The organism is Streptomyces novaecaesareae, from assembly GCF_000716875.1.
Lineage (GTDB): Bacteria > Actinomycetota > Actinomycetes > Streptomycetales > Streptomycetaceae > Kitasatospora > Kitasatospora novaecaesareae.
Genome location: NZ_JNWQ01000022.1, coordinates 1 through 56,285 on the forward strand (window position 1 = coordinate 1; position 56,285 = coordinate 56,285).

General features: G+C 72.4%; 53 protein-coding genes and 1 pseudogene (1 of these 54 running past the window's edge). 35 read left to right on the forward strand and 19 right to left on the reverse strand.

Features of this window, described 5'->3' with window-relative positions; genetic code table 11:
- Positions 1-193 precede the first annotated feature (193 nt).
- The 3 genes from OP86_RS10885 to OP86_RS32865 form a co-directional block, all read right to left on the reverse strand.
- The gene (locus OP86_RS10885) at positions 194-898 is read right to left on the reverse strand and encodes a hypothetical protein (protein ID WP_234434965.1); all 705 of its coding nucleotides are present in this window, start codon (positions 896-898) and stop codon (positions 194-196) included.
- A gap of 341 nt (positions 899-1,239) precedes the next feature.
- On the reverse strand, positions 1,240-1,434 hold the full coding sequence (locus OP86_RS10890; RefSeq protein ID WP_030060053.1) for a DUF397 domain-containing protein: 195 nt from the start codon (positions 1,432-1,434) through the stop codon (positions 1,240-1,242).
- A gap of 37 nt (positions 1,435-1,471) precedes the next feature.
- On the reverse strand, positions 1,472-2,212 hold the full coding sequence (locus OP86_RS32865) for a DUF5753 domain-containing protein (RefSeq protein ID WP_157849713.1): 741 nt from the start codon (positions 2,210-2,212) through the stop codon (positions 1,472-1,474).
- On the opposite strand from OP86_RS32865, the pseudogene OP86_RS39145 reads away from it, so the two are divergent.
- Together OP86_RS39145 and OP86_RS10900 are read left to right on the forward strand one after the other, a co-directional pair.
- Positions 2,193-2,345, forward strand: a pseudogene (locus OP86_RS39145) (hypothetical protein); the annotation flags it as partial. The gene OP86_RS32865 and the pseudogene OP86_RS39145 sit on opposite strands and share 20 nt — an antisense overlap.
- 148 nt (positions 2,346-2,493) lie before the next feature.
- Positions 2,494-2,748: a hypothetical protein gene (locus OP86_RS10900; protein WP_030060054.1), complete on the forward strand. Its 255-nt coding sequence runs from the start codon at positions 2,494-2,496 to the stop codon at positions 2,746-2,748.
- Positions 2,749-2,761: 13 nt separating this feature from the next.
- On the opposite strand, the gene OP86_RS10905 is transcribed toward OP86_RS10900, so the two are convergent.
- From OP86_RS10905 to OP86_RS10915, 3 genes are all read right to left on the reverse strand, one after another.
- On the reverse strand, positions 2,762-3,553 hold the full coding sequence (locus tag OP86_RS10905; protein ID WP_030060055.1) for an alpha/beta fold hydrolase: 792 nt from the start codon (positions 3,551-3,553) through the stop codon (positions 2,762-2,764).
- Between the two features lie 48 nt (positions 3,554-3,601).
- Entirely contained in the window at positions 3,602-4,264 is a 663-nt protein-coding gene (locus OP86_RS10910) for a DUF4097 family beta strand repeat-containing protein (RefSeq protein ID WP_030060056.1), read from the reverse strand.
- 240 nt (positions 4,265-4,504) lie between these two features.
- Positions 4,505-4,699, reverse strand: a complete 195-nt coding sequence (locus OP86_RS10915; protein ID WP_030060057.1) for a DUF397 domain-containing protein — start codon at positions 4,697-4,699, stop codon at positions 4,505-4,507.
- 198 nt (positions 4,700-4,897) lie between these two features.
- On the opposite strand from OP86_RS10915, the gene OP86_RS10920 reads away from it, so the two are divergent.
- From OP86_RS10920 to OP86_RS10930, 3 genes are read left to right on the forward strand one after another with little or no spacing between them, the layout of a single operon-like run.
- Entirely contained in the window at positions 4,898-6,370 is a 1,473-nt protein-coding gene (locus OP86_RS10920) for a TIR-like protein FxsC (RefSeq protein WP_051829936.1), read from the forward strand.
- On the forward strand, positions 6,367-10,374 hold the full coding sequence (gene fxsT, locus OP86_RS10925) for an FxSxx-COOH system tetratricopeptide repeat protein (RefSeq protein WP_078588904.1): 4,008 nt from the start codon (positions 6,367-6,369) through the stop codon (positions 10,372-10,374). The genes OP86_RS10920 and fxsT overlap by 4 nt, the downstream gene beginning before the upstream one ends.
- A 32-nt stretch (positions 10,375-10,406) precedes the next feature.
- Positions 10,407-11,399, forward strand: coding sequence for a 2-hydroxyacid dehydrogenase (locus tag OP86_RS10930; protein ID WP_051829937.1), 993 nt, complete (start codon positions 10,407-10,409; stop codon positions 11,397-11,399).
- A gap of 44 nt (positions 11,400-11,443) precedes the next feature.
- On the opposite strand, the gene OP86_RS10935 is transcribed toward OP86_RS10930, so the two are convergent.
- The 3 genes from OP86_RS10935 to OP86_RS10945 all read right to left on the reverse strand — a co-directional run bounded on the left by OP86_RS10935 (position 11,444) and on the right by OP86_RS10945 (position 14,233).
- Positions 11,444-12,298 (reverse strand): alpha/beta fold hydrolase, encoded by an 855-nt coding sequence (locus OP86_RS10935; protein WP_030060062.1) that lies wholly within the window; start codon positions 12,296-12,298, stop codon positions 11,444-11,446.
- A 23-nt stretch (positions 12,299-12,321) separates the two neighbouring features.
- Positions 12,322-13,287, reverse strand: coding sequence for a DUF4231 domain-containing protein (locus OP86_RS10940; RefSeq protein ID WP_078588902.1), 966 nt, complete (start codon positions 13,285-13,287; stop codon positions 12,322-12,324).
- Between the two features lie 181 nt (positions 13,288-13,468).
- The gene (locus OP86_RS10945; protein WP_030258174.1) at positions 13,469-14,233 is read right to left on the reverse strand and encodes an SIS domain-containing protein; all 765 of its coding nucleotides are present in this window, start codon (positions 14,231-14,233) and stop codon (positions 13,469-13,471) included.
- A gap of 221 nt (positions 14,234-14,454) precedes the next feature.
- Here OP86_RS10945 and OP86_RS10950 point away from each other — a divergent pair, with 221 nt between their 5' ends.
- Positions 14,455-15,147, forward strand: a complete 693-nt coding sequence (locus tag OP86_RS10950; protein WP_030060065.1) for an iron-dependent transcriptional repressor DtxR — start codon at positions 14,455-14,457, stop codon at positions 15,145-15,147.
- A gap of 415 nt (positions 15,148-15,562) precedes the next feature.
- On the opposite strand, the gene OP86_RS10955 is transcribed toward OP86_RS10950, so the two are convergent.
- Positions 15,563-16,264: a bifunctional DNA primase/polymerase gene (locus tag OP86_RS10955; RefSeq protein ID WP_199815196.1), complete on the reverse strand. Its 702-nt coding sequence runs from the start codon at positions 16,262-16,264 to the stop codon at positions 15,563-15,565.
- Positions 16,265-16,579: 315 nt separating this feature from the next.
- On the opposite strand from OP86_RS10955, the gene OP86_RS10960 reads away from it, so the two are divergent.
- Together OP86_RS10960 and OP86_RS33480 are read left to right on the forward strand one after the other, a co-directional pair.
- The gene (locus OP86_RS10960) at positions 16,580-17,956 is read left to right on the forward strand and encodes an NsdA family TPR-like regulatory protein (protein ID WP_030258171.1); all 1,377 of its coding nucleotides are present in this window, start codon (positions 16,580-16,582) and stop codon (positions 17,954-17,956) included.
- 177 nt (positions 17,957-18,133) lie between these two features.
- Positions 18,134-19,336 carry a chromosomal replication initiator protein DnaA gene (locus OP86_RS33480; RefSeq protein ID WP_051829939.1) on the forward strand — a complete coding sequence of 401 codons (1,203 nt, stop codon included), beginning with the start codon at positions 18,134-18,136 and terminating at the stop codon, positions 19,334-19,336.
- 60 nt (positions 19,337-19,396) lie between these two features.
- Here OP86_RS33480 and OP86_RS10970 read toward each other — a convergent pair whose 3' ends face one another.
- On the reverse strand, positions 19,397-20,692 hold the full coding sequence (locus OP86_RS10970; protein ID WP_051829940.1) for an ABC transporter substrate-binding protein: 1,296 nt from the start codon (positions 20,690-20,692) through the stop codon (positions 19,397-19,399).
- Between the two features lie 256 nt (positions 20,693-20,948).
- Here OP86_RS10970 and OP86_RS10975 point away from each other — a divergent pair, with 256 nt between their 5' ends.
- Both OP86_RS10975 and purU read left to right on the forward strand, forming a co-directional pair.
- Positions 20,949-21,383 (forward strand): SCO4402 family protein, encoded by a 435-nt coding sequence (locus OP86_RS10975; protein WP_418952613.1) that lies wholly within the window; start codon positions 20,949-20,951, stop codon positions 21,381-21,383.
- A gap of 121 nt (positions 21,384-21,504) precedes the next feature.
- On the forward strand, positions 21,505-22,371 hold the full coding sequence (gene purU, locus OP86_RS10980; RefSeq protein WP_030060073.1) for a formyltetrahydrofolate deformylase: 867 nt from the start codon (positions 21,505-21,507) through the stop codon (positions 22,369-22,371).
- Positions 22,372-22,435: 64 nt separating this feature from the next.
- Here purU and OP86_RS10985 read toward each other — a convergent pair whose 3' ends face one another.
- Positions 22,436-23,662, reverse strand: coding sequence for a zf-HC2 domain-containing protein (locus tag OP86_RS10985; protein ID WP_051829941.1), 1,227 nt, complete (start codon positions 23,660-23,662; stop codon positions 22,436-22,438).
- A complete protein-coding gene (locus OP86_RS10990) occupies positions 23,659-24,306 on the reverse strand; it encodes a sigma-70 family RNA polymerase sigma factor (protein WP_063832344.1) in 648 nt (215 codons plus the stop codon). Before OP86_RS10990 ends, OP86_RS10985 begins: the two co-directional genes overlap by 4 nt.
- Positions 24,307-24,867: 561 nt before the next feature.
- Here OP86_RS10990 and OP86_RS32870 point away from each other — a divergent pair.
- Complete coding sequence (locus tag OP86_RS32870) at positions 24,868-25,341, forward strand: ATP-binding protein (protein WP_078588898.1); 474 nt, start codon at positions 24,868-24,870, stop codon at positions 25,339-25,341.
- 417 nt (positions 25,342-25,758) lie between these two features.
- Here OP86_RS32870 and OP86_RS11000 read toward each other — a convergent pair whose 3' ends face one another.
- The gene (locus OP86_RS11000) at positions 25,759-26,730 is read right to left on the reverse strand and encodes a GlxA family transcriptional regulator (RefSeq protein ID WP_030060077.1); all 972 of its coding nucleotides are present in this window, start codon (positions 26,728-26,730) and stop codon (positions 25,759-25,761) included.
- Positions 26,731-26,850: 120 nt separating this feature from the next.
- Between OP86_RS11000 and OP86_RS11005 the strand changes: the two genes are divergently transcribed.
- The 4 genes from OP86_RS11005 (at position 26,851) to OP86_RS11020 (ending at position 30,442) form a co-directional block, all read left to right on the forward strand.
- Complete coding sequence (locus OP86_RS11005; protein WP_078588896.1) at positions 26,851-28,215, forward strand: MFS transporter; 1,365 nt, start codon at positions 26,851-26,853, stop codon at positions 28,213-28,215.
- 9 nt (positions 28,216-28,224) lie between these two features.
- Positions 28,225-28,752 carry a GNAT family N-acetyltransferase gene (locus tag OP86_RS11010; RefSeq protein WP_030060079.1) on the forward strand — a complete coding sequence of 176 codons (528 nt, stop codon included), beginning with the start codon at positions 28,225-28,227 and terminating at the stop codon, positions 28,750-28,752.
- Between the two features lie 176 nt (positions 28,753-28,928).
- Positions 28,929-29,273, forward strand: coding sequence for a DUF4229 domain-containing protein (locus OP86_RS11015; RefSeq protein WP_030060080.1), 345 nt, complete (start codon positions 28,929-28,931; stop codon positions 29,271-29,273).
- A 44-nt stretch (positions 29,274-29,317) separates the two neighbouring features.
- Entirely contained in the window at positions 29,318-30,442 is a 1,125-nt protein-coding gene (locus OP86_RS11020; protein WP_078588894.1) for a LacI family DNA-binding transcriptional regulator, read from the forward strand.
- Between the two features lie 256 nt (positions 30,443-30,698).
- On the opposite strand, the gene OP86_RS11025 is transcribed toward OP86_RS11020, so the two are convergent.
- A complete protein-coding gene (locus OP86_RS11025; RefSeq protein WP_030060083.1) occupies positions 30,699-31,910 on the reverse strand; it encodes an MFS transporter in 1,212 nt (403 codons plus the stop codon).
- A 426-nt stretch (positions 31,911-32,336) separates the two neighbouring features.
- On the opposite strand from OP86_RS11025, the gene OP86_RS11030 reads away from it, so the two are divergent.
- Positions 32,337-33,668 carry a dicarboxylate/amino acid:cation symporter gene (locus OP86_RS11030; protein ID WP_030060084.1) on the forward strand — a complete coding sequence of 444 codons (1,332 nt, stop codon included), beginning with the start codon at positions 32,337-32,339 and terminating at the stop codon, positions 33,666-33,668.
- A 257-nt stretch (positions 33,669-33,925) separates the two neighbouring features.
- On the opposite strand, the gene OP86_RS11035 is transcribed toward OP86_RS11030, so the two are convergent.
- Positions 33,926-34,129, reverse strand: a complete 204-nt coding sequence (locus OP86_RS11035; protein WP_030060085.1) for a cold-shock protein — start codon at positions 34,127-34,129, stop codon at positions 33,926-33,928.
- A 374-nt stretch (positions 34,130-34,503) separates the two neighbouring features.
- Here OP86_RS11035 and OP86_RS11040 point away from each other — a divergent pair, with 374 nt between their 5' ends.
- The 6 genes from OP86_RS11040 to OP86_RS11065 all read left to right on the forward strand — a co-directional run bounded on the left by OP86_RS11040 (position 34,504) and on the right by OP86_RS11065 (position 40,721).
- The gene (locus OP86_RS11040) at positions 34,504-35,457 is read left to right on the forward strand and encodes a menaquinone biosynthetic enzyme MqnA/MqnD family protein (RefSeq protein WP_078588892.1); all 954 of its coding nucleotides are present in this window, start codon (positions 34,504-34,506) and stop codon (positions 35,455-35,457) included.
- Positions 35,458-35,639: 182 nt separating this feature from the next.
- Positions 35,640-36,860 (forward strand): cyclic dehypoxanthinyl futalosine synthase, encoded by a 1,221-nt coding sequence (gene mqnC / locus OP86_RS11045; RefSeq protein WP_051829942.1) that lies wholly within the window; start codon positions 35,640-35,642, stop codon positions 36,858-36,860.
- A gap of 98 nt (positions 36,861-36,958) precedes the next feature.
- Positions 36,959-37,621, forward strand: coding sequence for an amidohydrolase family protein (locus tag OP86_RS11050; protein ID WP_030060088.1), 663 nt, complete (start codon positions 36,959-36,961; stop codon positions 37,619-37,621).
- A 234-nt stretch (positions 37,622-37,855) separates the two neighbouring features.
- Complete coding sequence (locus OP86_RS36525; RefSeq protein ID WP_030060089.1) at positions 37,856-38,443, forward strand: hypothetical protein; 588 nt, start codon at positions 37,856-37,858, stop codon at positions 38,441-38,443.
- A 93-nt stretch (positions 38,444-38,536) separates the two neighbouring features.
- Positions 38,537-39,232 (forward strand): demethylmenaquinone methyltransferase, encoded by a 696-nt coding sequence (locus OP86_RS11060; protein WP_030060090.1) that lies wholly within the window; start codon positions 38,537-38,539, stop codon positions 39,230-39,232.
- A 178-nt stretch (positions 39,233-39,410) separates the two neighbouring features.
- Positions 39,411-40,721 carry a geranylgeranyl reductase family protein gene (locus OP86_RS11065; RefSeq protein ID WP_106973388.1) on the forward strand — a complete coding sequence of 437 codons (1,311 nt, stop codon included), beginning with the start codon at positions 39,411-39,413 and terminating at the stop codon, positions 40,719-40,721.
- Between the two features lie 24 nt (positions 40,722-40,745).
- On the opposite strand, the gene OP86_RS11070 is transcribed toward OP86_RS11065, so the two are convergent.
- Both OP86_RS11070 and OP86_RS11075 read right to left on the reverse strand, forming a co-directional pair.
- On the reverse strand, positions 40,746-41,129 hold the full coding sequence (locus tag OP86_RS11070) for a MazG-like family protein (protein ID WP_051829943.1): 384 nt from the start codon (positions 41,127-41,129) through the stop codon (positions 40,746-40,748).
- A 113-nt stretch (positions 41,130-41,242) separates the two neighbouring features.
- Complete coding sequence (locus OP86_RS11075; protein ID WP_030258147.1) at positions 41,243-41,956, reverse strand: peptidylprolyl isomerase; 714 nt, start codon at positions 41,954-41,956, stop codon at positions 41,243-41,245.
- Positions 41,957-42,235: 279 nt separating this feature from the next.
- On the opposite strand from OP86_RS11075, the gene OP86_RS11080 reads away from it, so the two are divergent.
- The gene (locus OP86_RS11080) at positions 42,236-43,231 is read left to right on the forward strand and encodes a DMT family transporter (protein ID WP_078588890.1); all 996 of its coding nucleotides are present in this window, start codon (positions 42,236-42,238) and stop codon (positions 43,229-43,231) included.
- 13 nt (positions 43,232-43,244) lie between these two features.
- On the opposite strand, the gene OP86_RS11085 is transcribed toward OP86_RS11080, so the two are convergent.
- Complete coding sequence (locus tag OP86_RS11085; protein WP_030258140.1) at positions 43,245-43,838, reverse strand: hypothetical protein; 594 nt, start codon at positions 43,836-43,838, stop codon at positions 43,245-43,247.
- 202 nt (positions 43,839-44,040) lie between these two features.
- On the opposite strand from OP86_RS11085, the gene OP86_RS33485 reads away from it, so the two are divergent.
- From OP86_RS33485 to OP86_RS11145, 12 genes are all read left to right on the forward strand, one after another.
- Positions 44,041-45,111, forward strand: coding sequence for a sensor histidine kinase (locus tag OP86_RS33485; protein ID WP_051829944.1), 1,071 nt, complete (start codon positions 44,041-44,043; stop codon positions 45,109-45,111).
- Positions 45,112-45,147: 36 nt separating this feature from the next.
- Entirely contained in the window at positions 45,148-45,867 is a 720-nt protein-coding gene (locus OP86_RS11095; RefSeq protein ID WP_030060099.1) for a response regulator, read from the forward strand.
- 511 nt (positions 45,868-46,378) lie between these two features.
- Positions 46,379-46,738 (forward strand): NADH-quinone oxidoreductase subunit A, encoded by a 360-nt coding sequence (locus tag OP86_RS11100; protein ID WP_030060100.1) that lies wholly within the window; start codon positions 46,379-46,381, stop codon positions 46,736-46,738.
- Positions 46,739-46,852: 114 nt separating this feature from the next.
- On the forward strand, positions 46,853-47,407 hold the full coding sequence (locus tag OP86_RS11105; protein ID WP_030060101.1) for a NuoB/complex I 20 kDa subunit family protein: 555 nt from the start codon (positions 46,853-46,855) through the stop codon (positions 47,405-47,407).
- Positions 47,404-48,117 (forward strand): NADH-quinone oxidoreductase subunit C, encoded by a 714-nt coding sequence (locus OP86_RS11110; protein ID WP_030060102.1) that lies wholly within the window; start codon positions 47,404-47,406, stop codon positions 48,115-48,117. Before OP86_RS11105 ends, OP86_RS11110 begins: the two co-directional genes overlap by 4 nt.
- Positions 48,117-49,493, forward strand: coding sequence for an NADH-quinone oxidoreductase subunit D (locus tag OP86_RS11115; protein ID WP_051829945.1), 1,377 nt, complete (start codon positions 48,117-48,119; stop codon positions 49,491-49,493). The genes OP86_RS11110 and OP86_RS11115 overlap by 1 nt, the downstream gene beginning before the upstream one ends.
- Positions 49,494-49,510: 17 nt before the next feature.
- Positions 49,511-50,380 (forward strand): NADH-quinone oxidoreductase subunit NuoE, encoded by an 870-nt coding sequence (gene nuoE / locus OP86_RS11120; RefSeq protein WP_030258136.1) that lies wholly within the window; start codon positions 49,511-49,513, stop codon positions 50,378-50,380.
- Positions 50,380-51,741 (forward strand): NADH-quinone oxidoreductase subunit NuoF, encoded by a 1,362-nt coding sequence (gene nuoF, locus OP86_RS11125; RefSeq protein WP_051829946.1) that lies wholly within the window; start codon positions 50,380-50,382, stop codon positions 51,739-51,741. Before nuoE ends, nuoF begins: the two co-directional genes overlap by 1 nt.
- Positions 51,738-54,251: an NADH-quinone oxidoreductase subunit G gene (locus OP86_RS11130; RefSeq protein ID WP_051829947.1), complete on the forward strand. Its 2,514-nt coding sequence runs from the start codon at positions 51,738-51,740 to the stop codon at positions 54,249-54,251. The genes nuoF and OP86_RS11130 overlap by 4 nt, the downstream gene beginning before the upstream one ends.
- Positions 54,248-55,579: an NADH-quinone oxidoreductase subunit NuoH gene (gene nuoH, locus OP86_RS11135; protein ID WP_030258132.1), complete on the forward strand. Its 1,332-nt coding sequence runs from the start codon at positions 54,248-54,250 to the stop codon at positions 55,577-55,579. The genes OP86_RS11130 and nuoH overlap by 4 nt, the downstream gene beginning before the upstream one ends.
- 6 nt (positions 55,580-55,585) lie before the next feature.
- Positions 55,586-56,251, forward strand: coding sequence for an NADH-quinone oxidoreductase subunit NuoI (gene nuoI / locus OP86_RS11140; RefSeq protein ID WP_234434964.1), 666 nt, complete (start codon positions 55,586-55,588; stop codon positions 56,249-56,251).
- A protein-coding gene (locus tag OP86_RS11145) for an NADH-quinone oxidoreductase subunit J (RefSeq protein ID WP_030258126.1) crosses the window boundary here: on the forward strand, positions 56,248-56,285 show its 5' portion. The gene runs 862 nt beyond the window's last position; the window shows 38 of its 900 coding nt (coding positions 1-38); the start codon lies at positions 56,248-56,250; the stop codon falls past the right edge of the window. The genes nuoI and OP86_RS11145 overlap by 4 nt, the downstream gene beginning before the upstream one ends.

The window sequence follows — 56,285 nt, forward strand, 5'->3', positions numbered from 1 at the left end:
CCCCCCCACCCCCCACCCCGCCTGGGTCGCCCGTCGCCGCTTCGGCTTCGCCGAAGCGGCGACGGTGCTCCAAGCCCCCATTGCGCGTGAGAAGTCGGCTTGGCCGACTTCTCACGCGCAATGACCTGTCAGGCGACGGCCCGTGCCCCGGGTTTTGGGGCAAGGGCCGGTGGGTCTTCGCGCAGGAGCTGGGTCAGAGCCTGTCGAGGAGATGGCCGAGGTGGGCACGGAGTGGGGCTTCGAGGTCGAGGTTGTCTCCTCGGGTGGTGGTTTGGAGTAGCTCGGTGATGACGACGAGTTCGGCGAACAGTCCGGAGGGTGTGTCGAGGATGTGTCCCAGGTGGCTTCGGATCTGCGCTGCGGTTGTCGGGACGAGCAGGCTGTACGCGTGGAGCAGGGCGGCGTCGTAGCCGGCGGGTGCGGCGCCCCAGCCTTCCCAGTCGAGAATCGTGAGTGAGGGCCCGGTGAGGTTGGCCCAGTGCAGATCGCCGTGGGCAGTGGCCCAGACGTGAACGGTGCTGTCGACGGGAACGCCCAGGAATTGCGGCATCGCGCGGTCCAAGTACTCCTGTCGCACGGCGACCCGGTCGCTGGGCACAGCCGCGATGGAGTCGAGAGCGTTGCTGAGGCTGTCCCACCAGCCTCCGTCCAGATCGGGCTCCGTACGTAGGGCAGGCTCGTGGGCTGTGATGGTGGTGGCAGTGACCAGCTCGTACAGCTCTGCCAGGTAGCCGTACTCGCCGTCGTTCCAGCTCTGCCGTTCGACGAGCCGGGGGCGAGGAACCGCGGAAGGCATGCGGCGGTCGGCCTCCAGCGGCCCCTCCCAGAGCTTCCCGCCAGCCCTGCCCGACGGGGCCGACACCAACCGGAGCCAGCCCGCGTCGATGTCCAGGGACACAGCGCGGCCGAGTGTCCGTCCACGCCATCCCCACGCTTCACGAGAGCCGATCGGCGTCGCGTTCAGTCGAGTCGCGGCAGCGTCGTGCATTGCGCGCATCCGTGAAGCCGTCGCCGGTTCAGGTTCCGAGTACATCAACAACCCTTCGCAGCACGTCCGGAGAGAGCGGAGGCAGGTCGAGGGCATCGGCGGCTTGCCGCCAGTGTTCCAAGCTGAATCCTCCGAATCAGTGAAGCCGGAATGCGAACCGCGGTCTCTTCGGCAGAGAGCCGGCTCGACCTCACCGGATCGGGTGGCTCTTCCCCATGCCCCGGCGGAGACGCCGGGGCATGGGGTCGTCCTCAGGCGGTGAAGCGGTCGAACTCGCCGGCCTTGGCGCCGCGGATCCAGGCGTCGAGCTTGGGGCGGGTGGTGGTGACGATGGTGGTGGGGTCGTCGGACTCGCGGATGTGGACGCGGTCGCCGTCGGAGGCGATTTCAACGCAGTTGGCCTGATCGGTACTGAAGCTCGATTTCTGCCAGCTGAGCTGGGTCATGGTCACCGTCCCTGGATCTTGTATCGGATGTGCTGGATCAAGCCCAGTGAGTCACGATAGGTGGCGGACGGCGCCGGTGTGGAAGCGGACAGGGGCGGAAGTGCCAGACCCCTGATCCGATCGAACTTCTGGTCAAACGTTGTGACGGACTCGGGGTCACCGATGAACGTGACCCCGTGGGGCTTTCCAGAAGGACCGTGTGAAGTCGAGTGTGCGGCGCTCGGATGAGCATGAACGTGGTGTCGTTGTACGCGTAGGTCGTGCAGTCGAACGGCAGGATCTGGATCGTTACGTTCGGCAGCTGGCTCATCTCGATCAGGTGGTTCAGTTGATCCCGCATGACGGTCGGGCCGCCGTACATGGTGTGCAAGGCTGCTTCATGGATCACGGCCCGGAGGGAAGGTGCGTCCGCGCTGGTCAGGAGCTTCTGGCGCCGGTGGCGGAACTCGACCTTCCTCTCGTTGTATCCATGGATGACCTCGCTGTAGGCCTTGGTCTGCAGCAGGCCGGGGATGAGGAGAGTCTCGTAGCTGTCCAGACTCGCGGCGCTGGCTTCCGCCTCGGCCAGATCGAGAGCATGAGGGATCACGTCATGCCTGAACTCGGTCCACCAGCCCTTTCCTGTGCTCTCGCTCATGGCGATGAGGCCGGCTCGGTACTCCGGGTCCGTGACGTTGCAGATGTCGAGCCAGGCGTTCAGACGCTCAAGATTGAGGCCCCCCTCTCTCACCGTCTCGCGCGAGGTGTTGCGCGACGCCATGGTGCGCGCCGGGTACACCGATCCCTCCATCGGGGACGCTGAACTCGCGCTCGTGGAGCTGATCGTGAACGCGTGGCGGCACGGGGCGACGCCGTCGCCGGTCGTGGTGGTCGTGATCGCGGAGAAGACCCTCCGGGTCACCGTCGCCGACCGGAGCTCCGAGCTGTCGGCGCAGCGGGGGTCGTCCGAACTCGCCGAGTGCGGGCGGGGTTGCAGCTGGTGGAGGCGTTCACCCATCGGTGGGGTGCCGAGCCGCAGAAGCTCGGGAAGCGGGTCTGGTTCGAGCTGGACGGCGTGGCGTGAACGCTCTGTACCCGATCCACCCGGCCGACCCCGCCATTCACCACCTCACCGGTCGGCAGATCACCGACTTGATCGTGGAACTCCGGACCGAGGGCCGTGAGTTCGGCTTGCTCTGGCCGTCCGCCAAGCCCGGCGAGACGATCGTGGACGGGCGGGTCCTGGTCTCCCTCGGCAATGTCCCGGCCAGCACGGTGATCGATCTTCTGGCGCTCGTCCGGGAGTTCAACCGGCGCCGCGTCCGAGAGGTGTAGACGAGCCTGCGGGTCAGGAGAGTTCGCGGACGGCGTTGGCGACGGCGCCGAAGTCCTTGCGGAGGATCTTGGAGTGGTTGCTCGGGACCTTCGCGCTGAGCTTGATGTTGGGGTTGCGGGCGACCACGGCGCCGAGGCCGGCGCGGAGCTGTTCCATCACCTTCGGGTCGCCGCCCAGGTTGCCGCCGGTGGCGAGGACGTACCGGGTCTGGGTGGTGATGCGGTCGAAGACCGGGTCGAGGGCGGCGGGCGCGCAGAGTTCGTTGAGCTCGATGTTGATCTCGGCGTGCTGGACGGCGCTCATCCGGGCGGCCAGGCCGAGCCGGCGGCAGATCGGGAACAGCGGGCTCAGCCGGCGGAAGAGCTTGCGGACCTGGACCTTGGTGGCGTCGTCGAGCCACTCGTGGGTCATCGCGCCGTCCACGGCCACCGCCCCGAGGGTGCGCTCCGGGTTCCGGGCGGCCCAGTGGATGGCGAGCATGGCGCCGTAGGACCAGCCGACCAGGATCGCCCGCTCGACTCCCCTCGCGGCGAGGACGGCGTCGAGGCTGCGGACGGACGCCTCGAAGGTGTAGTCGGAGGAAGTCCCGGACTTGCCGCGGGCGCGCTCGTCGTAGGTGATGTGCCGGTAGCCGTCGCCGAGTTCGGCGATGACGTGCTTCCAGTGGGACTGGTCGGCGTAGGAGCCGTTGAGGTAGACCACGGGGATGCCGGCGCCGCCGGTGTCGGTCACGGCCAGGGCGGTGTCGTCGACCGACACCATGCCGGTCCAGGCGGAACGCGCGGAGTTCGTTTGGGTGTTCATGGTGGTGTGCCTTCCTGAGCAGCTGGGAGCGGTTGGGGGGGAGGGGGTTCAGTGGGTGTGGGCGGTGATGTCGCCGTGGGAGGTGGTGGCGCGGATGTGGAGGGTGGTGGTGCCGTCGTTGCGCAGGGCGTTGCTGATGCGGCCGTGTCCGGTGGCGGCATCGAGGGCGGCGGAGGTGGCGGTGGCGGTGCCGACGGTGATGTTTCCGGACCGGGTGGTGAGGGCGAGGGTGCCGCGGTCGGCCTGGGTGATGCGGATGTCGCCGCGGGCGGTGGTGAGGGTGGCGGGGCCGGTGAGGCGGCCGATCTCGATGTCGCCGTCGATGGCGGTGATGCGAGCGCCGGCGGCTTCGTCGATCTTGATGCGGTGGTGGGCGCCGGTGAAGGCGAGGTCGCCGAGGCGGCCGACGACGCGCAGTTCGCAGGCCTGGGTGTCGGCCTCGACGGCGGAGCCGGCCGGGAGCTGGACGGTGATCTCCAGACAGCCGGCGCCGAAGAGGGTGTTGCCGGTCTTGGCGGTGCGGATGGTGAGCAGGCCGTCGGTGTAGGTGGCGGTGGTCTGCTCGGCGGTGCGCACGTCGCGGTTCTTGCCCGGGTCGGCGGGGCGGATCTCGACGGTGGTGTCGGCGCGGTCGGCGGCGATGAACCGGACGCTGCCGGCCGCAACGTCCAGGACGGCGGTGATCGGGGCGGGGGTGGCGAACTTCTGCATCGTGCTCTCCTGAGTGCTGCGCTTGTGTGTTGCGCGGTCGTCGTTTCTGACGATGGAAAAGCTACGTTGCGTTCATGGATGTGGCAACAAGCTCGTTGCCTCAAATCGCCATCTGTGCAGGTGAAAGTCGGGAAATCGTTGCGGTGGACGCAGCCTTAACGCAACAACCCCCACTCCGGGTGTTGCAATGGAGTGGGGGTGAACGCTACTCGGTGAGCAGGAGGGGGCCGGGGCTGGGCGTCAGGCGACGAAGTGGTCGAACTCGCCGGCCTTGGCCCCGCGGACCCAGGCGTTGAACTTGATGCGGGTGGTGGTGACGATGTGGGTGGGGTCGTCGGACTGGCGGATGTAGACGAGGTCGCCGTCGGAGGCGATCTCGATGTACTCCGCCTTGTCCCCGCTGAGGCTGGACTTCTGCCAGTCGAGGTGTTCCACGGGTGCCCCTTCTGATCGTGTGCGGCGGCCGGATCGAGGGTACTGCTCCGGCGAAGGAGGCGGCGGCATCGTTTCGGTCATGTCAATTCGTGCGAGACGTTGTGCTATTCCATTGGGGTGTCAGTCGTTCCTACACTGAAGCCCCGCCGCACGGGGGCTGCGGGAGGCAGGTTGCCGACGGGCCCGGGGGAGGCGCGTGTGACTGACCGGGGCTGGGACGACGACGACACCCGGCCGTACTTCTTCCTCTCCTACGCGCACACCCCGAAAGCCGGTGCGCGGGGCGCAGGCGATCCGAACCACTGGGTCAGGCAGCTGTACCGGGACCTCTGCGAGGCGGTGCTGCAGATCACCACCGCCCCAGACGGCGTGCCGGTGGGCTTCATGGACGAGTCCATGCACCAGGGCGAGTTGTGGGCCGAGCGGCTGTCCGACGAGTTGGCGAGCTGCCGGGTGTTCGTCCCGCTGTACTCCCCCCGGTACTTCAACAGCGTTCCGTGCGGGCAGGAGTGGCACGCCTTCACCCGCCGCCCGGTCTACCCGGCGAACCTCGACTCCGAGCGCACCAGCGGCATCGTCCCGGTGCTGTGGGCGCCGATGAGTCGCTACCGGCTGCCGAAGGTGGCCACTGAACTCCAGTTCAACCATGCGAGTTTCGGGCCCGACTACGCCACCGAGGGCCTGTACGCGCTGATGAAGCTCAGCTACTTCCGCTCCGCGTACGAGCTGGCCGTGCACCGGCTGGCGGCGCGGATCGTGCAGGTCGCCGAGGAGACGGTGATCCCGGTCGGGCGGCGGCTCGAATTCAACGGCCTCCCGAGCGCGTTCAACGTCACCGCCCCGACCAAGCAGCTGCGGATCTCCGTCCTCGCCTACCACCAGGGGGAGTTGCCCGCCGACCGCAACCCCGACTACTACGGCGACCGGCGCACCGACTGGCATCCGTACCGGCCGGTCGGCTCGCCCATCGCGCAGCACGCGGTCAGGCTGGCACGGCAGTTGGGGTTCCAGCCGACGGTGCACGAGTTCGACGACGAGGCCGAGTCGATCATCGGGGGCGCCGCGGAGGCCCCCGGCCTGCTGCTGCTCGACCGCTGGGCGCTGCGCGACCCGCGCCGGCGGGAGCTGGTCCGGCGGTTCGACCGTTCGGACACCACCTGGGTGAGCGTTCTGGAGCCGTGGAACACCGACGACCCGGAGTGTGAGGAACGCGCCGGTGAGATGGGGGAGTTGAGCGACGACGCGCTGCGCATCACCCGGCGTGCGGGCCGCCCGAGCTTCCTCGGTGTGACCGGCCCGACCGGGCTGCGCACCCTGGAGGACTTCGACGACGCACTTCCCCGGGCCGCGATGAAGGCCAAGTACGCCTTCGAGGGCCGCACCAGGGCCGAGCCGGAGGAACCGCCGCCGCCCCGGCCGAGCCTGCGGGACGCGTTCCGACGCAGCGGAGGCGGAGCCGGAGGCGGGGGCAACGGCAACGACCGCGACGACAGCCACAGCAACGGCCACGACGGCAACGGCCGCAGCAACGGTCACGACGGCAACGGCCGCAGCAACGGCCACGACCGTGACAACCACCACGACCCGTACCGCGAGCACGACCCGTACCGCGACGACGGCGATGACCCCGATGACGGGATGGCGCCCCTGGGAGGACGAGGAAACCGATGACCGAGAACCGCACCAGGAACCTCCGCCTCGGCGGCCTCACCGCCGCCGAGCTGGTCGCCCAGCGGGAGGCCGAGCGGCAGGCCGCGGAACAGGACCGCGACGGCCGGATCATCACCTTCTACTCGTACAAGGGCGGCACCGGCCGCACCATGGCCCTCGCCAACACCGCCTGGATCCTGGCCGCCAACGGCTTCCGGGTGCTCACCGTGGACTGGGACCTGGAGGCGCCGGGCCTCGCCAAGTTCTTCCACCCCTTCCTCGACCCGGCCTCCCTGGCCGGCACCACCGGGATGATGGACCTGATCGCCGAGTACCGGGAGGAGGCGCTGCGCCCGGTCGAGCACGCCGAGGGCTGGCACCTGGACTTCGCCCGGGTGCACCCGCACGCGCTCTCGCTCGCCTGGCCGTACTTCCCGGCCGGCGGCAGCCTGGACTTCCTCTCCGCGGGCCAGTTCAACCGGGACTACTCCGAGGCCGTCACCCACCTCGACTGGGACATCTTCTACGACCGCTTCGACGGCGGGCAGTTCTTCGACGCCCTCAAGGCCGACATGGCCAAGCGCTACGACTACGTGCTGATCGACTCCCGCACCGGCCTGTCCGACATCGCCGAGATCTGCACCGTCCAGATGCCCGACGACCTGGTGGTCTGCTTCACCCTGAGCGACCAGTCCATCGACGGCGCCTCCCGGATCGCCCAGCACATCCACGACCGCTACCGCGACCGCGGCATCCGCATCCTGCCCGTCCCGATGCGCATCGACGAGGGCGAGAAGGAGAAGGCGGACGCCGGCCGCGCCCTGGCCCGGGTCCGCTTCGACGGCCTGCCCTCCGGCCTGGGCAGCGAGGAACTCACCCAGTACTGGGGCTCGGTGGAGATCCCGTACCGGCCGTTCTACGCCTACGAGGAGATCCTCGCCACCTTCGGCGACCAGACCGGCACCCCCACCTCGATGCTGGCCGCCTGCGAGCGGCTGACCTCCATGATCACCGAGGGTCGGGTCTCCGGCCTGCCGCCGGTGGAGGAGGAGGTGCGGCTGCGCTACGTGGACGCGTTCACCCGCCGCCGCCCGTCCGTCCCCGCCGACCTCTACCTCTCCTACGTCCCCGAGGACCGGATGTGGGCGGACTGGATCGAGTCCGTCCTCACCCGGGCCGGCTTCCGGGTGCTGCCCCGCGACCTCAGCGCCGGCACCGACCCGCGCGAGGAGACCGAGCGCGGCATCGACTCCGCCTACCGGACGGTCGCCGTGCTCTCGCCCGCCTACCAGCGCTCCCCGCAGGCCCGGGCGCTGTGGGAGTCGGTGGTCAGCTCCGACCCGTCCGGCACCCGGCGCCAGCTGCTGCCCGTGCGCGTCGGCGACGTGCGGCTCACCGCGCCGTTCAGCAACCGCAACCCGGTCGACCTGGTCGGCCGCGACGAGACGCAGTCGATCCAGAGCCTGCTGCGCGCGCTCGGCCGCGGCGACGTGGCGCTCGACGACGCTCCCAGCGGCGGGCCGCGCTTCCCCGGCAGCAAGCCCTCGGTGTGGGACGTCCCGCCGCGCAACCCCTCCTTCACCGGCCGCTCCGCCGTCCTGGAGCAGCTGCGCAACCAGCTGCGCGGCGGCATGGCGGCCGTCCTGCCGACCCCGCAGACCCTGTACGGGCTCGGCGGCGTCGGCAAGACCCAGGTGGCGCTGGAGTACGCCCACCGCTTCATGTCCGACTACGACCTGGTCTGGTGGATCGACGCCGAGCAGACTGAGCTGGTCGCCCCGGCGCTCGCCGAACTCGCCCGCCGACTGGGCCTGCGGGTCGGCGACTCGGTCACCGAGGCCGCCGAGGCCGCCCGGGAGGCGCTGCGCCGCGGCGTGCCCACCGCCCGCTGGCTGCTGATCTTCGACAACGCCGACGAGCCCGCCGAGATCCGCCGCTTCTTCCCCGGCGGCTCCGGCCACATCCTGGTCACCTCCCGCAACCAGGCCTGGACCGGGCACGCCGAGGCGCTGGAGGTCGACGTCTTCACCCGCGGCGAGAGCGTCGAGCACCTGTGCCGGCGCGCCCGCAGCCTCTCCCGGCCGGACGCCGACCGGGTCGCCGAGGCGGTCGGTGACCTGCCGCTGGCCGTCGAGGTGGCCGCCGCCTGGCTGGACACCACCGGCACCCCGGTGGAGACGTACGTCGCCCAACTGCACGCCGAGGCGGCCCGCGCGCTGGCCGTCGGCCGGCCCGCCGACTACCCGACGCCGGTCGCGGCGACCTGGAACGTCTCCATCGGACGGCTGCGCCAGCAGTCCCCGGCGGCGGTGCGGCTGCTGCAGCTGTGCGCGTTCTTCGCGCCCGAGCCGATCTCGATGAACCTCTTCTACAGCGACCAGATGATCCGGGCGCTGGTGAGGTACGACGCCGACCTCAGCGACAAGTTCATGCTGGGCAAGGTGATCCAGGCGATCGGCCGGTACGCGCTGGCCAAGGTCGACGCCGGCAGCAACAGCTTCCAGGTGCACCGCCTCGTCCAGGCGGTGATCCGGGCCGGGATGACCGCCGACGAGCAGGAGACCGCCGTCCACGAGGTGCATCGCATCCTGACCGGCGCCCGGCCCGTCCTCGGCGACACCGACGACCCGGCCAACTGGCCCGCCTTCGACGAGATCTGGCCGCACCTGTCGCCGTCCAAGGCGCACAACTGCGACGAGGCCGACACCCGCCAGCTGCTCATCGACCGGGTCCGCTACCTGTGGAAGCGCGGCGAGCTCGACCGCGCCCGCGACCTGGGCCACGCGCTCGACGCGGAGTGGACCAGCAAGCTCGGCGAGGACGACCGGCAGACCCTGCTGCTGCGCTTCCAGCTCGCCAACGTGCTGCGCTCCCAGGGCAATTACGCCGAGGCGCTGGCCCTGGACGAGGCCACCCTGGAGCGCCAGCGGGCGTTGCTCGGCGAGCACCACCCGTACACCCTGATGACGGCGGGCTCGCTCGGCGCCGATCGCAGGGCGCTCGGCCGGTTCCAGGCGGCGCTCGACCTGGACCGCGAAATCCTCGACCAGTTCCGCGAGTTGTTCGGCGACGACAACCCGCGCACGCTCTCCATGGCGAACAACCTGGCGATCGACTACCGGCTGGTCGGCGACAGCGAGGCCGCCCGCGAACTCGACCAGGAGACCCTCGACCGGCGCACCGCCGTACTCGGCCCCAGGCACCCCTACACCCTGTCCACCAAGTCCAACCTGGCCCGCGACCTGCGCGAACTCGGCGACTACCGCGGCTCGGTGGACCTGCTGCAGGAGGTCACCTCCGACCTCGGCGACGTGCTCGACCCGGACCTGCCGGAGAACCTGCGCAACGCCAAGTCGCTGGCCGTCTCGCTGCGGCGGATCGGCCAGCTCGCCGAGGCCCGCCGGATCACCAAGGAGACCTACGAGCGCTACCTGGAGCGCTACGGCGCCGACGCCCCCGACGCGCTCGCCTGCGCGCTCAACCTGGCCGCCGACCACAGCGCCTCCGGCGACAAGGAGGCCGCCCGCGACCTCTGCTCCACCGTCTTCGAGGGCCACCGGCGGCTGTTCGGCGACGAGCACCCGTTCACCCTGGCCTGTGCCAACAACCTCGGCATCTACCTGCGCGGCAGCGGCGACGTCCCGGGCGCCATCGAGCGCGGCCGGCTCACCGTCGAGGGGCTGACCCGCTCGGTCGGGCCGGAACACCCGTACACCCTCAACGCGATGATCAACCTGGCCAACGCCTACGGCGACGACGGTCAGCTCGCCCTCGCCGAACAGCTCGGCCGGGCCGCCTACCAGGGCCTGTGCGAGCGCTACTCGCCGCAGCACCCGGACGCGGTCGCCTGCGAGGCCAACCTGGCGGTCACCCTGCGGACGGCCAACCGGCACGCCCAGGCCTCCGAACTGCGCTCCCGGGCGATCGCCGAGCTGATCCGGCAGTTCGGCGAGGAGCACCCCAACACGGTGTCGGCGCGGGGCTGGAAGCGGATCAACCGCGATCTGGAGCCGCAGCCGGTGTAGTCACCAGGGGGCGGGGGGTACGCTGCGGCACCATGAGCGAGCACAGCGAGCGAACCACGGGTCGGAGCACCCCGCCCCCGGTCCTGGTCACCCGGCGCCTCGCGCCCGGCGTCATCGAACGGCTCACCGCCCACCACGCCGTCACCTGCCACGACTCCGACCTGGCGATGGACCGGGCCGAGCTGCTCGCCGCCGCCCGCGGCCGCCGGGCCGTGCTCACCACCCTGGACGACCGGGTGGACGCCGAGTTCCTGGAGGCGGCCGGCCCCGGGCTGCGGATCGTCGCCAACCACGCGGTCGGCTACCACAACGTGGACCTGGCCGCCTGCGCCGAGCGCGGCGTGCTGGTCTCCAACACCCCCGGCGTGCTCACCACCGCCACCGCCGACATGGCCTGGGCGCTGCTGCTGGCCGCCACCCGCCGGCTCGGCGAGGGCGAGCGGCTGCTGCGCTCCGGCACGCCCTGGACCTGGGCGCCGAACTTCCTGCTCGGCCTGGAGCTGTCCGGCACCCCGCTGGGCGTGCTCGGCATGGGCCGGATCGGGCAGGCGGTGGCGCGCCGGGCCCGCGCCTTCGAGATGCCCGTCGGCTACCACAACCGCCGCGCACTGCCGCCCGAGCAGGCCGAGGGCGCCGAGTGGAAGCCGCTGGAGGAACTGCTCGCCACCTCCACCGTGCTGGTCGTCACCTGCCCGCTCAGCGACGCCACCCGGCACCTGCTGGACGCCCGCCGGCTGGCGCTGCTGCCGCGCGGCGCGGTGGTGGTCAGCATGACCGCCGGGGTGGTGGACGAGGAGGCACTGGCCGCCGCGCTGGAGTCCGGCGCGCTGTTCGCCGCCGCCGTGGACAACTTCGAGCACGAGCCGGCCGTCCCGTCCGCGCTGCTCGCCCAGGAACGCGCGGTACTGGCCCCGCACCTGGGCAGCGCCACCGTCGCCACCCGGCAGGCGATGGGCGGCCTGGCGGTGGACAACGTCCTGGCGGTGCTCGGCGGGGGCGAAGCCGTCACCCCGGTACGGGCCTGACCCGGGCGGACCACCCCGCCGCCCAGGTCAGGGCGGCCGGGGGCCTACCCCGCCGCCCAGGCCAGGGCGGTGGTCATCACCCGGAACGCCCCGAAGTGCGCGGCGCCGGGCTCCAGGAACAGCTCGGCGCCCGGGATGTGGTCGGCCAGCCAGCGGGAGTGGTCGACCGGCGAGAACTGGTCGTCCGCGCCGTGCCAGAGCCAGGTCGGCACCCGGATCGTCCCGACCTCGAAGCCCCAGTCGGCGGTGAAGGCCAGCACGTCGTCGATCCAGCCGTCCGCGCCGTGCCGGAACGCCTCCCGGTAGTTGCTCTGCAGCATCCGGCGCAGCCCGCTGTCGGCCACCACCTCCCGGTCGGCGGGGGAGAGTTCGGTGCGCAGCCCGTTCAGCAGCCGGACCGGGTCGTCCTTGATCTGCCGGGAGCGGAACTCCATCGCGTCGGCGATCCGGCCGTGCCCGCGCTCGGCCTCCTTGTAGGCGCGGACGTTGGACGGGGTCATCCCCGCGTACCAGTCCAGGCCGGTCGCGGCGCGCGGCGCGAGGCCCACCAGCACGGCCACCCGGCTGACCCGCTCGGGCAGCAGCGCGGCGCAGGCCAGCGCGTGCGGGCCGCCGCCGGAGCGGCCGAGCACCGCGAAGCTGCCCAGCCCGAACTCGTCCGCGATGGCCCGCACATCGGCCGCCGCCGCGCTCACCCGGCGGCCGAACAGCCGGGTCGAGTCGCCGTAGCCGGGCCGGTCGTACGAGATCAGCCGCACGCCGAGCCGGTAGAGCACGGTGCTGCGCGGATGCGGGCCGACCCGGCTGCCGGGCATCCCGTGCAGCAGGAACACCGGACGGCCGCGCGGGTCGCCGAGGGACTCGACCGCGAGCGCGCGATCGTCCGCCGTCTTGACCATCCGTAACGACACCTGCGGCCTCCTCAGTGCTCCGGGTCGGTTCCGTGCTCCGGGCCCGTGTCGTGCTCCCGGTCGGTGGTGGTGCGCACCTCCCGGCGGGCCTGCCAGGTGGTGTGCTCGCGGGAGATCGCGTCCTCGGCGTCCCGGGCCAGGCGGGCCCAGACCTCCTCGGCCTCCGGCGAGTCCAGGTCCAGCCGGGCGAGTTGGCGCTGGATCTGCGCCAGCTCCTCGGCGGCCAGCCCGTACGCCGCGGCCAGCGGGCGGTACTGGCGCAGCTGTGCCCAGGCGGTGATCGAGGCGGCCACCGCCGAGACGGTGCCCAGCGCGTCGTACGTGAACGCGCCGAACGCCCGCAGCACCGCGAGCGCCAGCCCGAGCGCCGGCAGCAGCACGCCCAGCACCCCGGCCCAGTACCCGGCCCGGGCGCACTGGCGCGCCTTGGCGCGGTACCAGTCGTGCTGCACCTGGATCCGCTCGCCCAGGTAGACCTCGCGGCGCACGGCCAGCGGCTGCTCGCGCAGGTCGTGCATCGCCGCGGTGACCTCCACCCCGCCCCCGGGGACGGCGGCCGGGCTGTCCCGGAAGGCGCCGAGCACCCGGCCGAGTTGGAAGCGGTACAGGCCCTCGGCGTCCGGCAGGGCGCGTGGCGGCGGCTGGTAGGCGTCGGCCCGGACGGCGTACTTCCAGGCCAGGGTCTTGACCGACTCGGCGGCGGCCCGCCCCTCGTACCAGAGCCCCTGCGGGTTCTGCCCGCTGATCACCACCGCCAGCGCGATCGCGCCGAGGTAGGCGACGGCCGCGGGCCAGGCCCAGGGCTCGCCGTCGGCCGAGCCGGTGGCGGCGGCCAGGACCAGCAGGACCAGCTCCCAGGCGCAGAGCAGCACCGAGCGGCGCTGACCGCGCAGCGAGGCCGCGTCGGCGGCCCAGAAGAACTCGGGCAGCAGGTCCCGCTCCCGCACCCACCCGGTCCGCCCCGCACCAGACGCCATGTTCGGCCCCCACCTGTCGCTCCGGTCGCACCGCTCTCCTGCCCCGGGGGCCTTCCCGGTACGCCTGGGGACGCCCGGGGCGGCCCGCAATGGCCGGGAAGGCGCGGTGGATTGTCCGGTACGCCCCGTGTTCGGTCCGGTACCGAGCGTGTCCGGCGGTCGGCGGCAGCCGGCGGGCGGGTCAGTACGTGTAGAAGACCCGTTCGGCGTTGTCGGCCATCTGCTTGGCGTTCCACTCGGTGCCGCCGGGGACGTTGCCGGAGCGGAACAGCGGCGGGGCTGGGGCGTCCCCGGCGGCCGCCCGGTCGGCCAGCCGGCCGACCGCGGAGGCGACCACGGCCTGCATCAGCGCGCTGGTCACCACGGTGGAGACCGGGCCGAAGGTGGTCTCGGCGCCCGGGTGGGTCAGTTCGCCGTCGCCGACCGCGACCTTGCTGTCCAGTACGACGTCGCAGTGGTCCTTCAGATAGGTGCCGGACGGGTGACCCGAGGGCACCTCCTCCGGGTAGGCCAGCGAGGTCACCCCGATCACCTTCAGCCCGCGGTCCCGGGCGTACCGGGCGAGTTCGACCGGCATGGTCTGGCGGCCGGACAGCGAGATCACGAACAGCAGGTCGCCGGTGGTCGCCGGGGTCAGGTCCAGGGTCGCGGTGGCCAGCCCGGAGACCCGCTCCAACGCGCTGGACAGCGGCGCGGGCATCACCGTCACCCCGGTCGTCCCGGGCACGTTCAGCAGGTTCATCGGGACCAGCCCGCCGGCCCGGTAGACCACGTCCTGGGCCGGCAGCGAGGAATGTCCGGCACCGAAGGTGAAAACCCGGCGGCCCTCGGCGATCGCCTCCACCAGCAGCGCGGCGGCGGCCTCGATGGTGTCGGCCTCCTCCTCGCGGACCCGCTGGAGGTGGGCGATCGCAGCGTCGAAGTAGCTGCCGACCAGGTCGTTCATCTGGTGCCTTCACTCTCTGCCGGTGAGGGAGCCGGCCGGGCGGGGCGGTGCGGGTGGTCCAGACCGCCGGTGGAGAAAGCTACGGCGAGCACGGTCGCGCCCCGGTGGCACCGCTGTCAACAGCAACGAAAACCGGTACCCGGAGCCCCCGGGCGGGCCCGGTTGTCGCCCGGGTACGTCAGAATTGGCGGTGAGGACACCGAAGAACGGAGCCAGCGGCGATGTCTGGGCTGATCGACACCACTGAGATGTACCTTCGCACCATCCTGGAGCTGGAGGAGGAGGGCATCGTCCCGATGCGCGCCCGGATCGCCGAGCGCCTGGAACAGAGCGGGCCCACGGTCAGCCAGACGGTCGGCCGCATGGAGCGCGACGGGCTGCTCCAGGTCGCCGGGGACCGTCACCTCGAACTCACCGAGGAGGGCCGCCGGCTCGCGGTGCGCGTCATGCGCAAGCACCGCATCGCCGAGTGCCTGCTGGTCGACGTGATCGGCCTGGAGTGGGAGCAGGTGCACGAGGAGGCCTGCCGCTGGGAGCACGTGATGAGCGAGACGGTCGAGCGCAAGGTGCTCGCCATGCTCGGCCACCCCACCCAGTCCCCGTACGGCAACCCGATCCCGGGCCTGGACGAGCTGGGTGACACCAAGGCCGAGGGCGAGGGCTTCGACGCCGGGCTCGTCCCGCTGGACACCGTCAAGCCGGGCGAGGCCGGGGCCGACGTGGTGGTCCGCCGGATCGGCGAGCCGATCCAGACCGACAGCGTGCTGATGAGCACCCTGCGCCGGGCCGGCGTCCGGCCGGGCTCGACGGTCAAGGTGAGCGCCGGCGTCGGCGGCGTGCTGGTCGGCACCGGGGAGAACGCGGCGGAGCTGGGCAAGGACATCGCCCAGCACGTCTTCGTCGCCCAGACCTGAGGCGCGGCGAGGACGACGGAGTGGGGCCCGCTGCTCTCCTTGCAGCGGGCCCCGCTCGCCTCCCCGTCCCTCCCTGCTCCCCTCCGTCCCTCCCTACTCCCTCCCTGCTCCCTCCCGGTTCCCCTCCGGTGCCTCGCCCGGCTTCCCCGTCCGAGCGCCCCTTCCGGCTCCCCGCACCGCAATTCCTCCCCTCGGCCGATCATGGCAATCCTTGAGCGCTGTCACTCGTCCGGGGGGCTTTCGCGGTTGACCAGCGGGTAGGCCGAAGCCTTATCCGCACATGCATATGACGGGCCCTGCCTCCGGTGGGAGGCAGGGCCCGTCACTCGTGCGCGTTGTGTCGCGCAGCGCGCGCCCTCGCTCGATAGGCGTAGGGCGGCCGTTCGGGGGAGGGTGAACCTCCGGGCGGCCCCGGTCAGCCCACCGGCGCCGGCTGGGCGGCCTGGGCGGCGTGCTGGGCGGGCGCCTCGCGGCCGCAGGCGTAGGCGAGCGGGCTGACCAGCTCGGCGGCGTCCGGCAGCCAGCGGTTGAGCGCCGAGGGGGAGCGGGCCCACTGGGCGTACCCGGTGGAGCCGATCCGGGACGGCGGGGCGACCGTCCAGTCCCCCTCGCCGCGGGCGACCAGGTCCAGCCGGCCGGGCGGCCAGCCGAGCTTGCGCAGCATCTCCGGGAGCTTGGCCGCGACCCCGGGCAGTACCAGGAAGTGCAGCCGCCGGCCGACCCGCCCGGGCGCGGCGGGCAGGACCGCCACCGGGCCGAGCTGGAGGTCCATCCGCTCCATCCGGGCCAGCGCCAGGCAGCCGGCCGTCTCCGGCACGTCCAGGACGTCGAAGGACCGGCCGGTGGGCAGCAGGATCGAGGCCTGCGGCCGTTCGGTCCACCAGCGCCGCACCGCGCCCGGCCCGGCGCTCGCCCTGCGCGCCCAGTCCGCGTCCAGCGGGTGGGCGCCCGGCAGCATGCAGCGAGGGTCGCCGCAGGAGCAGTGTGCGGGCCCGTCGCCGTCGATCAGCCAGGCGCCCGGGGCCACCTCCCAGTGGCGGTTCTCGGCGTAGCCGACGGCTTCGATGAGCAGCGGGGGCAGGCCGGCGTTCTTGTCCTGGCCGGAGGCGTCGGGGATGTCTTCCACGCGCTGCTCAACTACCGTGCGTGAGGCTGGTTACGGCCCGACGGTGCCCGGTTGGGCGCATCCCGGCAATGTCACCCGTTCCGGTTACTGATCCGTGTTGGTGCGGTCGGGAGCGGGCGCAGCGGGGGCGCACGGGAGCATTCCCCAGGGCGCAAGGGGGGTGCGGATCGTCACCGTGGGTATCCCGCTGGCGTTGCTGATCGCTAACCTGGTGTCAGATTCCTTGGACGGTCGGACAGTCGGCAACAGATCAGCAGAATCGTCGCCCGCCGGCCGGGACCGGAGGGTGTGGGGAGGCGAAGCCCAATGGCCGCGAGACCACTCGTCGCACGACAGCCCAACGAGCGTCTGCAGCAACTGATCCAGGAGGCCAGCTGCTCCAACGCCGGCCTGGCCCGGAGGGTCAACCTCTGCGGCGCCGAGCACGGTCTGGACCTGAGGTACGACAAGACCTCCGTCGCCCGCTGGCTGCGCGGGCAGCAGCCGCGCGGGCAGGCGCCGGCCGTGATCGCCGAGGCCCTGGGCCGCAAGCTCGGCCGCAGCGTGTCGGTCGAGGAGATCGGCATGGCGGACGGCAAGAACCTCAGCTCCGGCATCGGGCTGCAGTTCGCGCCCACCATCAACGCGGCCCTGGAGCAGGTCTGCGAGCTGTGGCGCAGCGACGTCGGCCGGCGGGACTTCCTGACCGGGGCGACGGTCGCCGCCTCCGCGCTGGTGGAGCCCAGCCGGGACTGGCTGATCACCCCGCCGGATCCGGTGGTGGCGCGCGCCGGTGGCCCACGGGTCGGTCCGACCGACGTGGCCGCGATCAAGGCGACCACCGTGATGCTCGTCGACCTGGACCACCGCTTCGGCAGCGGCCACGTCCGCCCGGTGGTGGTGCACTACCTCAACTCGGTGGTCTCCGGCCTGCTCGGCGGGGCGTACCGGGAGGAGACCGGGCGCCAACTCTTCGCCGCGGTGGCCCGGTTGACCGAGCTGGCCGGCTACATGGCGGTGGACACCGGGCAGCCCGGGCTCGCCCAGCGCTACTACATCCAGGCGCTGCGGCTCGCCCAGGCGGCCGACGACCGCGGCTACGGCGGCTACGTGCTGGCCGCCTCGATGAGCCACCTGGCGGCCACCCTCGGCAACCCGCGGGAGATCGCCCAGCTCGCCCGCGCCGCCCAGGAGGGCGCCCGCTCGGTGGCCACTCCGACGGCGATGGCGATGTTCTACGCCGCCGAGGCCCGCGGTCACGCCCTGCTCGGTGACGCCCGCTCCTGCGAGGCGGTGTCGGCCAAGGCGCTGGAGATGATGGAGAAGCGCCACCCGGAGGACGACCCGGACTGGATCGCCCACTTCGACGACGCCTACCTCGCGGACGAACTGGCCCACTGCCACCGGGACCTGGAACAGGCCGGCCAGGCCGAGCACTACGCCCGCCGGGCGCTCGACCTGCACCCGCCGACGCGCGTGCGGCGCCGCGCGGTCGACCTCGTGCTGCTGGCCACCGCGCAGTTGCAGCAGCGGGACCTGGAACGCGCCTGCGAGACGGGCACCCAGGCGGTCCGGCTGCTGAGCGGGCTGCGCTCCAACCGGGGCGTGGAGTACCTGGACGAGTTCCGGCGCCGGCTGGAGCCGTACCGGGAGCAGCGGGTGGTCCGGGAGTTCCACGCGAGGGCGGACGCGGAGGCGGCCTGACCGGGGGCGGACCGTGATCGTCCGTACGAGGAGCGTGACGGATGTCCCGCCCACGTGGTCACCCGGTGAGGCGAACCGGTAGCGTGGGCGCGACGTCCAAGGAACTGTGATGCTCCCAAGAACCGACGAGATGTGGTCCGCCGTCAGCGCGCGGTCCTGCACAGGTGAGGAATCGCGTTGAGTCAGCGCCGCTCGTACCCCAACTCGGGTGACTTCAACCTGGACGACCTGTTCCGCCCCGAGCCCGGCCAGCCGCAGGGCCAGCCGGGCCAGCCGCAGTTCCCGGGGCAGCCGCCGTACCAGGGGCAGCCGGGCCCGCCGCAGGGCCACTCGGCCGTGCCGCCGGTGGGGCAGCCGTCCGGTCAGCCGGAGTACCTCGGGGACGGCGCGCAGCACGCGCTGCCGACCCAGGCGATGCCCGCACAGCCGATGCCGGGCCAGCCGATGCCCGGGCCGGGTGCCCCGTGGGGCGCGCCGCAGCAGGGGTACGGCGGCCCGCAGGCCGAGCCGGCCCCGGAGACCCAGCACCTGCCGCCCTACCCGGTCGCCGACCCGCAGTCCGGCGGCTACCCGCAGTCCGGCGGCTACCCGCAGCAGCAGGCCGCGCCCGGGTACCAGGCCTACCCGTCGGCCGCGCAGCCCCAGCCGGCCTACCCGGCGCAGGACTACGGCCAGGGCTACGCCCCGGACCACGGGCAGGGCTTCGACGCGACCCAGGCGGGCGGGTCCGCCCGGCGCGGCCGCCCGTCCAACAAGCTGATCATCGGCGGGGTGGTGGCGGGCTGTGCGGCGGCCGGCATCCTGGTCGCCGTCCTGATGAGCGGCGGCAACACGGTCAAGGACGACAAGAAGACCGCCCCGGTGGCCGCCGGCGGCAGCAGCTCCGCCCCCGGTACGGCCGGTGCGAGCGGCTCCGGCGCCGCCGTCGACCCGGAGGTCAAGGCGCAGGCGCAGCCGCTGTCGGACCTCCTGGGCACCGCGAGCGACAGCCGCAACTCGGTGGTCTCGGCGGTCGCCTCGGTGCAGAAGTGCGACAAGCTCCCCGAGTCCCAGCAGGCCCTCACGGGCGCGGCCGGCAAGCGGCGCGAGCTGCAGACCAAGCTCGGCCAGCTGAAGACCGACAAGATGCCGGGCGGCCAGCAGCTGGTCGAGCAGCTGAACGCGGCCTGGACGGCCTCGGCGCAGGCCGACGACGAGTACGCGGCCTGGGCGCAGGACGCGCAGGGCTCCTGCGACCCGAAGAAGCAGGACAACCCGCACTACAAGAACGCGGTCCAGGCCAGCGGCACCGCGACCAACGCGAAGAAGCAGGCCTCCACGCTCTGGAACGCGATCGCCGCCCAGACCGGCCTGCCCAGCCGCAGCGACGGCGACCTGTAGCGGCGGGACGGGCCCCACCGGGCCCGCCGACTCTGCCGGAGCCCGCCCGCCCCCGCGGGGTCACGCCGGCGGGCGGCCCCCGGTGAGCACCCAGCGGACGTCCACGAAGCCCGGCTGCTGCAGGGTCATCCGGCCGCTCTTGACCACCTGGTAGGTGACCCAGGTGTTCACCAGCCGGGGCGAGGCGGTGCTGGGCAGCATGTTGGTGGCGCCCCAGTTCAGCGGCGGGGTGAGCCCGACGTCGATGCCCTCGCCGCTGTCCAGCAGCCCGGAGATCGACTTCGCGGTGACCGGCTTGCCGGCCTCCGACAGCTTCTGCGTCACCGACTTGAACACCTCGTACGCGACCCAGGTGGTCTGCACCCCCGGGTCGGAGACGTCGATGGTGCTCCCGCCGGTGGTGTCGGCGCGGACCACCCCGCGCAGCCCGTCCCAGACCTTCGCCGACTCCGGCGGGTACCAGCTGGTGACGTAGGCGCCGCTGAGCGGGCCCGAGTCGCCGCCGGTGGAGTCGACCACCGACTGCTGCACGCTGCCGATCACCGAGGCGATCCGGGTGTTCTTCGGGGTCAGCCGCCGGTAGGAGTCCAGCAGGTTGCCGGTGGGTTCGGCGGCGAGCGCGCTGGTGACGCAGTTGCCCGGCTCGTCCTTGCCGAGCGCCTTGCGGGCCACCGGGGTGTAGTCGGAGGACTGCTCGGGCGCCTTGACGTCCAGCAGCCTGATCCCGGCCGGGCGCAGCGCGGTGCCCAGGTAGCCGAGCAGGTTGTCGCCGGCCGGGGTGTCCGGGCGGACCAGCGACACGCTCTTGCAGCCGGCGTCCACCAGCTGCCGGCCGTTGCCCGCGATCAGTGCGGGCAGGCCGCCGTCCACCGGGTAGGACAGCGGGCTGGAGAACTCGGGCTGGGAGAGCCCGTAGCCGCCGATCAGCGGGATCCCGGCGCGTTCCAGCACGGGCATGAAGGCCTCGCCCCACTGGCTGTAGGAGCCGATCACGGCGACGGCCTTGGCGTCCACGGCCTGCTGGGCGCAGGCGCGGGCGCCGTCGGCGGCGTTGTGCTCGTTGCAGGTGATCACCCGCAGTCGGCGGCCGTTCAGTCCGCCCTTGCTGTTGACGTCCTGGCCGATGGCGGAGGCGAGCGCGGTCATGCCCGGCCGGTCGGCGGAGCCGGTGCCGGACGGCGCCCAGGTCATCACGGTCAGGTCGTTGCCGTCGGAGGCGTCGGCCGGTCCGCCGCACGCGGACGCCGAGAAGAGGGCGGGGAGCAGTAAGACGGTGGCGGCGGCGGCGATCGGGCGTCGTCGGCGGCGCCGTACGACGGGGGGACGGCCCTGGAAAGAGTCCCTTCGGCTGGTCATCGGTCTTCCCTCTCTCTGGACGCACTCCGGCGCACCGGAACCAGCCAAGCCCCGGTGCCACAAGGCGAGAGGGCAGAAATGCGAACGGTCGGCAAACGGCAGCTGAAATCCGGAGAGGGACGCGTGTAGATCGCGAGTGGAGTACGAACAGAAGGGGAACGTACGATCGTTGACCATGTCCGTCAGCACAGATTCTTCGCACCGGTCCGCCCGAAACCCTTCTCGTCCGGGCCATCGCTCCAGCACCATGGGCGGCATGCCGCTCAACGACCTGCCCTGGTGGCGCTGGCGAGCCCGACTGCGCTCGGCGCTGCACATGCTGTCCGACCCCGCCTTCCAGCAGGAGGCCTGGCTGGCCGGCCGGGAGGGGTACGGGGACGTGACCGACGCCGTCTACCGGCTGGTCGAGGACACCTGGCTGGACCGCTGGTCGGCCGAGAAGTACGTGGGCACGATCTTCCGGGACTCCGCCGAGGCCGCGCTGGTCGACGTCGCGGTGCTGCGGGCCGTGCAGATGCTGCACGAGGTCGGTGCGGACGCCCCCGCCTCCGCCTACCTCGGCCACCCCGGCTGGCCGGAGACCGTCCGGGCCGCCCGCGAGGCGCACGTCGCGCTGGCCGCGGGCGACGGGGACGACCCGGACGCGGCCCCCAAGTCGCTGGACGTGCTGCGCATCCTCACCCAGGTCTGACACCCGGGCCGGCTCCGGCGGACGGCGCCGTCCCGCAGTACGGGCAGCGGGGCGGCGGATGTCCAGGATGTGACACGCTGGACCGTCCACGCACGTCACGAGCTCAGAACGGGATACCCCAGTGGAACAGCAGCCGGCCGGCGCCCAGTACGTCCTCACGCTGTCCTGCCCCGACAAGCAGGGCATCGTCCACGCTGTGTCCAGCTACCTCTTCATGACCGGCTGCAACATCATCGACAGCCAGCAGTTCGGGGACGGCGACAGCGGACTCTTCTTCATGCGGGTGCACTTCTCCGCCCCCGAGACGGTCACCGCCGACAAGCTGCGGGCCAGCTTCGCCGCGATCGGCGCCTCCTTCGCGATGGACTGGCAGATCCACCCGACCGAGCAGCGGATGCGGATCGTCCTCATGGTCAGCAAGTTCGGGCACTGCCTGAACGACCTGCTCTACCGCACCCGGATCGGCGCCCTGCAGGTGGAGATCGCCGCGGTGGTCTCCAACCACACCGACCTGCAGGACCTGACCGAGAGCTACGGGATCCCCTTCCACCACATCCCGGTCACCAAGGACACCAAGGCGGAGGCCGAGCAGCGGCTGCTGGACCTCGTCGCCAAGGAGAACGTCGAACTGGTCGTGCTGGCCCGCTACATGCAGGTGCTCTCCGACCAGCTGTGCACCGAGCTGTCCGGCCGGGTGATCAACATCCACCACTCCTTCCTGCCGAGCTTCAAGGGCGCCAAGCCGTACCACCAGGCGCACGCCCGGGGCGTGAAGCTGATCGGCGCCACCGCGCACTACGTCACCGCCGACCTGGACGAGGGCCCGATCATCGAGCAGGAGGTGGCCCGGGTCACCCACGACGTCAGCCCGGACCAGCTGGTCGCGCTCGGCCGGGACGTCGAGTGCCAGGCGCTGGCCCGCGCGGTGAAGTGGCACAGCGAGCACCGGGTGCTGCTCGACGGCACCCGTACGGTCGTCTTCGCCTGAGCCGTGTGACGGCGGCTGACAGTCGCCGTCAGCCGCCGACGGCTGCTGACAGCCGCTGACGGCGTCAGGGCCGCGACAGCAGCGGGAGCGCGTGCAGCACCTCGCGGATCGCGGCCCGGTCCCCGTGCTCGCCGACCGGCAGCCGGTCCGGGTCGCGGTGGGCGGCGGCCAACTGGCAGAGCTCCAGGCCGTCCAGCACCATCGAGGCCACCGGCTCCCCGCCGGGCGACCACGACTCCGGGCCGGTCGCTCCGGCGGTGACGTCCCCGCCGTCCAGCGGGACCAGCCACTCGCCGCCGCCCGGGCCGTCGACCATCAACCGCAGCCGCCGGGCGGCCGGCCCGTGCCCGGCCGGCGCCCCCACCGGTTGGGGCTGCGCCGCGCGCAGGCCGGCCAGTGCCCGGGGCAGCAGCCGGACCACCAGCTCCACCATCTGCCGCAGGTGCTGCGGCGCCGGCGGGTCGTACGGGTAGGCGACCGCCCGGGCCACGTCCTCGCCGTGCACGTAGCACTCGAAGGCGCGGTCCACGAAGGCGTCGCGCAGCGGCAGCACGGTGAAGCCGTAGTCGACCGGGGTGTTGCCCTGCGGGGCGAGCGCGGCACTGCGCACCAGGTCGTGGCTCTGCCGCCGCCACCGGGCGCGCACCGACTGCGGCGGCAGGGCGCTCTGGGCGGCGAGCATCCGGGCGGTGCGCGCGGTGATCGCCGCGTACGGCCCGCCCTGCGCCGCGACGCGCGGCACCGGCCACGGCCCGGCCGGATCCTGCGGCGGCACCCGGCGTTCGGTCGGCGCGACACGTGCGGCCGGTCCGCCCGGTCCGCCCGGAGCGGTCGGCACCGGGTCGGGCAGGCCGAGGGCGAGCGCCAGGAAGCCGTCCACGGCGGCCAGGTGGCCGAGCACCTCGGCCGGGCGCAGCCGGTCGGATCCGCCGTGCCACGGCAGTTCGGCCACCTCCTGCCACTCCTCCGGGCCGAGGTCGCGCAGCAGCGCGTCGAGCTTGGCGGTCTCCGCCGTGTACGGCATCCCCCAGGCGGGGACGGGAAGTTCGGCCGGGCGGCGGGCCAGGCACCAGTCGAGCACCTGCTGGCGCAGCGAGCCGGGCTGGTCCAGCGGCTCGTCCAGGGAGAGCCAGCCGGCCGCCTCGTGCAGCCGGGCCGCCTCCTCGGCGCACTCCGGGCAGCCGCGCAGGTGCTGCTCCAACTCGGCGGCCTCGCGGGTCGGGCAGGCGCCGAGGGCCCAGGCGCCGAGCAGCGAGCGCAGGGCGTCGTGCTGCTCCTCAGTGCTGCTCACGTCTCCCCGTCCCCGGCCTCGTCCTGGCGGGCGCGCTCGTCGGTCGGTTCGCCGGTCGGTTCGCCGGTCGGGCCGTCGGTTGGTCCGTCGGTTGGTTCGCCGGTCGGTTCGTCGGCCAACTCGGTGGCCAGCAGCGCCAGTCCGAGCCGCATCCGCTGCTTGGCGGCCTGCTCGCTGATGCCGAGCAGTCGGGCCGTCTCCCGGTAGGTCCGGCCGTCGTAGTACGTCACCGCGATGGTCTCACGCAGGGATCGGGGCAGGGAGTCGACCACGTACTGCATGCGTGCGGCGGTGGCCACGGCGCGGATCTCCGCCTCCGCGCCCAGGGTGTCGCAGTCCGGCCGTCGTTCGGCCGCGCGCCGCGCCCGCAGCCGTTCGACCGCACGCCGGTGGGTCAGTGTGCCGAGCCAGGAGCGCAGCGTGCCCCGGGCGGGGTCGAAGTCCTCGGGGTGCTCCCAGACATGGGCGAAGATCTCCCGGGTGAGCTGCCCGGCGGCGGCCTGATCGGCCAGTATCCGCCCGGCCAGGCCGTGCACCATCGGCGCGAGCTGGTCGTAGAGTTCGCCGAGCGCGGTCTCCTCGCCGCGCGCGAGGCGGCGCTGCAACTGCTCGTCCCAGCGCGGGGTCCGCTCCGGGGTGGCCATCGGGAACCACCCTCCTGCCCGGGGTCGCTGGCTTACCCAACGGTATCTTGCGGCCGGAGCGCGGCGGAGGCAATCGAGCAAAAAACGGAACCCTTCCTCGCGGATCGTCGGCGAGGGGACGGGGCGTCACATCGGCGCTGTTCGAGAGCCGTTGGACATATGTCGCACGGGTGGTTCGCGAGTGGCGGGCGGGGCACCCGGGGTGTCCGGCGGTAGGTTCGCGCCCAGGGCGTGTCCGAGGTGGGTCGGCCCGGGCCGGACGAGCGCCGGTGCGAGGCTCGCGAGCGTGAGCGGGACAGTATGCACTGCCCTGTCCCCCGATCGCCGGAATATGCCCGAAGCGCTTGCCGCGGTCCGCCCGCCCGCCCATCCTGAGGCGTATTCGTGTCGCGGCCGGTGCGCGACCGACGGGTCGGCGCGGACGAGTGGGCGCGGGTGGACGGCCCGGGCGGACGCCCGGGTGCGGCTCGGGTGGCGCCGGGCGGAGTGCGAAGGCCCGCCGGCCGGTCGATCCGGCCCGATCGGGACTTAGGCCGAACTGCGAGTGCGGGTGGTGGAGCGGTGCAGGTTCTTCAGGTACAGCTTGCGGTGCAGGCGGACCCCGCCGAGGTCGGCCGGGCCCGTCGGTGGGTGCGCTCGCGGCTGTTGAACCACGGGGTGGACCCGGACGCGCCGATGGCCGAGACGGTGGTGCTGGTGGTCTCGGAGCTGGTGACCAACGCCGTGGTGCACACCGGCTGTCCGGCCGTGCTGCGGCTCTGCCTGCCGGTGACCGAGGACGCGCGGGAGGGCGGGCCGGCCGTCCCGCTGCGGGTGGAGGTCGCCGACGCGAGCGAGACGGCCCCGGCCCCGCGGCACGCCGGGGCGGACGAGGACGCGACCAACGGGCGCGGCCTGGAGCTGGTCGAGCTGCTCTGCGAACGCTGGGGCTGGTACCCGGACGGCTCGGGCAAGCGGGTCTGGTGCGAGATCGGCGCGGACGCCCGCCCGGCCGATCCGCTGGCGGACGTGGACTGGGCGGCTTTGGCGCAATAGCGGCTTCCGCGGCGGCCGGCGGCCCGTGGCGATCACCGGCCGAAAGGTGACGCAACCATTCCGAATTTCTGACTACCCATTGACGTGACGTATCCGACTGATCACGCTTGGGTGCGGCTCTCCGTTGCGAGGGGACGCCGAGGGGACGTCCGTCCACCGCCGCGGTTCCGCTGTCCAGGGGGATCGTGTCAGCGAAGGGGCCGCGGACTGCCGGTCGCGGACCGCTCCTCGGCGAGTGCGGAGGCCGCGGCGCGGGTTCAGGGCCCGCGTGTCGCGGTTGGATGGCGGCCTGTCGTTCCGTGCTCGGGGTGCACGCGGCCTGCCGCCATCCACTGCGCCGCCCGGCGCGCCGCCGGGCCACGGCGATATCCGGCCACCGCCTCGGCCGGCGTCCATATGAGCCGAGCCGGGGCCGTCCTACTGCGGGACGGTGCGGAAGGTGCGCCGGTAGGCACTCGGTGCCACGTCGAGCCGGCCGCGCAGCTGCAGCCGCAGCGAGGCGGCGGTGCCGAAGCCGGACTCCCGGGCGACCTGGTCGATCGTCAGATCGGTCCGTTCCAGCAGTTGGCGGGCCCGCTCGGTGCGCTGGGTGGTGATCCACTGACCCGGGCTGGCGCCGGTCTCCTCGCGGAAGCGCCGGGTGAAGGTCCGTACGCTCATGCCCGCCCGGTCGGCGAGCAGGCGCAGGGCGAGCGGCTGGTCCAGGTGCTCCAGCGCCCAGGCGCGCACCGCGGCGGTGCCGGGGCCCTCGGCGTCCACCGGGCTCGGGGCCTCCACGTACTGCTTCTGGCCGCCCTCGCGCCACGGCGGTACCAGGCAGTTGCGGGCCACCGCGTTGGCCACCGCACTGCCGTGGTCGCGCCGCACCACGTGCAGGCAGAGGTCCACCCCGGCGGCCACCCCGCCGGAGGTGAGGATGTCGCCGTCGTCGGTGTAGAGCACGTCGGGGTCGAGCAGCACCCGGGGGAACAGCTGGGCGAAGCGCTCGGTGTAGCGCCAGTGCGTGGTGGCCGGGCGGCCGTCCAGCAGTCCGGCGGCGGCCAGGATGAACGAGCCGGTGCAGATCGACACCAGCCGGGTGCCGGGCCGGATCCGGGCCAGCGCGGCGGCCAGCGCCGGGGTGAAGCAGGCGTCGGGGGCGGACGGCCTGGAGTCGGCGGAGGCCGGGATCACCACCGTGTCGGCCCGCTCCAGCAGTTCGGGCCCGTGGTCCACCATGACCTTGAAGTCGGCGCTGGTGGCGATCGGCCGCCCGTCCAGCGTGCAGGTGGCCACCTCGTAGAGGCGTTGTCCGGCCGAGTCCTTGGCGCCGCCGAAGATGCGGGCGGGGATGGCGAGTTCGAAGGCGATCACGCCCTCCAGGGCGAGTACCGCGACCAGGTGTGCCATGGGGTCCCCTCGGGTGTCGGTGGGTGCGGATCAGCGTACGCCCGGTCGTGGCCCGATTCTTGCGAAAGCTGTCATTCAGGCCACTCGTCGGGAGCCCGGCCGCCCGGAACACTCGTTCGCGTGACCGAACGCAGCGCCCTCACCCCCACACCCGTCCCCGATCCGACCGACTCCGATCCGACCGGCTCCGAGCGGCCCGCCCCGGCCGGGCGCCCCCGGGTGCACTACGCCTGGGTGGTGGCCGGGGTCTCCCTGCTCGTCCTGCTCGGCTCGGCCGGCTTCCGCTCCACCCCGAGCCTGATGATGGACGCCCTGCACAACGAGTTCGGCTGGTCGCTGGGGACGATCTCCAGCGCCACCTCCGTCAACCTGACCCTCTACGGCCTCACCGCCCCCTTCGCCGCCGCCCTGATGGACAGGTTCGGGGTGCGCCTGGTGGTGGTCTGCGCGCTGCTGACCATCTCGGTCGGCTCCGGGCTCACCATGCTGATGCGCGAGCCCTGGCAACTGGTGCTCTGCTGGGGCGTGCTGGTCGGCCTCGGCAGCGGCTCGATGGCCGGCGCCTTCGCCACCACCATCACCGGCCGGTGGTTCCGGGCCCGCCAGGGCCTGGTCACCGGAGTGCTGACCGCCGCGGGCGCGGCGGGCAACCTGGTCTTCCTGCCGGTCGGTGCCTGGCTGGTGGAGCAGCACGGCTGGCGCTCGGCCGTGGTCGTGGTCTCGCTCGCCGCCAGCGCCGTCGCAGTCCCCGTCCTGGTGCTGATGCGCGAGCGGCCCGCCGACATCGGCCTGCTCCCGTACGGCGCGACCGAGGAGCCTCCGGCCCCGGTCTCCGACGGTCGCGCCCTGGCCCGCACGCTGCGGGTGCTGCGCGGCGCCGCCCGCAGCCGGGCGTTCTGGCTGCTGGCCGGCTCCTTCGCGATCTGCGGCGCCACCACCGCCGGCCTGGTCGGCACCCACTTCATCCCGGCCGCGCACGACCACGGCATGCCGGTCACCACCGCTGCGAGCCTGCTCGCCCTGATCGGCGTCTTCGACGTGCTCGGCACCGTCTTCAGCGGCTGGCTCACCGACCGGGTCGACTCCCGGGTGCTGCTGACCGTCTACTACGGGCTGCGCGGGCTGTCCCTGCTCCTGCTGCCGCAGCTGCTGGCCGGCTCGCTGCAGCCGCCGATCCTCGCCTTCGTGATCTTCTACGGCCTGGACTGGGTCGCCACCGTGCCGCCGACCGTCGCGCTGTGCCGCCGGCACTTCGGCGAGGACGCCCCGATCGTCTTCGGCTGGGTGCTCGCCAGCCACCAGATCGGCGCGGCCGTCGTCGCCGGGCTGGCGGGCCTGGCCCGCGACGCGCTCGGCAACTACGACCTGACCTGGTACGGCGCCGGGGCGCTGTGCGCGGTCGCGGTCGGGCTCTGCCTGGCGCTGCGCCCCGACCGCCCGGGCGGTGCCGGCGGCACCGTGAAGGCTGTCGGTGCGGAAGCCTAGGCTCGCCCCATGGCGCTCACCTTCACCCTGGACCCGAAGCTCGACCCCGATCTGCGGACGGACATCGTCCGGCTGTGGGCCGACGTCACCAACGCCGGCGGGGCGGTCGGCTTCGTGGCGCCGGTCACCGAGGACGAGGTCTGGGACACCGCCGACCGCCAGTTCGCCGGGGTCGGGCCGGACGGCCCGGACCGGCTGCTGGCCGCCCACGACGGCGACACCGGCCGGCTGGTCGGCGTGCTGTTCTTCGAGTCCATGCAGTTCGAACCGATGGAGCACTGGCGGATGCTCAAGCGGGTCATGGTGCACCCCGACTGCCAGGGCCGCGGCCACGGTGCCCGACTGCTCGCCGAGGCCGAGCGGGTGGCCCGGGAGTGGGGGCTGGAGGCGCTGCGGCTCACCGCGCGCGGCGGCCTGGGGCTGGAGCAGTTCTACGCCCGCAGCGGCTACCGTGAGGTCGGCCGGGTGCCGGCCGCGATCCGGGTCGCCCCCGGGGACGACCGCGACGACATCACCATGTGGCTCGACCTTCGCTGATCCCGGGCCCAACTGGCGGGAACGGCCGGGGCGGAAACGGCCGGGGCGGGCGACCGGCCCTCCTCGCCCGGCTTCGAGCAGGAGGGGCCCGGGCCGCGTCGGCCGTCAGGCATGCTTGACTGGAGGACCCGCCCCGCGCCAGGACCCGCCCCGCGCAACGAGAAGGATGTGTTCCAGTGAGCAGCAACGGCCCGGATAAGTCGCACGCCACGCTCCGCTACACCTCCCTGCGGGTCAGCATCTTCCTCGGCTGCCTGCTGGTGGCCCTGCTGCTCGGGCACTTCCAGGTCATCCCGGTCAGCGGCGAGGCCGGTGTGATCTTCCTCTTCCTGCTGGCCGCGGTCGCCTCCGCGCCGCTCAGCTACGCCCTGCTGGGCAAGCAGCGCGACGAGATGTCGGCCCAGATCAGCGGCAAGGTCTCCGGGCTGCGCAGCCGTACCGCCGAGCGGATCGCCGCGCAGAACGCCGAGGAGGACGCCGCCGACGACGCCGCCCGCGCGGCCGCCGCCGGGCAGAACTGATCCCGGCCCACCTCCCCGCCCGCCGAGCCCCCGCCGCAGCCGCCGTGCCCACCACCCGAGACTCCGTGCCGTCCGAGCCGCCGTTCGGGCAGTCGCCCGAGCCGCTGCCCGAGTCGTCGCCTGAGCCGCTGCCCGAGCCGCCGCCCGCCGAGAGCGCGCTCGGGACCTGGCCGGCCCCCGTACGCCGGCCCACCGGGCGGGACGTGGCCCGGCTCGCCGGGGTCTCCCAGGCCACCGTCTCCCTGGTCTTCTCCGGTGCCGAGGCCGGCCGCCGGGTCTCCGAAGCCACCCGCCAGCGGGTCCGGGAGGCCGCCCGCAGCCTCGGCTACCGCCCGCAGGCGGCCGGCCGGCAGCTGCGGCTCGGCCGCAGCGGGATGATCCTGCTCTCCGTGCCGAACCTCCAGGGCCCCTTCTTCGGCCGGGTGCTGGAAGGCGTCCACCAGGAGGCCGGCCGGCACGGACTGGCGGTCGTGGTCAGCTCCGGTTGGGGCAGCGCCACCCTCGCCGAGGCCGCCACCGCCGGCCGCTTCGACGGCCTGCTGATCTGCTCCCCGGACGACAGCCAGCTCGGCGAACTGCCCGCCGACACCCCCGCCGTCTTCCTCGACGCCGACCCGGGCACCGACCGCACGCGCCCGACCGTGGAACTCGACGTGGCCGGCGGGATGCGCGCCGCCGTCGAGCACCTGGCGGCCCTCGGCCACCGCCGGATCGGCCGGCTGCGCTCCAGCCACGCCGCGTACACGTTCCGGGTGCGGCAGGCCGCCTTCGAGCGGGTCGTCCGGGAACTCGGCCTGGACGTCGTGGAGTTGGGCGTGAGCCTGAACGAAGGCCACCGGGCCGCGCGAGCCGTGGCGGACCGTCTGCTGTCACGGGCGGACCGGCCGCGTGCGGTGATCTGCGACGACGACGTGGTCGCCTCCGGGGTCTACCAGGCCGCCGTCGAGCTGGGGCTGCGGGTGCCGGAGGACCTGTCCGTGGTCGGCATGGACAACGTGGCGGTGGCCGCGCTGCTCGCCCCGCCGCTGACCACCGTCGACCTGCCGGGCGAGGAACTGGGCCGGGCCGGCGCGGCCGCGCTGGCGGGCCTGCTGCGCGGGGAGCGGGTGGAGCCGGTGGCGCCGCTGGCCACGTCGCTGGTGCTGCGCTCGTCCACCGCGTCGGCGTAGCCGGTACCGGCAAGGGCGCCCATTCGTCTGATTGGTTCGATCAGGTGAAGATGGGTCGCCTACACCGCCACCGATTTCACCGGCAGCCCGCTGCTGCCCGCCGAACCCGCAAAGGTCGGCGTCGGCGTCCAGGCGCCGTCACCGCCGAACTCGCCGTCACCGACGCACAGCCCGTGGCAGAGTCCGCCGCCGAGGAATAAAGGGACTGCGCCCGCCGGCCAGACCCCGGCGGGCGCAGTCGTCTGTGGGGGTGGGCTCAGCCCACCGGGACGGGCTGGGCCAGGCTCGGCGCGACGGGCGCCGGGCGGAACCAGCGCCGGGCGCCGAACAGGAGCAGTCCGCCGAGCGCGATCCCGCCGGCCGCGCACAGCGCGACGGGTCGCAGCGAGTCCTCGGCGAGGTTGCCGGAGACGGCGTAGCCGAGCGAGTTGCCGGTGGCGAACAGCGTCACCAGCCAGGCGAAGGCCTCGGTGACGGTGCCGGTCGGCGCCAGCTCGGCGACGAGGACGAACGCCGCCGCCAGCAGCGGGGCCAGCATGACGCCGGACACGAAGGCCAGCGCGGCCATCGGGTACGGCCCGGGCAGGGTGACCAGCGGCAGGTAGGAGACGGCCATCGCGAGGGCCATCACCCAGGTGCGGGTGGCGGTGGTCTGCCGCCACTTGACCGCGCCGTAGGCGAGCGCGCCGAGCAGGCCGCCGAGGGCCGCGAGCGCGAGCAGGGTGCCCGCGCCGCCCGGGAGCGCGCCGGTGTGGTGCTCGGCGTAGGCGATGAACAGCACGTTCTGCGCGCCGACCGCCCAGCCGGCCCCGGCCAGTCCGAGCAGCAGCAGCACCAGGCCGGGGGAGCGCAGCGGCCCGAGCAGTCCGGCGGAGTCCGCGCGGACGGGGGCACGCCAGGCCCGGGCCGGTGCGGCGGTGGCCACGATCAGTGCCCCGGCCAGGCCGAGTGCGGCGGCGACCCAGAGCGCGGCGACCGGGCTGAAGAGGCCGGCGATCCCGGCGACGGCCAGCGGCCCGGCGACGTAGAGGATCTGCTGGGAGGCGGAGTCGAGGGCGTACGCGGTGTCGAGCTGCTCCTCGTCGACGACGTCCGGCCAGAGCGAGCGCAGGGAGGGCTCCAGCGGCGGCATGGCGAGGCCGGCGATCGCGGCGCCGACCGGGGCGGCGAGCGGGGAGCCGGGGGCGAGGGCGAGCAGTGCGTACCCGCCGCCGGCCACCACGGCCGAGGCGAGCAGGACGCGGGGCTGCCCGGTGCGGTCCACGATCCGCCCGAGCACCGGGCCGCCGACGGCCGCCGAGATCGCGTACGCGGCGGTGGCCAGCCCGATCCGTCCGTACGGCGTGCCGGCCTCGCGCAGGGCGAGGGCGATCACCAGGGCGGTCATGCCGGCGGGCAGGCGGCCGAGCAGGGTGCCGAGGAGCAGGCGGGTGACGTGCGGGGCGCGGAGCAGGGCGAGGTAGCCCATCGGCGTCTTCTCCGGTCTGGGCAGGCGGTGGCGGGGACGTCATCAAAGTTATACGTATAACCGCTCGTCGGTCAATCGGGCCGGTTGGCGTGAACTGATGGGGCGTCAGCCTCGTTCGTGTCCGGATCTCGTCTTGACCTCAAACAACTACTTTGAACATCTCAAACCTTTACTGCTAACGTGTCGGCCATGACCACCTCGGACGCACTGCGGATGCACGGCCCGGGCCAGCTGCCCGGCGCCGCCCGCCCGTGCGCCCCGACCGGTGCTGTGGACAGCCCGCGCCGTTGTCGCGCCATGAGCTGTATTCCGGCGGCACGCCCCTGACCGGGGGCCACGACTTCCCGTCCGGCCCGCGCGCCGTGCCGCCTTCTCCGCCCCACTCACCTCACCGTCAGCAACGCCCTCCCCCGGAGCCGCACCGCCATGTCCACAGCGCCCGAGGCGACCTCGTCGCCCTCCGTGCTCACCCGTATCCGCAAGACGCCGTTCTGGGTGCAGATCGTCGCCGGCCTCGTGCTCGGCGTCGGCCTCGGCTACCTGGCCCGGGCCGCCGACATCTCCTGGCTGGCCACCACCCTGGAGACCATCGGCAAGATCTTCGTCCAGCTGCTGAAGCTGGCCGTCCCGCCGCTGGTGTTCACCGCGATCGTGGTGAGCGTCGCCAACCTGCGCAACGTCACCAACGCGGCCCGCCTGGCCACCCGGACGCTGCTCTGGTTCATGATCACCTCGCTGATCGCGGTCGCCATCGGCCTGGGCCTGGGCCTGCTGACCAACCCCGGCCAGGGCACCAACCTCAAGACCGAGGGCCTCAAGGCGATCGACTCCAAGGGCACCTGGATCGACTTCCTGACCGGGATCTTCCCGACCAACATCGTCGACGCCTTCGCCAAGGTGAACGTGCTGCAGATCGTCTTCATGGCGGTCGTGGTCGGCGCGGCGATCATCAAGCTCGGCGCCAAGGCCGAGCCGGTCCTCAAGCTCAGCGAGTCCGTGCTGGAGCTGACCCAGACCGCGCTGTGGTGGGTCATCCGGCTCTCCCCGCTCGGCACCCTCGGCCTGATCGGCAAGTCCGTCGCCAAGTACGGCTGGGACCTGCTCAAGCCCTTCGCCACGCTGACCCTCGACATCTACGTCGGCTGCGCGCTGGTCCTCTTCGTCGTCTACTCGCTGCTGCTGCGCTTCGCCGCCGGCCTCAACCCGCTGCACTTCTTCAAGGGCGCGTGGCCCGCGATCCAGCTCGCCTTCGTCTCGCGCTCCTCGGTCGGCACCCTGCCGGTCACCCGCCGCGTCACCGAGAAGCTCGGCGTCCCCAGCGAGTACGCGTCCTTCTCGGTGCCGTTCGGCGCCACCACCAAGATGGACGGTTGCGCCGCGATCTACCCGGCGATCGCCGCGATCTTCGTCGCCCAGGTCTACAACATCGAGCTCGGCATCAAGGACTACATCCTGATCGCCTTCGTCTCGGTGGTCGGCTCGGCCGCGACCGCGGGCCTCACCGGTGCGATCGTCATGCTGACGCTGACCCTGTCCACCCTGGGCCTGCCGCTGGAGGGCGTCGGCCTGCTGCTCGCCATCGACCCGATCCTGGACATGATGCGCACCGCGACCAACGTCGCCGGGCAGGTGCTGGTGCCGGTCGTGGTCGCCGCGCGGGAGAAGATCCTCGACGTCGCCGCGTACAACAACCCCTCGGGCGACCTGTACGACGCGGACGTCCCCTCGGGCACCGTCCGGGAGCCGGCTGCGGCCTGATCCCCCGCCTGACGACGAAGGGCCCTTCCCCGGGTGCTTGGGGGAGGGCCCTTCCGTGTTCGCTGCGGTCGCCGTGCTTCCCGTGTTCGCGGTGTTCGCCGTGTTCGCCGCCCGGGTCTGTTCGGAGGGCGAAAAGGCAGGGGGCCCACCACCTGGGCGGGCCCCCTTGGGTACTGCTCTTGTGCTCATGGTGACGGCTGTCGGGAGCCGCCGATGGACCCGTCGGGGTCCCGAGCGATCAGATCATCAGAGGATGGTCAGATAGCGGTGACGTTCTCCGCCTGCGGACCCTTCGGGCCCTGGGTGACGTCGAAGCTGACCGCCTGGTTCTCCTCCAGCGAGCGGAAGCCGCTCGCGTTGATGGCGGAGTAGTGAACGAAGACGTCCGGGCCGCCGCCCTCCTGGGCGATGAAGCCGAAGCCCTTCTCAGCGTTGAACCACTTGACGGTTCCCGTGGCCATGCCGTTCTCCTTGCGAGGCGTGTCGGGGGCCACACCGTGTGGCACCCGGTCCGCTGCGCTGATCGCCCTGCCTCCGGACGAGTCCGAAGTTTTTCGATATTGCTGAAAAACTACAAAAAGCCTGCGGTTACATGCTCCGCAGGCTTCAAGTACTGCAAGGGGAATCAAACTGCAACTGAGGGCAACGCTAGCATGCGGCAGCTGTGACGACCAGAGGTCACTTGCGGCTCCCAAGGCGCGTGTCGTAGGCGCGGGAGCGGGCGTGGAAAGGCGTGTTGGGGGCGGGTGAGGGCGTGTCGGGTGGCCGGTGCGAGCCGTCGTGAACGGCGGGCATACCCTGCGGGGAGGCGCACGAACAGCAAGGGAGCGGCGCAGTGGCAGCACCGGACGCACAAACACCGGACGCGCAAACGCGGGAGCCCCAGAACACCCCGGCCGGAGAGAAACCGCCGGTCAGGCCCAGGGTCGGCCATATTCAGTTCCTGAACTGCGTTCCCCTCTACTGGGGACTCGCCAGGACCGGCAATCTGCTCGATCTGGATCTCACCAAGGACACCCCGGAGAAGCTGAGCGACCGGCTCGTCGACGGCGCCCTGGACATCGGTCCGATCACCTGCGTCGAGTACCTGCGCAACGCCGACGACCTGCTGGTCCTGCCCGACATCGCGGTCGGCAGCGACGGCCCGGTGATGTCCTGCCTGATCGTGAGCAAGGTGCCGCTCGCCGACCTCGACGGCCGCCGGGTCGCCCTCGGCTCCACCAGCCGCACCTCGGTCCGGCTCGCCCGGCTGCTCCTGGAGGAGCGCGAGGGCGTGCACCCCGAGTACTTCAGCTGCCCGCCGGACCTCAGCGCGATGCTCGCCGAGGCCGACGCCGCCGTCCTGATCGGCGACCCGGCGCTGCGCGCCTACCTCGGACAGGCCGCCGACCTCGGACTGACCGTCCACGACCTCGGCGAGATGTGGAAGGAATGGACCGGCCTGCCGTTCGTCTTCGCGGTCTGGGCGGTGCGCCGCGAGTTCGCCGAGCGCCGCCCGGAGCTCACCGCGGCCGTCCACCGGGCCTTCCTGGAGTCCCGCGACCTGTCGCTGGTCGAGGCCGCCAAGGTCGCCGAGCAGGCCGCCCGCTGGGAGGCCTTCGGTGCGGACGTGCTGGAGCGGTACTTCAGCGAGGCGCTCGACTTCTCGCTCGGCGAGCGGCAGTTGGCCGGCGTCGCCGAGTTCGCCCGGCGGGTGGCGCACGACAGCGGCTTCGCGTCGGACGTCGCGGTGCGGCTGCTGGAGCCTGCGGAACTGCCGCTGGTGCCGGCGGACTCACCGCTCGGCTGAGGGCCGGGGCGGCCGGCGGGGTTGTGGACGATGGGTCCCGGGGCGGCCGGGGGCGCTGGGAAGCGGCCTGACGCGGGCGGCGGAATGTGCTGGCGTAGGCTGGTTCGGCCGTACCCGGACGCCCCGTTGTCCGTGCCGGCAGCGCAGACAGCAGCAACACCCGAGAGAGAGAAGGCCGCCAGGTGACCGAGCTCGCAGCGACCACCCTCGATGCGTCCAGCACCGATCTGCAGGCCGTGCTCGACCGGGCCGCCGCCGGCGGCCGGATCACTCCGGAGGAGGCGCTGGAGCTCTACCGCTCGGCGCCGCTGCACGCCCTCGGCTCCGCCGCCGACGCGGTGCGCCGCCGCCGGTACGCCGGTACCGAGCACATCGCGACGTACATCATCGAGCGCAACATCAACTACACCAACGTCTGCGTGACGGCGTGCAAGTTCTGCGCCTTCTACGTGCCGCCGAAGAGCGACAAGGGCTGGTCCCGCGAGCTCGACGAGATCCTGCGCCGCTGCGCCGAGACCGTCGAGCTGGGCGGCACCCAGATCATGTTCCAGGGCGGCCACCACCCGGACTACGGCGTGGAGTACTACGAGCGCGCGTTCTCGGCGATCAAGGCCGACTTCCCGCAGCTGGTGATCCACTCGCTGGGCGCCTCCGAGGTCGAGCACATGGCCCGGATCTCCGGCGTCTCCATCGAGGAGGCGATCACCCGGATCAACAAGGCGGGTCTGGACTCCTTCGCCGGCGCCGGTGCCGAGCTGCTGCCGGAGCGTCCGCGCAAGGCGATCGCCCCGCTGAAGGAGTCCGGCGAGCGCTGGCTGGAGATCATGGAGGCCGCGCACGGCCTCGGCGTGGAGTCCACCTCCACCATGCTGATGGGCACCGGCGAGACCAACGCCGAGCGGATCGAGCACCTGCGGATGATCCGCGACGTGCAGGACCGCACCGGCGGCTTCCGGGCCTTCATCCCCTACACCTACCAGCCGCAGAACAACCACCTGAAGGGCTCGACCCAGGCCACCGTCTTCGAGTACCTGCGGATGATCGCGATCGCCCGCCTGTTCCTCGACAACGTCGCCCACATCCAGGGCTCCTGGCTCACCACCGGCAAGGAGGCGGGCCAGCTGTCGCTGCACTACGGCGCGGACGACCTCGGCTCGGTCATGCTGGAGGAGAACGTCGTCTCGGCCGCCGGCGCCAAGCACCGCTCCAACCTCACCGAGCTGATCCACCTCATCCGGGCCGCCGACCGCGTCCCGGCGCAGCGCTCGACCACGTACCAGCACCTGCGGGTGCTGGACGACCCGGCCAACGACCCGGTCGACCCGCGGGTCGCCTCGCACATCGCCTCCACGGCGATCGAGGGCGGCACGGCGCACCCCGAGCTGAAGATCCTGGACAACTGAGGCCGCTCCTTCGAGGCTGCTCCCTTTGAGGCTGCTCCTTTGAGCTTGTTCCTTTGAGGGCCGCTCCTTCTGCGGTCTCTCCTGGCGAAGGTGTTTCCGTGCTGACTCTGCACCGGGCGGCGCTCGTGCTGCCCGACCCGGCCGATCCCACCGCCCCGTCCCACCCGGACGGGGCGGTGCTGGTGCGTGGCGAACTCGTCGAGGCGGTCGGGCCGTACGGCGCGCTGGCGGCGGCGCACCCGGGCGCGCGGGTGCGGGACTGGGGTTCGGCCGTGCTGGCGCCCGGGCTGCGCAATCCGTACGGGCACTGGCTGTTGGAGCGTGCCTACCACCCGGATCCGCGGGAGGAGATCGGGGTCGAGCCGGTCGTGGACGGGCTGGTCGGGTCGACGGACGAGACGCGGTGCGGGGCGAGTGCGCGGCGGGGGCTGCAGCGGATGCTCGGGTTCGGGGTGACGGCGGTGGCCGGACCGTTCGAGCGGGCCTCGGTGCGGACGGCGGTGGCGCGGTCGGGACTGGTGGCGTTGGCGGGTGCGGCGGGGTCGGTGGGGTCGGCGGGTGCGGGCGGCGCAGCGGGTGCGGGGCCGTTGGACCCGCTGGCCGTGCTGCCGTTCGCGGAGGCCGGGTACGGGCGGCTGACGCCCGGTGGTCGGGCGGACTTCGCGGTGTTCGCGGTCGCGGGGGAGGGGAGCGCCGAACCTGCGGCGGGCGGGTGCCTGGCCACGGTGCTGGGCGGGCGGTTGGTGTACCGGCGACGCTGAGTGTGACGTACTCGTCAGTAGTCGGAATTCCTTGCCGCGTACGGGACTTCCTTCGTGCGCACCCGAACTCCACTGTCGGTGACGGGGGGTGATTGTCCCTTCGCCGTGACCTGAGGGCCCGCCAGCGGATACGATCCCGGACAGCTCACTCCGTACCCTCACCACACCACCGCCCGTGCCCGCGGGCGGCGGGGCCGCCTCCCGGACCCCGACGGCAAGCCAGGAACAGGAACCATGCAAACCGCGACCGTTCCCCCGCCGCGCATCCCGCGGTTGGGCCGTGGTTGGTACCTCGCCGCCGTGCTCAGCGCCGTGCTGGCCGTCGGCATGTGCCTGCTCGGTTGGCGCCAGGCCGACCAGGCCGACCGGATCGAGGCGCACCCGGTGAGAGTCGAGGGCGTCGTCACCCAGCTCCCGACCGGCGGCGGCACCTACAGCGCCGTCAGCTACCGGGCCGACGGACAGCCGCACACCGCGGCCGCGCTGCCGCTCGCGGACAGCGCCAAGATCGGCGACAGGGTCTGCCTGGAGCACGCGGCCGACGACGCGGGCGCGGTGCGGATCTGCGGCGACACCTACCCGCAGCCGGTCGGCGTGGGCCTGGCCCGGTTCAGCGTGCCGGTCGCCGTGGTGCTCTTCGTGATCTGCCTGCTGCGCATCCGGCGGTACCGGAAGGCCGTCGCGGTCCGCGACGGGCAGGGACGGCTGGCCGCCAACCTCGCGCTCGCGACGGAGGCACTGGCGGACGGGATGCCCGCGATAACGCACGGCAAGCGTTCCCGCCGCAAGCGGCGCGCGGGCGGGCGGCGCGGGCAGCACTGACGGGGGCGCTCTCCCGTGATCCGGGGTGCCCCGTTCCTTGGTCCGGTGTGCCCCGTTGGTCGGGGTGTCCGTGCGAGGGTGAACAATGGGGGCGTGACCCGAGCCTCTCTGGACAAGCAGCCGCACGAAGTCGCCGCCATGTTCGACGACGTCGCGGCCAAGTACGACCGCACCAACGACGTGCTCTCCCTCGGCCAGGCCCGCGCCTGGCGCCGGGCGGTGGCCGAGGCGGTGTCCGCCGGACCGGGGGACCTCGTGCTCGACCTCGGGGCCGGCACCGGCACCTCCTCGCTGCCCTTCGTCGAAGCCGGGGCCCAGGTCGTCCCCTGCGACTTCTCGGTCGGCATGCTCGCCGAGGGCAAGCGCCGCCACCCCGACCTGGCGCTCACCGCCGGGGACGCCACCCGGCTGCCGTTCGCGGACGACACCTTCGACTCGGTGACGATCTCCTTCGCGCTGCGCAACGTCCAGGACACCGACGAGGCGCTGCGCGAGATGCTGCGGGTCACCAAGCCCGGCGGCAAGCTGGTGATCTGCGAGTTCTCCACGCCGACCTGGACGCCGTTCCGGACGGTCTACACCGAGTACCTGATGCGCGCGCTGCCGCCCGTCGCCACCGCCGTCAGCAGCAACCCGGAGGCGTACGTCTACCTCGCCGAGTCCATCCGGGCCTGGCCGGACCAGCCCGGGCTGGCAGCCAAGCTGCAGGAGGCCGGCTGGTCCAAGGCCGCCTGGCGGAACCTCACGGGCGGCATCGTCGCGCTGCACCGGGCGTACAAGACCGCGTAGTCGGTCCGGCCGGGCGGGGGCAGGCGGCTGGGCGGGAGCGGCCGGTGGGGTGGGGCGCGGCGACCTGGCTGGGGTGACCGGTGGGGTGGGGCGCGGGCGTTTTCGGTGGCGTGAGCGGAACTAGACTGCCGGAGACGAAAGCCGCCGTCCCCCGCCGCAGCTCCAGGAGTGTGTCCACGTGTCCGAGACCGCAGCCGATCTGACGAAGCCGGACAGCCCGGTGGAGAGCACGGCCGACGTCATCGTGGTCGGTGCGGGCCCGGCCGGCTCCACCACCGCGTACTACCTGGCCCAGGCCGGGCTGGACGTCCTGCTGCTGGAGAAGACCGCCTTCCCGCGCGAGAAGGTCTGCGGCGACGGCCTGACCCCGCGCGCCACCAAGCAGCTGGTGGACATGGGCATCGACGTCTCCACCGAGAACGGCTGGCTGCACAACAAGGGCCTGCGCATCATCGGCGGCGGCGTCCGGCTGGAGCTGGACTGGCCCGAGCTGTCCTCCTTCCCCGACTACGGCCTGGTCCGCAAGCGCGCCGACTTCGACGAGCTGCTGGCCCGTCAGGCCGAGAAGGCCGGCGCGCGGCTCTACGAGCGCTGCAACGTCAGCGGGCCGGTCCTCGACGACCGCACCGGCCAGATCGTCGGCGTCACCGCCAAGCTGGGCGACGAGAAGCGGCCGGTCACCTTCCGGGCCCCGCTGGTGGTCGCCGCCGACGGCAACTCGACCCGGCTCTCGCTCGCCATGGGCCTGCACCGGCGCGAGGACCGCCCGATGGGCGTCGCCTACCGCACGTACTTCACCTCGCCCCGCCACGACGACGACTACCTGGAGTCCTGGCTGGAGCTGTGGGACACCCGCGGCGGCCAGCGCAAGCTGCTGCCCGGCTACGGCTGGGTCTTCGGCATGGGCGACGGCACCTCCAACGTCGGCCTCGGCATCCTCAACTCCTCGCCGGCCTTCGGCGAGCTGGACTGGCGCGAGGTCCTCAAGGCCTGGTGCGCCGGCATGCCGGAGGAGTGGGGCTACACCCCCGAGAACATGACCGAGCCGATCCGCGGCGCCGCGCTGCCGATGGCCTTCAACCGGCAGCCGCACTACACCCGCGGCCTGCTGCTCGTCGGCGACGCGGGCGGCATGGTCAACCCGTTCAACGGCGAGGGCATCGCCTACGCGATGGAATCCGGCCAGATCGCCGCGGGCGTCATCGTGCAGGCCCTCGCCCGGGTCACCGACGGCGGGCGGGAACGCGCCCTGCAGGCCTACCCGCGCACCCTCAAGGACGTGTACGGCGGCTACTACACCCTGGGCCGCGCCTTCGTGAAGCTCATCGGCAACCCGAAGGTGATGCAGATCGCCGCCCAGCGCGGCCTCACCCACCCGATGCTGATGCGCTTCACCCTCAAGCTGCTCGCCAACCTGACCGACCCGCAGGGCGGTGACGCGATGGACCGCGTCATCAACGGCCTCGCCAGGGTCGCGCCGAACGCCTAGTTCGGGGCCCGGTTCAGGCCTGGTTCAGGCTTGGTTCGGGGCTTCCTCCGGCTTCTCCACCGCCGTCTCCCGGGGTCCGTCGATCGGGCGCCGGGAGGCGGCGGAGCGCTGTTCGACGTAGGCGAGGCGGTCGGCGAAGACCCGGGCCGCGTCGGGGGTGAGCGTCCGCAGGGCGACGAGGGCGGTGAAGACGACGTCGCAGAGCTCGTGCTGGACGTCCTCCCACGTGTGGGTGACCCCCTTACGCGGGTTCTGGCCGGTGGCACCGATCACGGCCGCGCCGACCTCGCCGACCTCCTCGGAGAGCTTGAGGAGCCGCAGCAGGCGCTCCTCCCGGGGCGACTGCGTGCTCTGCTCGTCCAGCCATGCGACCAGGTGGTCGACGCTCTCCCAGATCCGGCTGTCCATGCGGCGCTGCTCCCATGCGTGTCGTCGGTGCTGCCACCGTACGGGAGCGGCGTGGCGGGCGGTCGGCGAGATCGGGAAGCGCGTTCGGTGAGCGCGTTCGGGGAGGGGGTCGGTCAGCGGGTGCTGATCTTCACGTGGCGGATGTTAACGGGGAGGTTGGGGAAGCCGTCGCCGGGGTTGTTCTGGTCGTCCTCGCCGCCGGCGGCGATCTTCTGCAGGACGTCCAGGCCGGCCGTGATCCGGCCGAACGGGGTGTAGGCGGGGGAGAGCTTGGTGTCCTTCCAGACGAAGAAGAACTGGCTGCCGTTGGTGTTCGGGCCGGCGTTGGCCATGGCCACGGTCCCGGCGGGGTACGTGGCGCCGGTCAGGTTCTCGTCCGGGAAGGAGTAACCGGGGCCGCCGCTGCCAGTCCCGGTCGGGTCGCCGCACTGCAGGACGTAGATCCGCTGGGTGGTGAGGCGGTGGCAGTGGCTGCGGTCGAAGTAGTCGTGCTCGGCGAGGAAGCGGAACGAGAAGGTGGTGCAGGGCGCCTTGTCGGTCAGCGCCTCGAAGGTGATCTGGCCCTGGCTGGTCCGTAGCGTCGCGCGGTAGGGCTGGGCGGCCTTCTTGACGTCGAAGACCGGGATGCCCTTGAAGTTGTCGGCCGGGACGGCCGGTGTGTAGGTGCAGCCGGCAGCGGGGGTGGTCGCCGCGGGGGCGGAGGTGTCCGCGACGGCGGTTCCGGTGCTCGCCACGAGCGGGAGCACGGTGGCGGCGGCGACCAGCGCCCAGTGGGTGCGCTTCACGTGACGGGCCTTCCGGGGGGTGGTGGACGGCTGGATTGTCATGGAGGCATCATCCACGGCCGGGTGGGGATGCGGTAGGGGGCGGGACAGGGCGGGATGGTGCCTCCCGTGTGGCGGATGTTGCCACCTGAGCATTCGTCGTCCGACCATCCGGTGTCCGGACGGGCATTGATCACCGGCACTCCGGTGCGCGAAGATGGCGCACCCCTGCTCCACGCTTCGTCTCGTTCACCGCCGGGCCTTTCGTCCGGCTCCTGGGTCCGTCCGGCGCCGTACGGGACTCGTGCCCGCCGGTTCCGTTCGTTCGGAGGGATCCTCCTCATGCCTGCCTCCCTGTCCAAGGGCCCGTCCTCCTCGATCCTTCGTGATCTTCCGGTGCTGCTGGTGGCCGTGGTGTGGGGGTCGAGCTTCCTCGCCGTCCAGCGGGTGGCCGAGCCGGGGACGGTCGTGGCGATGCTGGTGCTGCGGTTCGGGCTGGTGCTGCCGCTGCTCGGCGTGGTCGCCTGGCGGGCCCTGCGGAGGCTGAGCCGCGCCGAGTGGATCGGCGGCGCCGCACTCGGGGTGGTGCTCAGCGGGATCTTCCTGCTGGAGACCTACGGCGCCGTGCACACCTCCGCGACCAACGCCGGGCTGATCATCAGCCTCGCGATGGTGCTCACTCCGCTCGGCGAGAGCGCCCTCGGCCGGACCGCACCGCCGCGGGCCTTCCTCGCGGCTGCCGGGCTGGCCGTCCTCGGCGTCGCCCTGCTCACCGGCGACGGCGGGCTTCGCGCTCCCTCGCTCGGCGACCTGCTGGTGCTGGGCGCCGCCCTCGTCCGCTCCGGGTACGTCCTCGCCATGGCCCGCACCCGGGCGCTGCGCGACACCGACATGCTCGCCGTGACCTGGGTCCAACTCGCCGCGGCCACCAGTGTGTTCGCCGTCGTCGCAGTGGCCGTGGGGCCGTCGCCGTGGACCGTCGCCCGCTCGTACGGGGCCGGCCAGTGGGCCTGGCTGCTGCATCTGTCCCTGTTCTGCACGCTGTTCGCCTTCTTCGTTCAGATGTGGGCGGTGCGGGCCACCTCGCCCTCCCGGGTGAGCCTGCTGCTCGGCACCGAACCGCTGTGGGCCGCCGTCTTCGGCATCACCGTGGCCGGGAACCGGATGGGCCCGCTCGCCCTGCTCGGCGGAGCCCTGGTGCTGGTCGCGACTGAGTGGGGCCGTCGTACCGCTCCCGCTCCCGCTCCTGCGCCACGCCCGGTTGGTGGCGAGGGCGAGGGTGAGGGCGAGAGTGCGGCTGACGCGGTGGGGCCGAACCCGGAGCGGGCCTCGGTCTGACCCGCGACCCTCGTCACCGGCGCCGCCGCAGCGTCCGGCGGGCGTAGTCGATGGTGACCGCGCCGAGCAGCGGGCCCCAGGCGACCAGGGGCAGGTAGGCAAGCGTCATCACGACGGCGGCGAAGCCGCGCGGCGAATCCGGCTCGGCCAGGTTGCGTGCCCACCCGCCGAACAGAGCGGCCGTCGAGAGGCCGGTGAGGACCACCGAGCCCAGCAGGGCGGGGACGATCGCGGCGAGCGGCTGGACCCGGCGGCCGCCTATCAGTGGGATCCACCGGGGCGCCACCAGCCCCCAGGGCCGGACCAGGCCCAGGGTCAGGAAGGCCAGGGCCTCGGTCAGGGCACTCAGCACCACGCAGTAGACCGTGCCCCAGCCCGGCTGGTGCTCGCCGAACCCCGCGGCCGTCGCTCCGGTGAAGCCGACCGGGATGCCGAAACCGAAGACGATCCGCCACAGCCCCGAGGGGACGGTGGTGAGGGCGGCGGCCTTGGCGGCGAGCCGGGCCCAGCGCGGGGCGGGCGGGACAGCCGGGGCGGGCTTGACGGGCGGGGCCGCCGCCTCGGCCCGGTGGGCGGTGCTGCGGGCGTTGATCACGAGCTTCGACATGGTGGTGGACTCCCTTCGGCTCCGGCCTCCGTGGCCGGTGCGGTGACTCAAGACTGGAGGTCCGCCAGGGGTTCGCGGCAGTGCCGATCGGGCTGTTCCTCCTGCTCAACCGGCCTTTGAAATATGCCGATCGGCACAGGCGCGCCGCCAGGGCGGCGTCGTAATGTGACGGCAGTCGAAGAGTCGAGGAGAGGCGGTGACGATGACTCAGATCCTGTCGCTGGTCGTCCCGGTCCTGCTGCTGCCGGCCTGGATGGTCCGCGGACGCTACGGGGCGGCTGCCGCGACGGCCTCGCTCGGCGCGGTGTCGGCGGCGGTCTCGGCTGCGGTCTGGTTCACCGGCCCCTGGACGGAGACGGTTCGCTGGACCGGGCTGGTCGGTCTGGCCGAGCTGGCCGCCCTGTTGCTGGCGGTGGTTCTCACCCTGCGCGCCGAGGACGGCCCGCGGAGCGCAGCGGCGGCCTGGACGGCCGGCGGAGCGGTCGCGCTCTGGCCGTCCCGGTTTGACGGGCCCGCCGACGTGCTCACGCTCTTCGGGTTCGGATCGATGCTGTCCCTGCCGGCCGTGCTGATCGGGCTCTACCTGCGAGGCCTGGACGAGGGGCGCAGCAAGGCGGTGGTCGAGGCCAGGCGTGCGCAGCGGCTCGAACTGGCCCACGACCTGCACGACTTCGTGGCGCACGATGTCAGCGGCATGGTCGCCCAGGCCCAGGCGGGGGCGTACCTGGCCGGGATCGATCCGGCTCGGGCGGCCGAGATGTTCCAGCGAATAGAGCAGGCCGGGCAGCGGGCGCTGGCCTCGCTGGACCGGACGGTGCAGCTGCTGCGCAGCGAGGAGGGCGGTAGTCGGGATCCGCAGCCCGGGCTTGCCGAACTTGCCGAAGTGGCACAGCAGTTCACCGCGACTGGCGGCGCCGAGGTCCGGTTGGAGCTGCCGGAGGGGCCGGTGCCGCGCGAGGTGGAGGGCACCGTCCACCGGATCGTGGTCGAATCCCTGACCAACGTCCGGCGGCACGCCCCGGCCGCGCGGGCGGTCGAGGTCCGAGCCCGCCGCAGCGGAGGGCGGCTGGAGCTGACGGTGATCAACGACGGTCGGGCGCCGGGCCAGGCGGGGCGGCCGCGCCGGGGCGGTGGCAGTGGGCTGCAGGGGCTGGCGGCCCGGGTGGAGGCCCTCGGTGGTTCGCTGGAGGCGGGCCCGCACGAGCGGGAGGCCTGGCGGTTGACGGCGGTGCTGCCGTTGGAGGAAGCCGGTGCGAGGCCGGCGCGATCGTAGAAGCCGACGCGGGTCGGCAACGGGGAGGTGCAGGGCATGGGCAGTGGCACGGGGCCGGTTCGGATCCTGATCGCGGACGACCAGGCGGATGTCCGCAGTGCGTTCCGGATGATCCTGGACGCCCAGCCGGACATGGCCGTGGTCGCGGAGGCGGCGGACGGGGCCGCGGCGGTGGCAGAGGCGAGGAGGCTGCGGCCGGACGTTGTGCTCGCGGACATCCGGATGCCGAAGCTCGACGGCCTGGAGGTCACCCGGCAACTGGCCGACGCGCACAAGGTGATCGTGGTGACCACCTTCGACCTGGACGAGTACGTGCACACGGCGCTGCGGCACGGTGCGGCCGGGTTCCTGCTGAAGCGCTCGGGGCCGGTGCTGCTGATCGAGGCGATCCGGGCGGCGATGGCCGGGGACGCGTTGATCAGCCCGCAGATCACCGTGCGGCTGCTACGGCACATGGCTCTTCCGGGAGTGGAGCCGAAGCCCGTGCGGGGCTCCGGTGCGGGCTCCAGCGTGGGCTCCGGTACGGCAACGGCGGGCCCGCTGATAGCCGGGCCGGTGGAGGAACTGACCGCGCGCGAAAGGGAGATCGCCGAGCAGGTGGCGGACGGCGCGACCAACGCCGAGATCGGCGCGGGGCTGTTCATCTCGCCGGGGACGGTGAAGAACCACCTCGCCAGCATCCAGCGCAAGCTCGGTGCCCGTAACCGGGTGGGCATCGCGGCCTGGGTCTGGGAGCAGGCGGCCGGAAAGCGGTAACCGGCGCCGGCCCGCGGGCCCCGCGGGCCCCGCGGGCCGGAGGGCAGCCTTGGAGGCCCAAGGCCCAGGAGGAGAGCGAGCTCGCGCGCTTGTGAACGAAGGGTCAAGCGAGCGTTCAGGCTCGCGCCACCCCTGCGAGTGAGCCGCTATAACACGTCAACATGACGCCTCTAAATTTGCTTCCGCCGACGCATAGTTGATATAGGAATGTGCCCCTGACCAGCCGCTTAACAAGTAAATGCGACTGGTTGTGACCATTTGGCTCCTTTGCGTCGACAAATCTGGGCATGTTCACATTCGCCGCCATTCACATGGTGTCGTAGATCACAAAGATGGCGGTGAACTGCGTGTCGCAGATCACAAGCAGACAGGCATAGGATGCGCTCGTTCCAGGGTTTGTGAACTGCCTCACATGAGGTGGATCTCGGGAACTGGGACGCGGGTTCACCTCAGCGTGACCCGCCGGTTCCGATCTGCAGTCAAGGACGACTGGACGGAGGGAGCGGGGGCTATGAATGCCTACGCGCCGATCCTCGTACTCGGTGCCATCGCGGCGGCGTTCGCGGTCGGCTCCGTCGTGATGGCCTCACTGACCGGCCCCAAGCGCTACAACCGGGCCAAGTTGGAGGCGTACGAGTGCGGCATCGAGCCGACCCCGCAGCCTGTGGGCGGCGGTCGGTTCCCGATCAAGTACTACCTGACGGCGATGCTCTTCATCGTCTTCGACATCGAGATCGTCTTCCTCTACCCCTGGGCGGTGACCTTCGACGCCCTGGGGATCTTCGGGCTGGTCGAGATGCTGCTCTTCATCGCCACCGTCTTCGTCGCGTACGCCTACGTGTGGCGTCGCGGCGGCCTGGAGTGGGACTGACCCCGGGGTGGGGCTGAGCCCGGACGCGGGGTGGCCGCCGGCCTTGTGAACGAGCGGACAAACCCCGGACGGGTCGGACGTACCAGAGGACTTGAGGGCATTGAGAGGGATCTGATGGGAATCGAGGAGAAGCTGCCGAGCGGCTTTCTGCTCACGACCGTGGAGACGGCCGCCGGCTGGGTGCGCAAGGCGTCACTCTTCCCGGCCACCTTCGGTCTGGCCTGCTGCGCGATCGAGATGATGACCACCGGCGCCGGCCGCTACGACCTGGCCCGGTTCGGCATGGAGGTCTTCCGGGGCTCCCCCCGGCAGGCCGATCTGATGATCGTGGCGGGGCGGGTGAGCCAGAAGATGGCCCCGGTGCTGCGCCAGGTGTACGACCAGATGCCCAACCCCAAGTGGGTCATCTCGATGGGTGTCTGCGCCTCCTCCGGCGGGATGTTCAACAACTACGCGATCGTGCAGGGCGTCGACCACATCGTCCCGGTGGACATCTACCTGCCCGGTTGTCCGCCCCGTCCGGAGATGCTGATGGACGCCATCCTGAAGCTGCACGACAAGATCCAGCACGAGCCGCTGGGAGTGAACCGCCGCCGGGCCGAGGAGCTCGGCGAGGCGCTCGCCCTCCAGGCCACCCCGATCAGCGAGATGCGGGGGCAGCTGCGATGAACGAGCAGGTACCCGAGACCCGCCGGGAGCGGCCGGTCCGCGAGATCCCGGTCGAGGTGGTCGGCCGCCGCCAGGGCATGTTCGGCGCCGAGGGCAGCGGTGACACCTCCGGATTCGGCGGTCTGGCCGCCCCGATCGTGCTGCCCGGCGCGAGCGAACGACCGTACGGCGGCTGGTTCGACGAGGTCGCCGACGAGCTGGAGGGCGCCCTGGAGGAGCAGGGCCTGGACCCGGCCGAGGTGATCGAGAAGACCGTGGTCGACCGCGCCGAACTCACCTTCCACATCGACCGCGCCCACCTCCTGCAGACCGTCCGCATCCTGCGCGACGACCCGGCGCTGCGCTTCGAACTGTGCCTGGGCGTGAGCGGCGTGCACTACCCCGGCGACAAGGGCCGCGAGCTGCACGCGGTCTACCACCTGCGCTCGATCACCCACGGCCGGCTGATCCGGCTGGAGGTCACCGCGCCGGACGCCGACCCGCGCGTCCCCTCGGTGGTGAGCGTCTACCCGACCAACGACTGGCACGAGCGCGAGACCTACGACTTCTTCGGCCTGGTCTTCGACGGCCACCCGGCGCTCACCCGGATCATGATGCCGGACGACTGGCTGGGCCACCCGCAGCGCAAGGACTACCCGCTCGGCGGCATCCCCGTCGAGTACAAGGGCGCCCAGATCCCGGCTCCCGACCAGCGGAGGTCGTACAGCTGATGAACACTCAGCACTACGAAGAGACTCACGGGGAGACCCAAGGGGAGACCCACGGAGAAGCCGCGGAAGCGGAGGCCCGCGAGACCACCGAGGGCCGGGTCTTCACCGTCACCGGCGGCGACTGGGGCGAGGTGGTCGAGGCGGTCGGCCGGGCCGACGACGAGCGCATCATCGTCAACATGGGCCCCCAGCACCCGTCCACCCACGGCGTGCTGCGGCTGATCCTGGAGATCGACGGCGAGACGGTGAAGGAGGCCCGCTGCGGCATCGGCTACCTCCACACCGGCATCGAGAAGAACATGGAGTTCCGCAGCTGGGTCCAGGGCACCACCTTCGTGACCCGCATGGACTACCTGACCCCGCTGTTCAACGAGACCGCCTACTGCCTGGCGGTCGAGAAGCTGCTCGGCGTCACCGACGACGTCCCGGACCGGGCCAACGTCATCCGCGTCATGATGATGGAGCTCAACCGGATCTCCTCGCACCTGGTCTGCCTGGCCACCGGCGGCATGGAGATCGGCTCCACCACCCTGATGGTCTACGGCTTCCGGGACCGCGAGCTGATCCTGGACGTCTTCGAGCTGGTCACCGGCCTGCGCATGAACCACGCGTACGTGCGCCCGGGCGGCCTCGCCCAGGACCTGCCGCCCGGTGCCGTCGACCAGATCCGCGAGGCGGTCAAGGTCTTCCGCTCCCGGATGCACGAGTACGACAAACTGGCCAGCGGCAACCCGGTGTTCAAGGCCCGCCTGGTCGACGTCGGCTTCCTGGACCTGCCCGGCTGCCTGGCCCTCGGCGCCACCGGCCCGATCGTGCGCGCCACCGGACTGCCGCACGACCTGCGCAAGACCGACCCGTACTGCGGTTACGAGGACTACGACTTCGAGGTCGCGATCGCCGACAGCGCCGACTCCTACGGCCGCTTCGTGATCCGCCTGGAGGAGATGAAGCAGTCCCTGCGGATCGTCGAGCAGTGCCTGGACCGGCTGCGCCCGGGCCCGGTCATGGTGGCCGACAAGAAGATCGCCTGGCCCGCCCAACTGGCCGTCGGCCCGGACGGGATGGGCAATTCCCTCGATCACATCCGCAAGATCATGGGTACCTCGATGGAGGCCCTGATCCACCACTTCAAGCTGGTCACCGAGGGCTTCCGGGTCCCGGTCGGCCAGGCGTACGCGGCGGTCGAGTCGCCCAAGGGCGAGCTGGGCGTGCACGTGGTCAGCGACGGCGGGACCCGCCCGTACCGGGTCCACTTCCGGGATCCGTCGTTCACCAATCTGCAGACGATGGCGGCGATGTGCGAGGGCGGCCAGGTGGCCGACGTGATCGTCGCGGTGGCCGGGATCGACCCGGTGATGGGAGGCGTGGACCGGTGACCAACGTCGAACTCGGACTGCCGGCGCTGCCGGCCGCACCCTACCCCGAGGAGGTGCACGCCCGGTTGGCCGCGGACGCCGCCGAGCTGATCGCCCGCTACCCGCAGCCGCGTTCGGCGCTGCTGCCGCTGCTGCACCTGGTGCAGGCCGAGGAGGGCTTCGTCAGCCCGACCGGGATCCGGTTCTGCGCCGAGCAGTTGGACCTCACCACCGCCGAGGTCACCGCCGTCGCGACCTTCTACACCATGTACCGGCGCCGCCCGGCCGGGAAGTACCACGTCGGGGTCTGCACCAACACCCTGTGCGCGGTGCTCGGCGGCGACCAGATCTTCGCCGAGCTCCAGGAGCACCTGGGCGTTCGCAACAACGAGACCACCGAGGACGGTGAGATCTCGATCGAGCACATCGAGTGCAACGCGGCCTGCGACTACGCGCCCGTGGTGATGGTCAACTGGGAGTTCTTCGACAACCAGACCCCGGAGAGCGCCCGGCAGCTGGTCGACGACCTGCGGGCCGGCCGAGAGGTCCGGCCCACCCGGGGCGCCCGGTTGTGCGGCTTCAAGGAGACCGCCCGGATCCTGGCCGGCTTCCCCGACGAGCGCCCCGGCGCCAACGACGAGTCCGGCGCCGGTGGCGCGCCCTCCCTGGCCGGCCTGCGGCTGGCCCGCGGCGAGGCCCTGCCCGGCACCGCCGGCACCAGGGTCGTCTCACCGCGCAACGAACCACCGCGCACCGAAGCGCCGCGCCAGGACGAACCCCGCACCGAAGCGCCGCGCCAGGACGAACCCCGCACCGAAGCGCCGCGCCAGGACGAACCCCGCAGCGACGAACCCCGCACCGAAGCGCCGCGCAACGAGGGCACCGGCCAGGAAGGGAGCGAGGCGTGATGACCGCCGCCGAGCCGGCCGAGAAGCTGCTCACCCCCGTCCTGTCCGACTCCTGGGACGACACCCGCCCCTGGACGCTGGACACCTACCGCCGCCACCACGGCTACGAGGGCCTCAAGGCGGCCCTCGCCATGCCCCCGGACGACGTGATCGCCCTGGTCAAGGACGCCGGCCTGCGCGGCCGCGGCGGCGCCGGCTTCCCCACCGGCATGAAGTGGCAGTTCATCCCGCAGAACGACGGCAAGCCGCACTACCTGGTGGTGAACGCGGACGAGTCCGAGCCGGGCACCTGCAAGGACATCCCGCTGCTGTTCGCCAACCCGCACTCCCTCATCGAGGGAATGATCATCGCCTCCTACGCGATCCGCTGCGACCACGCGTTCATCTACCTGCGCGGCGAGGTCGTCCCGGTGCTGCGGCGACTGCACGAGGCCGTCGCCGAGGCGTACCGGGCGGGCCTGCTCGGCCGGAACATCCTCGGCTCCGGCATCGACCTCGACATCACCGTGCACGCCGGAGCCGGCGCGTACATCTGCGGCGAGGAGACGGCGCTGCTGGACTCGCTGGAGGGCCGCCGCGGCCAGCCCAGGCTGCGGCCGCCGTTCCCGGCGATCGCCGGCCTGTACGCCTGCCCGACGGTGGTCAACAACGTCGAGTCGATCGCCTCGGTGCCGCCGATCCTGGCCCGCGGCAAGGAGTGGTTCAGGGGCCTGGGCACCGAGAAGTCGCCCGGTTTCACGCTCTACTCGCTCTCCGGGCACGTCACCAACCCCGGCCAGTACGAGGCCCCGCTGGGCATCACCCTGCGCCAGCTGCTCGACCTCAGCGGCGGCGTCCGCGCCGGGCACCGGCTGAAGTTCTGGACCCCGGGCGGCTCCTCCACCCCGATGTTCACCGACGAGCACCTCGACGTCCCGCTGGACTACGAGGGCGTCGGCGCGGCCGGCTCGATGCTCGGCACCAAGGCGCTGCAGGTCTTCGACGAGACCACCTGCGTGGTGCGGGCCGTCACCCGCTGGACCGAGTTCTACGCCCACGAGTCCTGCGGCAAGTGCACCCCCTGCCGGGAGGGCACCTACTGGCTGGTCCAACTGCTCAAGCGGGTCGAGGCGGGCGGGGGCGTCGAGGGGGACCTGGAGAAGCTCCTCGACATCGCCGACAACATCAACGGCAAGTCCTTCTGTGCGCTGGGCGACGGCGCGGCGAGCCCGATCGTCTCCTCGCTCCAGCACTTCCGGGCCGAGTACGAACAGCACCTGGCCGAGCGCCGCTGCCCGTTCGACCCGGCCGCCTCCACCGTCTGGGCCGACGGCCCCCGCCCCGGCAACCAGTCCGCCACCGAAAGGGAGGTGCACGCGTGACGATCACAGAGCCAACCGCCTCCACGGGAGAGAAGCCCGCGGTCGAACTGGTCACGCTCACCATCGACGGCGTCGAAGTGCAGGTCCCCAAGGGGACGTTGGTGATCCGGGCGGCCGAGACCATCGGCACCCAGATCCCGCGCTTCTGCGACCACCCGCTGCTCGACCCGGCCGGCGCCTGCCGCCAGTGCATCGTCGAGATCGAGGGCCAGCGCAAGCCGGTCGCCTCCTGCACCATCCCGGTGGCCGAGGGCATGGTGGTGCGCACCCAGCTCAGCTCGCCGGTGGCCGAGAAGGCGCAGCGCGGCGTCATGGAGCTGCTGCTGATCAACCACCCGCTGGACTGCCCGGTCTGCGACAAGGGCGGCGAGTGCCCGCTGCAGAACCAGGCGATGTCCAGCGGCGCCGCCGACTCCCGCTTCGAGGGCATGAAGCGCACCTACGAGAAGCCGGTGCCGATCAGCAGCCAGGTGCTGCTGGACCGCGAGCGCTGCGTGCTGTGCGCGCGCTGCACCCGCTTCTCGCAGCAGATCGCCGGGGACCCGTTCATCGACCTGGTCGAGCGCGGGGCGCTGCAGCAGGTCGGCACCGGCGAGGGGGACGACTTCGAGTCCTACTTCTCCGGGAACACCATCCAGATCTGCCCGGTGGGCGCGCTGACCTCGGCGGCCTACCGGTTCCGCTCGCGCCCCTTCGACCTGGTCTCCTCGCCGAGCGTGTGCGAGCACTGCTCGGCGGGCTGCGCGCAGCGCACCGACCACCGGCGCGGCAAGGTGCTGCGCCGGCTGGCGGGCGAGGACCCGGCGGTGAACGAGGAGTGGAACTGCGACAAGGGCCGCTTCGCCTTCCGCTACGCCCAGCAGCGGGACCGGCTGACCACCCCGCTGGTGCGGGTGGACGGCGAGCTGGTGCCGGCCTCCTGGCCGGAGGCGCTGGCCCGGGCCGCCGAGGGACTGCGCGGCGCCCGGACGGGTGTGCTGGCGGGCGGCCGGGTGACGGTCGAGGACGCGTACGCGTACGCCAAGTTCGCCAGGGTGGTGCTGGGCACCAACGACGTGGACTTCCGGGCCCGCCCGCACAGCGGCGAGGAGGCGGACTTCCTGGCCGCGGCGGTCGCCGGGCGCGGGGTGGACGTGGACGGCTCGGGCGTGACGTACGAGCGGCTGGAGCAGGCGCCGGTGGTGCTGCTGGCGGGCTTCGAGCCGGAGGAGGAGTCGCCGATCGTCTTCCTGCGGCTGCGCAAGGCGGTCCGCGGCCGCGGCCTGAAGGTGTTCTCGGTGGCGGCGTTCGGCTCCCGGGGCCTGGCCAAGCTGCGCGGCGCGCTGCTGCCGGCCGCGCCGGGCACCGAGGCGGAGTGGTTCGGGGCGCTGGCGGCAGACGAGCCGCTGAACGACGAGGCGGGCCGGGCGGCGGAACTGCTGCGCGCGCCGGGCGCGGTGGTCCTGGTGGGCGAGCGGCTGGCCGCCGTCCCGGGTGCGCTGACGGCGGTGCTGCGGCTGGCGCACGCGACGGGCGCGCAGCTCGCGTGGGTGCCGCGCCGGGCGGGTGAGCGCGGGGCCGTGGAGGCGGGCGTGCTGCCGGGCCTGCTGCCCGGGGGCCGTCCGGTGGCCGCTCCGGCGGCGCGGGCGGAGGCGGCCGCGGCGTGGGGCGTGGCGGAGCTGCCGTCCCGGCCGGGCCGGGACACCGACCAGATCCTGGCGGCGGCGGCGCAGGGCGAGTTGGAGGCGCTGCTGGTCGGCGGTGTGGACCCGGACGACCTGCCGGACCCGGCGCTGGCGGACGAGGCGCTGGCGGCGGTGCCGTTCGTGGTGTCGCTGGAGCTGCGGCCCTCCGCGGTGACGGCGCGCGCGGACGTGGTGCTGCCGGTGGCGGCGGTCGCGGAGAAGGCCGGCACCTTCCTGGACTGGGAGGGCCGGGTGCGGATGTTCGAGGCGGCGCTCAAACCGGACCAGCAGATGGGCCGTCACGTGCAGTCGGACCTGCGGGTGCTGACCATGCTGGCGGACGCGCTGGGGCACCGGCTGGGCCTGCCGGACGTCCGGGCGGCGCGGCTGGAGCTGGACGCCTTCACCCCCTGGGAGGGGGACCGCGCGGCCGACCCGGCGGCGCACCCCGGCCTGCTGCCGCGGCCGGCCACCGGCCAGGCGGTGCTGGCGGGTTGGCGTCAGCTGCTGGACAACGGGGTGCTGCAGCAGGGCGATCCGCACCTGGCGGGCACCCGGCACCCGGCGGTGGCCCGGATCTCGGCCGAGACGGCCAAGGAGATCGGCGCCGAGGCGGCCACCGCGCTGCGGCTGACCGGCCCGGCCGGCTCGCTGACCCTGCCGCTGGAGGTCACCGGATCGATCCCGGACCGCACGGTCTGGATCCCGCTCAACTCCACGCCGGGCGGCGCCCAGCGGGCGCTCGGCACCACCGTCGGCCACCTGGTGACGATCGCCGCGGCCGCGGCCGAGCCGGCGGCGCAGGCCCCGGCCGGGGCGACCACGGGTGAAGGGGAGGACCGATGACAACTCCGCAGCCGTACGAGACGCTCCACTTCTTCGGCCAGGACCCGTGGTGGCTGGTCCTGTTGAAGGCGGTGTTCTGCTTCGCGTTCCTGGTCCTGACGGTGCTGGTCGCGATCGTCTGGGAGCGCAAGGTGGTGGCCTGGATGCAGCTGCGCATCGGGCCGAACCGGCACGGGCCGTGGGGCATGCTGCAGTCGCTGGCGGACGGCGTGAAGCTGGCGCTGAAGGAAGACCTGGTGGTCAAGGGCGCGGACAAGGTGGTCTACATCCTGGCCCCGATCGTCTGTGCCATCCCCGCGTTCATGGCCTTCGCGGTGATCCCGTTCGGCCCGGCCGGCAACGAGGTGTCGATCTTCGGCACCCGGACGGCGATGCAGCTGACCGACTTCCCGGTCGCGCTGCTGTACATCCTGGCCACCGCCTCGATCGGCATCTACGGCATCGTGCTGGCGGGTTGGTCCTCCGGGTCGACGTACCCGCTGCTGGGCGGGCTGCGTTCGGCCGCGCAGATGATCAGCTACGAGATCGCGATGGGTCTGTCCTTCGCGGCGGTGTTCATCTACTCGGGGTCGATGTCGACCTCGGAGATCGTGGCGCACCAGCAGCCGACGTGGTTCGCGGCGCTGCTGCCGGTGTCCTTCATCGTCTACGTCATCTCGATGGTCGGGGAGACCAACCGGGCGCCGTTCGACCTGCCGGAGGCCGAGGGCGAGCTGGTCGGCGGCTTCAACACCGAGTACTCCTCGCTGAAGTTCGCGATGTTCATGCTGGCCGAGTACGTGAACATGGTGACGGTCTCGGCGGTGGCCTCGACCCTCTTCCTGGGCGGCTGGCGGGCGCCGTGGCCGGTGTCGACCTTCTGGGAGGGCGCCAACCACGGCTGGTGGCCGATGCTGTGGATCACGCTGAAGATCCAGCTGCTGCTGTTCTTCTTCATCTGGCTGCGCGGCACGCTGCCCCGGTTCCGCTACGACCAGTTCATGAAGCTGGGCTGGAAGGTGCTGATCCCGGTCTCGCTGGTGTGGCTGGTGCTGATCGCGAGCGTGCGGGCGCTGCGCAACGAGGGCTACGGCTTCGGCGAGGTGGTGCTGTACGTGGGCGCCCCGGTCGGTGCGGTGCTGTTGCTGGCGCTGCTGCGGGACTTCCTGAGGAAGCAGCCCGAGGCCGAGGAGGCGCCTCCCGGGGGCGAGTTCGATCCGATGGCCGGCGGCTACCCCGTCCCGCCGCTGCCCGGCCAGGAGCTCCCGCCGGTGCCCCGCAGGCGCAGCCGCGCCCCGAAGCAACTCCAGGACGCCCTCAACGGGGCCGACCATTCCGAAGGGAGCTGAACCGAGATGTCGTCCGACCAGTCCGACCGAACAGACCGTTCCGGCCGTTCCGACCGAACGGACCGTACGGACCGTACGGACCGTACGGACCGGCCCGAGCGGGCCGACCGGCCGTCGGTGCTCGGCCCGGCCGCCGGCTTCGGCGTGACCTTCAAGGCCATGTTCAAGAAGCGGCTCACCGAGCAGTACCCGGAGCAGAAGAAGCCCACCGCTCCGCGCTTCCACGGCCGACACCAGCTGAACCGGCACCCGGACGGCCTGGAGAAGTGCGTCGGCTGCGAGCTGTGCGCGTGGGCGTGCCCGGCCGACGCCATCTACGTGGAGGGCGCGGACAACCGGGACGAGGAGCGCTACTCGCCGGGCGAGCGCTACGGCGCGGTGTACCAGATCAACTACGCCCGCTGCATCCTGTGCGGGCTGTGCATCGAGGCCTGCCCGACCCGCGCGCTGACCATGACCAACGAGTACGAGCTGGCCGACTCCTCCCGGCGGGATCTGATCTTCACCAAGGAGCAGCTGCTGGTGGGCCTGTCCGAGGGCATGGTCGACACCCCGCACGCGATCTTCCCGGGGACCGACGAGGGCGCGTACTACCGGGGCGAGATCACCGCGGCGGCGCCGGGGACGGTCCAGCAGGAGCGCACCGACCGGGAGAAGGAGGCGCAGCAATGACCTCGTACCTCGCGGAAGCGACCGGGACGACCTC

Coding starts and splice junctions, on each gene's coding strand:
- OP86_RS11095 (WP_030060099.1), top strand. CDS start 45,148: ATGGGCAGTGGCACGGGGCCGGTTCGGATCCTGATCGCGGACGACCAG.
- OP86_RS36525 (WP_030060089.1), top strand. CDS start 37,856: ATGCAAACCGCGACCGTTCCCCCGCCGCGCATCCCGCGGTTGGGCCGT.
- OP86_RS10960 (WP_030258171.1), top strand. CDS start 16,580: ATGGCCGCGAGACCACTCGTCGCACGACAGCCCAACGAGCGTCTGCAG.
- OP86_RS10910 (WP_030060056.1), bottom strand. CDS start 4,264: ATGCAGAAGTTCGCCACCCCCGCCCCGATCACCGCCGTCCTGGACGTT.
- OP86_RS11070 (WP_051829943.1), bottom strand. CDS start 41,129: ATGGACAGCCGGATCTGGGAGAGCGTCGACCACCTGGTCGCATGGCTG.
- OP86_RS10905 (WP_030060055.1), bottom strand. CDS start 3,553: ATGAACACCCAAACGAACTCCGCGCGTTCCGCCTGGACCGGCATGGTG.
- OP86_RS33485 (WP_051829944.1), top strand. CDS start 44,041: ATGACTCAGATCCTGTCGCTGGTCGTCCCGGTCCTGCTGCTGCCGGCC.
- OP86_RS11075 (WP_030258147.1), bottom strand. CDS start 41,956: ATGACAATCCAGCCGTCCACCACCCCCCGGAAGGCCCGTCACGTGAAG.
- OP86_RS11100 (WP_030060100.1), top strand. CDS start 46,379: ATGAATGCCTACGCGCCGATCCTCGTACTCGGTGCCATCGCGGCGGCG.
- fxsT (WP_078588904.1), top strand. CDS start 6,367: ATGACCGAGAACCGCACCAGGAACCTCCGCCTCGGCGGCCTCACCGCC.
- OP86_RS11035 (WP_030060085.1), bottom strand. CDS start 34,129: ATGGCCACGGGAACCGTCAAGTGGTTCAACGCTGAGAAGGGCTTCGGC.
- OP86_RS10990 (WP_063832344.1), bottom strand. CDS start 24,306: ATGGCCACCCCGGAGCGGACCCCGCGCTGGGACGAGCAGTTGCAGCGC.
- OP86_RS11105 (WP_030060101.1), top strand. CDS start 46,853: ATGGGAATCGAGGAGAAGCTGCCGAGCGGCTTTCTGCTCACGACCGTG.
- OP86_RS10935 (WP_030060062.1), bottom strand. CDS start 12,298: ATGGTCAAGACGGCGGACGATCGCGCGCTCGCGGTCGAGTCCCTCGGC.
- OP86_RS10940 (WP_078588902.1), bottom strand. CDS start 13,287: ATGGCGTCTGGTGCGGGGCGGACCGGGTGGGTGCGGGAGCGGGACCTG.
- OP86_RS10930 (WP_051829937.1), top strand. CDS start 10,407: ATGAGCGAGCACAGCGAGCGAACCACGGGTCGGAGCACCCCGCCCCCG.
- OP86_RS10945 (WP_030258174.1), bottom strand. CDS start 14,233: ATGAACGACCTGGTCGGCAGCTACTTCGACGCTGCGATCGCCCACCTC.
- nuoH (WP_030258132.1), top strand. CDS start 54,248: ATGACAACTCCGCAGCCGTACGAGACGCTCCACTTCTTCGGCCAGGAC.
- OP86_RS11025 (WP_030060083.1), bottom strand. CDS start 31,910: ATGGGCTACCTCGCCCTGCTCCGCGCCCCGCACGTCACCCGCCTGCTC.
- OP86_RS10970 (WP_051829940.1), bottom strand. CDS start 20,692: ATGACCAGCCGAAGGGACTCTTTCCAGGGCCGTCCCCCCGTCGTACGG.
- OP86_RS11010 (WP_030060079.1), top strand. CDS start 28,225: ATGGCGCTCACCTTCACCCTGGACCCGAAGCTCGACCCCGATCTGCGG.
- OP86_RS11085 (WP_030258140.1), bottom strand. CDS start 43,838: ATGTCGAAGCTCGTGATCAACGCCCGCAGCACCGCCCACCGGGCCGAG.
- OP86_RS11080 (WP_078588890.1), top strand. CDS start 42,236: ATGCCTGCCTCCCTGTCCAAGGGCCCGTCCTCCTCGATCCTTCGTGAT.
- OP86_RS11110 (WP_030060102.1), top strand. CDS start 47,404: ATGAACGAGCAGGTACCCGAGACCCGCCGGGAGCGGCCGGTCCGCGAG.
- nuoI (WP_234434964.1), top strand. CDS start 55,586: ATGTCGTCCGACCAGTCCGACCGAACAGACCGTTCCGGCCGTTCCGAC.
- OP86_RS10890 (WP_030060053.1), bottom strand. CDS start 1,434: ATGACCCAGCTCAGCTGGCAGAAATCGAGCTTCAGTACCGATCAGGCC.
- OP86_RS11000 (WP_030060077.1), bottom strand. CDS start 26,730: ATGGCACACCTGGTCGCGGTACTCGCCCTGGAGGGCGTGATCGCCTTC.
- nuoF (WP_051829946.1), top strand. CDS start 50,380: ATGACCGCCGCCGAGCCGGCCGAGAAGCTGCTCACCCCCGTCCTGTCC.
- OP86_RS11115 (WP_051829945.1), top strand. CDS start 48,117: ATGAACACTCAGCACTACGAAGAGACTCACGGGGAGACCCAAGGGGAG.
- OP86_RS10975 (WP_418952613.1), top strand. CDS start 20,949: ATGCCGCTCAACGACCTGCCCTGGTGGCGCTGGCGAGCCCGACTGCGC.
- OP86_RS11030 (WP_030060084.1), top strand. CDS start 32,337: ATGTCCACAGCGCCCGAGGCGACCTCGTCGCCCTCCGTGCTCACCCGT.
- OP86_RS10950 (WP_030060065.1), top strand. CDS start 14,455: ATGTCTGGGCTGATCGACACCACTGAGATGTACCTTCGCACCATCCTG.